This window comes from Superficieibacter electus, assembly GCF_002915575.1.
Classification (GTDB): domain Bacteria; phylum Pseudomonadota; class Gammaproteobacteria; order Enterobacterales; family Enterobacteriaceae; genus Superficieibacter; species Superficieibacter electus.
In genome coordinates this window covers 57,672-115,342 of the sequence record NZ_PQGD01000016.1, presented here as the reverse complement: position 1 = coordinate 115,342, position 57,671 = coordinate 57,672, and the positions used below count along the sequence as shown (strand labels likewise).

At 51.7% G+C, this 57,671-nt stretch carries 51 protein-coding genes, 4 tRNA genes and 1 pseudogene (2 of these 56 cut by a window edge); 38 read left to right on the top strand and 18 right to left on the bottom strand.

Going from position 1 to position 57,671, the window contains the following annotated elements; translation table 11 throughout:
- Positions 1-934: the 3' portion of a threonine ammonia-lyase, biosynthetic gene (gene ilvA / locus CHU32_RS19320; protein WP_103677621.1), read on the top strand. The gene continues 608 nt to the left of window position 1, outside the view; the window shows 934 of its 1,542 coding nt (coding positions 609-1,542); the start codon falls outside the window, past its left edge; its stop codon occupies positions 932-934.
- A 33-nt stretch (positions 935-967) separates the two neighbouring features.
- On the opposite strand, the gene CHU32_RS19315 is transcribed toward ilvA, so the two are convergent.
- A complete protein-coding gene (locus CHU32_RS19315) occupies positions 968-1,960 on the bottom strand; it encodes a LacI family DNA-binding transcriptional regulator (protein ID WP_103677620.1) in 993 nt (330 codons plus the stop codon).
- A gap of 194 nt (positions 1,961-2,154) precedes the next feature.
- On the opposite strand from CHU32_RS19315, the gene CHU32_RS19310 reads away from it, so the two are divergent.
- From CHU32_RS19310 to CHU32_RS19295, 4 genes are all read left to right on the top strand, one after another.
- Positions 2,155-3,588, top strand: coding sequence for a glycoside hydrolase family 32 protein (locus CHU32_RS19310; protein WP_103677635.1), 1,434 nt, complete (start codon positions 2,155-2,157; stop codon positions 3,586-3,588).
- Between the two features lie 224 nt (positions 3,589-3,812).
- Positions 3,813-5,057 carry an oligosaccharide MFS transporter gene (locus tag CHU32_RS19305; RefSeq protein WP_103677619.1) on the top strand — a complete coding sequence of 415 codons (1,245 nt, stop codon included), beginning with the start codon at positions 3,813-3,815 and terminating at the stop codon, positions 5,055-5,057.
- A 175-nt stretch (positions 5,058-5,232) separates the two neighbouring features.
- Complete coding sequence (locus CHU32_RS19300; RefSeq protein ID WP_103677618.1) at positions 5,233-5,934, top strand: DUF2461 domain-containing protein; 702 nt, start codon at positions 5,233-5,235, stop codon at positions 5,932-5,934.
- 54 nt (positions 5,935-5,988) lie between these two features.
- Positions 5,989-6,600, top strand: a complete 612-nt coding sequence (locus CHU32_RS19295; RefSeq protein WP_176691691.1) for an SUKH-4 family immunity protein — start codon at positions 5,989-5,991, stop codon at positions 6,598-6,600.
- Here CHU32_RS19295 and CHU32_RS19290 read toward each other — a convergent pair.
- Entirely contained in the window at positions 6,578-7,123 is a 546-nt protein-coding gene (locus CHU32_RS19290; RefSeq protein ID WP_103677616.1) for a hypothetical protein, read from the bottom strand. The two genes, CHU32_RS19295 and CHU32_RS19290, sit on opposite strands and share 23 nt — an antisense overlap.
- Positions 7,124-7,355: 232 nt before the next feature.
- Between CHU32_RS19290 and CHU32_RS19285 the strand changes: the two genes are divergently transcribed.
- Entirely contained in the window at positions 7,356-7,838 is a 483-nt protein-coding gene (locus CHU32_RS19285; RefSeq protein WP_103677615.1) for a hypothetical protein, read from the top strand.
- Here the strand turns inward: CHU32_RS19285 and CHU32_RS19280 are convergent.
- Genes CHU32_RS19280 through ilvY form a run of 3 tightly spaced genes read right to left on the bottom strand, consistent with a single transcriptional unit; the run spans position 7,824 to position 9,460 of the window.
- Positions 7,824-8,156 (bottom strand): hypothetical protein, encoded by a 333-nt coding sequence (locus CHU32_RS19280; protein ID WP_103677614.1) that lies wholly within the window; start codon positions 8,154-8,156, stop codon positions 7,824-7,826. The two genes, CHU32_RS19285 and CHU32_RS19280, sit on opposite strands and share 15 nt — an antisense overlap.
- A gap of 14 nt (positions 8,157-8,170) precedes the next feature.
- Positions 8,171-8,560, bottom strand: a complete 390-nt coding sequence (locus CHU32_RS19275) for a hypothetical protein (protein WP_103677613.1) — start codon at positions 8,558-8,560, stop codon at positions 8,171-8,173.
- A 12-nt stretch (positions 8,561-8,572) separates the two neighbouring features.
- Positions 8,573-9,460 (bottom strand): HTH-type transcriptional activator IlvY, encoded by an 888-nt coding sequence (ilvY, locus tag CHU32_RS19270; RefSeq protein ID WP_103677612.1) that lies wholly within the window; start codon positions 9,458-9,460, stop codon positions 8,573-8,575.
- Positions 9,461-9,735: 275 nt separating this feature from the next.
- On the opposite strand from ilvY, the gene ilvC reads away from it, so the two are divergent.
- Both ilvC and deoC read left to right on the top strand, forming a co-directional pair.
- Positions 9,736-11,211 carry a ketol-acid reductoisomerase gene (gene ilvC / locus CHU32_RS19260; protein ID WP_103677611.1) on the top strand — a complete coding sequence of 492 codons (1,476 nt, stop codon included), beginning with the start codon at positions 9,736-9,738 and terminating at the stop codon, positions 11,209-11,211.
- Between the two features lie 218 nt (positions 11,212-11,429).
- Positions 11,430-12,101: a deoxyribose-phosphate aldolase gene (gene deoC, locus CHU32_RS19255; protein WP_103677610.1), complete on the top strand. Its 672-nt coding sequence runs from the start codon at positions 11,430-11,432 to the stop codon at positions 12,099-12,101.
- A gap of 553 nt (positions 12,102-12,654) precedes the next feature.
- On the opposite strand, the gene CHU32_RS19250 is transcribed toward deoC, so the two are convergent.
- The 3 genes from CHU32_RS19250 to CHU32_RS19240 form a co-directional block, all read right to left on the bottom strand.
- The gene (locus CHU32_RS19250; protein WP_103677609.1) at positions 12,655-12,918 is read right to left on the bottom strand and encodes an HPr family phosphocarrier protein; all 264 of its coding nucleotides are present in this window, start codon (positions 12,916-12,918) and stop codon (positions 12,655-12,657) included.
- A 58-nt stretch (positions 12,919-12,976) separates the two neighbouring features.
- Positions 12,977-14,422, bottom strand: a complete 1,446-nt coding sequence (locus tag CHU32_RS19245; RefSeq protein ID WP_103677608.1) for a PTS fructose transporter subunit IIC — start codon at positions 14,420-14,422, stop codon at positions 12,977-12,979.
- Between the two features lie 219 nt (positions 14,423-14,641).
- Positions 14,642-15,097 carry a PTS sugar transporter subunit IIA gene (locus tag CHU32_RS19240; RefSeq protein WP_103677607.1) on the bottom strand — a complete coding sequence of 152 codons (456 nt, stop codon included), beginning with the start codon at positions 15,095-15,097 and terminating at the stop codon, positions 14,642-14,644.
- 187 nt (positions 15,098-15,284) lie between these two features.
- Between CHU32_RS19240 and CHU32_RS19235 the strand changes: the two genes are divergently transcribed.
- Genes CHU32_RS19235 through CHU32_RS19225 form a run of 3 tightly spaced genes read left to right on the top strand, consistent with a single transcriptional unit; the run spans position 15,285 to position 18,182 of the window.
- Positions 15,285-16,316, top strand: coding sequence for a Gfo/Idh/MocA family oxidoreductase (locus tag CHU32_RS19235; RefSeq protein ID WP_103677606.1), 1,032 nt, complete (start codon positions 15,285-15,287; stop codon positions 16,314-16,316).
- Between the two features lie 10 nt (positions 16,317-16,326).
- Positions 16,327-17,364 carry an alcohol dehydrogenase catalytic domain-containing protein gene (locus CHU32_RS19230; RefSeq protein WP_103677605.1) on the top strand — a complete coding sequence of 346 codons (1,038 nt, stop codon included), beginning with the start codon at positions 16,327-16,329 and terminating at the stop codon, positions 17,362-17,364.
- A 32-nt stretch (positions 17,365-17,396) separates the two neighbouring features.
- Positions 17,397-18,182: a DeoR/GlpR family DNA-binding transcription regulator gene (locus tag CHU32_RS19225; RefSeq protein ID WP_103750913.1), complete on the top strand. Its 786-nt coding sequence runs from the start codon at positions 17,397-17,399 to the stop codon at positions 18,180-18,182.
- 27 nt (positions 18,183-18,209) lie between these two features.
- Here the strand turns inward: CHU32_RS19225 and CHU32_RS19220 are convergent, their stop codons facing one another.
- Entirely contained in the window at positions 18,210-18,836 is a 627-nt protein-coding gene (locus CHU32_RS19220; protein WP_218113769.1) for a class I SAM-dependent methyltransferase, read from the bottom strand.
- A 123-nt stretch (positions 18,837-18,959) separates the two neighbouring features.
- Here CHU32_RS19220 and CHU32_RS19215 point away from each other — a divergent pair, with 123 nt between their 5' ends.
- Positions 18,960-19,400: an RrF2 family transcriptional regulator gene (locus CHU32_RS19215; protein WP_103677603.1), complete on the top strand. Its 441-nt coding sequence runs from the start codon at positions 18,960-18,962 to the stop codon at positions 19,398-19,400.
- Positions 19,401-19,419: 19 nt separating this feature from the next.
- On the opposite strand, the gene ppiC is transcribed toward CHU32_RS19215, so the two are convergent.
- Complete coding sequence (gene ppiC / locus CHU32_RS19210; protein WP_024555327.1) at positions 19,420-19,701, bottom strand: peptidylprolyl isomerase PpiC; 282 nt, start codon at positions 19,699-19,701, stop codon at positions 19,420-19,422.
- Between the two features lie 238 nt (positions 19,702-19,939).
- On the bottom strand, positions 19,940-20,389 hold the full coding sequence (locus CHU32_RS19205; protein ID WP_103677602.1) for a type II toxin-antitoxin system PemK/MazF family toxin: 450 nt from the start codon (positions 20,387-20,389) through the stop codon (positions 19,940-19,942).
- Positions 20,390-20,602: 213 nt separating this feature from the next.
- Between CHU32_RS19205 and rep the strand changes: the two genes are divergently transcribed.
- Together rep and CHU32_RS19195 are read left to right on the top strand one after the other, a co-directional pair.
- Positions 20,603-22,621 carry a DNA helicase Rep gene (rep, locus tag CHU32_RS19200; RefSeq protein WP_103677601.1) on the top strand — a complete coding sequence of 673 codons (2,019 nt, stop codon included), beginning with the start codon at positions 20,603-20,605 and terminating at the stop codon, positions 22,619-22,621.
- Positions 22,622-22,648: 27 nt separating this feature from the next.
- On the top strand, positions 22,649-23,599 hold the full coding sequence (locus tag CHU32_RS19195) for a hypothetical protein (RefSeq protein ID WP_103677600.1): 951 nt from the start codon (positions 22,649-22,651) through the stop codon (positions 23,597-23,599).
- Here CHU32_RS19195 and gppA read toward each other — a convergent pair.
- Together gppA and rhlB are read right to left on the bottom strand one after the other, a co-directional pair.
- On the bottom strand, positions 23,585-25,081 hold the full coding sequence (gene gppA, locus CHU32_RS19190; RefSeq protein ID WP_103677599.1) for a guanosine-5'-triphosphate,3'-diphosphate diphosphatase: 1,497 nt from the start codon (positions 25,079-25,081) through the stop codon (positions 23,585-23,587). The genes CHU32_RS19195 and gppA overlap by 15 nt on opposite strands.
- 5 nt (positions 25,082-25,086) lie before the next feature.
- On the bottom strand, positions 25,087-26,352 hold the full coding sequence (rhlB, locus tag CHU32_RS19185; protein ID WP_103677598.1) for an ATP-dependent RNA helicase RhlB: 1,266 nt from the start codon (positions 26,350-26,352) through the stop codon (positions 25,087-25,089).
- A 143-nt stretch (positions 26,353-26,495) separates the two neighbouring features.
- Between rhlB and trxA the strand changes: the two genes are divergently transcribed.
- The 19 genes and pseudogenes from trxA to CHU32_RS19090 all read left to right on the top strand — a co-directional run bounded on the left by trxA (position 26,496) and on the right by CHU32_RS19090 (position 43,103).
- On the top strand, positions 26,496-26,825 hold the full coding sequence (gene trxA / locus CHU32_RS19180) for a thioredoxin TrxA (protein WP_049839509.1): 330 nt from the start codon (positions 26,496-26,498) through the stop codon (positions 26,823-26,825).
- 114 nt (positions 26,826-26,939) lie between these two features.
- Positions 26,940-27,047: pseudogene (locus CHU32_RS28960) on the top strand (hypothetical protein); the annotation flags it as partial.
- Between the two features lie 87 nt (positions 27,048-27,134).
- Complete coding sequence (gene rho / locus CHU32_RS19170; protein ID WP_049839510.1) at positions 27,135-28,394, top strand: transcription termination factor Rho; 1,260 nt, start codon at positions 27,135-27,137, stop codon at positions 28,392-28,394.
- A 218-nt stretch (positions 28,395-28,612) separates the two neighbouring features.
- On the top strand, positions 28,613-29,716 hold the full coding sequence (gene wecA, locus CHU32_RS19165; RefSeq protein WP_103677597.1) for a UDP-N-acetylglucosamine--undecaprenyl-phosphate N-acetylglucosaminephosphotransferase: 1,104 nt from the start codon (positions 28,613-28,615) through the stop codon (positions 29,714-29,716).
- Positions 29,717-29,729: 13 nt separating this feature from the next.
- On the top strand, positions 29,730-30,776 hold the full coding sequence (gene wzzE, locus CHU32_RS19160; protein WP_103677596.1) for an ECA polysaccharide chain length modulation protein: 1,047 nt from the start codon (positions 29,730-29,732) through the stop codon (positions 30,774-30,776).
- Between the two features lie 57 nt (positions 30,777-30,833).
- Complete coding sequence (gene wecB / locus CHU32_RS19155; protein ID WP_103677595.1) at positions 30,834-31,964, top strand: non-hydrolyzing UDP-N-acetylglucosamine 2-epimerase; 1,131 nt, start codon at positions 30,834-30,836, stop codon at positions 31,962-31,964.
- Positions 31,961-33,223 (top strand): UDP-N-acetyl-D-mannosamine dehydrogenase, encoded by a 1,263-nt coding sequence (gene wecC, locus CHU32_RS19150; RefSeq protein ID WP_103677594.1) that lies wholly within the window; start codon positions 31,961-31,963, stop codon positions 33,221-33,223. Before wecB ends, wecC begins: the two co-directional genes overlap by 4 nt.
- The gene (rffC, locus tag CHU32_RS19145) at positions 33,220-33,894 is read left to right on the top strand and encodes a dTDP-4-amino-4,6-dideoxy-D-galactose acyltransferase (protein WP_103677593.1); all 675 of its coding nucleotides are present in this window, start codon (positions 33,220-33,222) and stop codon (positions 33,892-33,894) included. The genes wecC and rffC overlap by 4 nt, the downstream gene beginning before the upstream one ends.
- Positions 33,895-33,898: 4 nt before the next feature.
- Complete coding sequence (rffA, locus tag CHU32_RS19140; RefSeq protein ID WP_103677592.1) at positions 33,899-35,029, top strand: dTDP-4-amino-4,6-dideoxygalactose transaminase; 1,131 nt, start codon at positions 33,899-33,901, stop codon at positions 35,027-35,029.
- 1 nt (position 35,030) lies between these two features.
- Positions 35,031-36,281 carry a lipid III flippase WzxE gene (wzxE, locus tag CHU32_RS19135; protein WP_103677591.1) on the top strand — a complete coding sequence of 417 codons (1,251 nt, stop codon included), beginning with the start codon at positions 35,031-35,033 and terminating at the stop codon, positions 36,279-36,281.
- Complete coding sequence (locus tag CHU32_RS19130; protein WP_103677590.1) at positions 36,278-37,345, top strand: TDP-N-acetylfucosamine:lipid II N-acetylfucosaminyltransferase; 1,068 nt, start codon at positions 36,278-36,280, stop codon at positions 37,343-37,345. The genes wzxE and CHU32_RS19130 overlap by 4 nt, the downstream gene beginning before the upstream one ends.
- A complete protein-coding gene (gene wzyE, locus CHU32_RS19125; RefSeq protein ID WP_103750912.1) occupies positions 37,342-38,688 on the top strand; it encodes an ECA oligosaccharide polymerase in 1,347 nt (448 codons plus the stop codon). The genes CHU32_RS19130 and wzyE overlap by 4 nt, the downstream gene beginning before the upstream one ends.
- Positions 38,689-38,699: 11 nt before the next feature.
- Positions 38,700-39,440, top strand: coding sequence for a lipopolysaccharide N-acetylmannosaminouronosyltransferase (gene wecG, locus CHU32_RS19120; RefSeq protein ID WP_103677588.1), 741 nt, complete (start codon positions 38,700-38,702; stop codon positions 39,438-39,440).
- Between the two features lie 343 nt (positions 39,441-39,783).
- Positions 39,784-41,166, top strand: coding sequence for a bifunctional threonine/serine APC transporter ThrP (thrP, locus tag CHU32_RS19115; protein WP_103677587.1), 1,383 nt, complete (start codon positions 39,784-39,786; stop codon positions 41,164-41,166).
- 105 nt (positions 41,167-41,271) lie between these two features.
- Positions 41,272-41,348 (top strand) — tRNA-Arg (locus CHU32_RS19110).
- Positions 41,349-41,403: 55 nt separating this feature from the next.
- A tRNA-His gene (locus CHU32_RS19105) sits at positions 41,404-41,479 on the top strand.
- Between the two features lie 24 nt (positions 41,480-41,503).
- Positions 41,504-41,590: transfer RNA gene (locus CHU32_RS19100), tRNA-Leu, on the top strand.
- 38 nt (positions 41,591-41,628) lie between these two features.
- Positions 41,629-41,705 (top strand) — tRNA-Pro (locus tag CHU32_RS19095).
- Positions 41,706-41,876: 171 nt separating this feature from the next.
- Positions 41,877-43,103: an anaerobic sulfatase maturase gene (locus CHU32_RS19090; RefSeq protein ID WP_103677586.1), complete on the top strand. Its 1,227-nt coding sequence runs from the start codon at positions 41,877-41,879 to the stop codon at positions 43,101-43,103.
- Positions 43,104-43,143: 40 nt separating this feature from the next.
- Here the strand turns inward: CHU32_RS19090 and CHU32_RS19085 are convergent, their stop codons facing one another.
- Entirely contained in the window at positions 43,144-44,796 is a 1,653-nt protein-coding gene (locus CHU32_RS19085) for a sulfatase-like hydrolase/transferase (protein WP_103677585.1), read from the bottom strand.
- A 971-nt stretch (positions 44,797-45,767) separates the two neighbouring features.
- Between CHU32_RS19085 and CHU32_RS19080 the strand changes: the two genes are divergently transcribed.
- From CHU32_RS19080 to CHU32_RS19065, 4 genes are all read left to right on the top strand, one after another.
- Positions 45,768-47,630, top strand: coding sequence for a fructose-specific PTS transporter subunit EIIC (locus CHU32_RS19080; protein ID WP_103677584.1), 1,863 nt, complete (start codon positions 45,768-45,770; stop codon positions 47,628-47,630).
- Between the two features lie 44 nt (positions 47,631-47,674).
- Positions 47,675-50,296 carry a glycoside hydrolase family 38 N-terminal domain-containing protein gene (locus CHU32_RS19075; protein ID WP_103677583.1) on the top strand — a complete coding sequence of 874 codons (2,622 nt, stop codon included), beginning with the start codon at positions 47,675-47,677 and terminating at the stop codon, positions 50,294-50,296.
- 15 nt (positions 50,297-50,311) lie between these two features.
- On the top strand, positions 50,312-51,172 hold the full coding sequence (locus CHU32_RS19070) for a carbon-nitrogen hydrolase family protein (protein ID WP_103677582.1): 861 nt from the start codon (positions 50,312-50,314) through the stop codon (positions 51,170-51,172).
- Between the two features lie 72 nt (positions 51,173-51,244).
- Positions 51,245-53,173, top strand: a complete 1,929-nt coding sequence (locus tag CHU32_RS19065) for a BglG family transcription antiterminator (protein WP_103677581.1) — start codon at positions 51,245-51,247, stop codon at positions 53,171-53,173.
- A gap of 44 nt (positions 53,174-53,217) precedes the next feature.
- Here the strand turns inward: CHU32_RS19065 and hemY are convergent, their stop codons facing one another.
- From hemY to hemC, 4 genes are read right to left on the bottom strand one after another with little or no spacing between them, the layout of a single operon-like run.
- A complete protein-coding gene (gene hemY / locus CHU32_RS19060; protein ID WP_103677580.1) occupies positions 53,218-54,414 on the bottom strand; it encodes a protoheme IX biogenesis protein HemY in 1,197 nt (398 codons plus the stop codon).
- A gap of 2 nt (positions 54,415-54,416) precedes the next feature.
- Complete coding sequence (gene hemX, locus CHU32_RS19055) at positions 54,417-55,589, bottom strand: uroporphyrinogen-III C-methyltransferase (protein ID WP_103677579.1); 1,173 nt, start codon at positions 55,587-55,589, stop codon at positions 54,417-54,419.
- Between the two features lie 21 nt (positions 55,590-55,610).
- A complete protein-coding gene (gene hemD / locus CHU32_RS19050; RefSeq protein ID WP_103677578.1) occupies positions 55,611-56,351 on the bottom strand; it encodes a uroporphyrinogen-III synthase in 741 nt (246 codons plus the stop codon).
- Positions 56,348-57,289 carry a hydroxymethylbilane synthase gene (hemC, locus tag CHU32_RS19045; RefSeq protein WP_103677577.1) on the bottom strand — a complete coding sequence of 314 codons (942 nt, stop codon included), beginning with the start codon at positions 57,287-57,289 and terminating at the stop codon, positions 56,348-56,350. Before hemC ends, hemD begins: the two co-directional genes overlap by 4 nt.
- Before the next feature lie 317 nt (positions 57,290-57,606).
- Between hemC and cyaA the strand changes: the two genes are divergently transcribed.
- A protein-coding gene (cyaA, locus tag CHU32_RS19040) for a class I adenylate cyclase (protein ID WP_103677576.1) crosses the window boundary here: on the top strand, positions 57,607-57,671 show its 5' end (the start). The gene runs 2,479 nt beyond the window's last position; the window shows 65 of its 2,544 coding nt (coding positions 1-65); its start codon is at positions 57,607-57,609; its stop codon lies beyond the right edge, outside the window.

The following is a 57,671-nucleotide window of genomic DNA, read 5'->3' as shown; positions in this document are numbered from 1 at the left end:
GATGCCGCAAATCAAAGTTATCGCGGTGGAAGCGGCAGATTCCGCTTGCCTGAAAGCCGCACTGGACGCCGGCCATCCGGTCGATCTCCCGCGCGTCGGGCTGTTTGCTGAAGGCGTGGCGGTGAAGCGCATCGGCGATGAAACCTTCCGCCTGTGCCAGGAATATCTGGACGATATTATCACCGTCGATAGCGACGCCATTTGTGCAGCGATGAAAGATTTGTTCGAAGACGTACGCGCGGTGGCGGAGCCGTCCGGCGCGCTGGCGCTGGCGGGCATGAAAAAATATATCGCGCAGCATAACATTCGCGGCGAACGGCTGGCGCATGTGCTTTCCGGCGCGAATGTTAACTTCCATGGTTTGCGCTACGTTTCCGAACGCTGCGAACTGGGCGAGCAGCGCGAAGCACTGCTGGCGGTAACCATCCCGGAAGAAAAAGGCAGTTTCCTGAAGTTCTGCCAGCTGCTCGGCGGCCGCTCAGTTACTGAGTTTAACTACCGCTTCGCCGATGCAAAGGACGCCTGTATTTTCGTTGGTGTACGCTTAAGCCGGGGGCTGGAGGAGCGTCAGGAGATCTTGCAACTGCTTGATGAAGGCGGCTACGGTGTGGTCGATCTCTCTGATGATGAGATGGCGAAGCTGCACGTGCGTTATATGGTCGGCGGTCGCCCGTCAAAACCGCTCCAGGAGCGGCTGTTCAGCTTCGAGTTCCCGGAATCTCCCGGTGCATTACTGAAGTTTCTGCATACGCTGGGCACGCACTGGAACATTTCGTTGTTCCACTACCGCAGCCACGGCACCGACTACGGGCGCGTACTGGCGGCGTTTGAGCTGGGCGAACATGAGCCGGATTTCGAAACGCGGCTCAAAGAGCTGGGCTATGAGTGTCATGATGAAACCAATAACCCGGCGTTTCGGTTCTTCCTGGCATAGTAACATTCTCCCCTCCGCTATCAGGAGGGGAGATTATATTGATTGGCGGCGCAGCAATGGACTCGCTACAAATACCGTCTCCTGATGCGTTTCCCCATTAATAATATGCAAGGCGCTAAGTCGGCCAATTTCATAATGTGGCAACTGGATGGTTGAAAGAGGCGGTATAAAAAGCTCGCCGGTTCCAACCATATTGTCATATCCCAGCACCGCAATATCCTCAGGGATCTTCAGCCCTCGCGTTAACAACGCCTGATAAACGACAAACGCCACCCGATCGTTACCACAAACAATGGCGTCAAAATGGTGCGACGCCGTCAGGTGCTGGTTAACGATGTCAGCAGCATTGAGATAATGCTGGTCGCCTTCCGGAAGGTAATGATGGGTAAGGGTAGACGGATCGATACCCGCTTCCAGACAGGCGCGTTCAATGCCCGCCCGCCGTCGCTGACTGGCAACCAGCGTGTGGGGCAGATGGATACACAATAGCTTTTTATAACCCGCCTGAAATAGCGCTGTTACCCCGGCATATTGTCCATGTTCATCATCGGGAATATAGCTGGCGAGCTTATCCGTCAGACTTTCACAATTGGCCAGTACACACGGGAGCGTGCTGAGTTTTTTGGGAACGGGCACCTGACGCAATCCCATTGTGGTGTAAATAATACCATTGGGGCGGTGAGACATCAGCAAATCAACAATGTCGTCCGGGTTATCATTTGAGAACATATTCACCAGAAAACTGTTCCATCCATGTGCGCGTGCCGTTTCTTCAATGGACAGCGTGATCTCGACAGAAAAAGGTGTCGTCATCGTATCCAGCGCCAGCACTCCAATGGTATTCGGCGTGGATTTAGCGCCCCGAATTTTGCGGGCTGATATATCCGAGACATAGTTAAGCTGCTTCACTGCGCTCATGACGGTGTCATACGTCTCTTTCTTCAGGCGAGCCGGCTCGTTAAGGGCGCGAGATACCGTCATCAGAGAAACATTTGCGAGTTTTGCCACGTCTTTTAATGACGCCATTTACGTGCCGATCCTTATAAATTGCAGCCAGACATCGTCCGGAAGTCAAAATGCGAAGGCGGTAACAATACCTTAATGTTAACGTTAACTTTTGTGATTAACATCGCAAGTACGGCAATCCTCGCGTGATCATTCCGAATGTTAACGTTATCTTTTTTCAAAATTACTCTTTCCTATTTTGTCAGCGGGCAGATATGGACGAATTACTGGCAGCAGCAAATCATTTTATCGCGGAAAATCAGCCGGATGTGGACCAGCGCTGGTACCCACGTTTCCATTTAGCGCCTCCAGTCGGCTGGATGAACGATCCCAACGGACTTACGTGGTTTAACGGCTATTTTCATGCCTTTTACCAGCACTACCCTTATGCGGCGGAATGGGGACCGATGCATTGGGGCCACGCACGAAGCCGCGATATGATTCGCTGGGAGCATCTACCTGTGGCGTTGGCACCATCAGATCCGCAAGATAAAGACGGCTGTTTTTCTGGTTCAGCAGTTGTGGCCGGGGAAACGCTGTCTTTGATCTATACCGGGCACAAATTTGATGGGCGGCCGGTTGATGAAAATCTTTACCAGGTTCAGTGCCTGGCGACCAGCCAGGATGGCCTGACTTTCCGCAAGGAAGGGCAGGTGCTCGATACGCCAGCAGGAGTGCACCATTTTCGCGATCCTAAGGTATGGCGTGAAGGTGATGTCTGGTACATGGTGGTAGGCATCAAAGTCAATGATGCCGGTGAGATCCATATCTACCGCTCAGATGACTTACGCCAATGGCAATATGAAAGCGCCATTCAAGGTACAGATATCTGTGATGGCTATATGTGGGAATGCCCGGATCTTTTCCGGCTTGGTGATAAGCAGGTATTAATGTTTTCTCCGCAGGGGATAAACACAGACGGCTATCATTATCGTAACCTTTTTCAAAGTGGCTGCGTGGTAGGAGAATGGCAGCCGGGGACACCGTTCACTGCGCAGCAGGCTTTCCACGAGCTTGATCATGGTCATGACTTCTACGCGCCGCAAAGTTTCACAACCCCCGATGGTCGCCGGGTGATCATGGGTTGGCTGGCCATGTGGGAATCCCCGATGCCGGAAAAAGCGGATGGCTGGGCTGGTATGCTCACTCTCCCACGCGAATTGACGATCTCTGCAACGGGTAAGGTTAGCCAGATGCCCGTTAAAGAAATAGAAACATTGCGCAAGGAACATCATCAGTGGCACCCAGGCGAGTTTTGTCAGCAAAACGTGCCGCTAATGGAGGATGCTCAGGCGCTGGAAGTCTTGCTTGAATGGGACGTTTCCCGTAGTACAGCTGAGCGATATGGCATCAGCCTTGGGACTGGCGCACGTATTTTTATAGATAATCAGGCGCGTCGGATCGTACTTGAGCGCAATTATCCTGCACTGAATTTGAGTGGCGATCGCAGTGTCCCTCTTCCAGACGGTGAATGCCTGAGCCTGCGCCTCTTTATTGATAAGTCCTCATTAGAGCTTTTTATTAATGTGGGTGAATATACGTTAAGTAGCCGTATTTATCCGGAAGAAAACGATCGTCAGCTTTCACTGTTCTGCCACCATGGCCGGGCGGTGGTAAATAAATGCTGTGCGTGGCAATTAGCGTCATGATTAAAATGGGGTAGTTGAATGATTACCCCTTATTGTGTTCCATTTTGCACTGGAGGCCAATAGCAAAGGATAATGCATTTTTGAGATTCGATAATTTACCGTTGAAGACAATCAAAAAAGGGATGGATGCATACCCGGCAGTCACCTGTAATAAGCGGGTATTATCCAGAAGCGTTATAGTAAAAAATCACAAACGTGATCGTATCCTTATGGCAGGATAAAAAATGAAAATAAATATGCTGTTCAGTAATAAAAACTATTGCTGTGCTTCAGGGTATTTACTCTTTTTCTTTGGAGCATGGTCATTATGGTGGTCATTTTACGCCATATGGTTAAAAACCAAAATAGGGCTTACAGGTGAAGAGCTCGGTTTACTTTATTCGGTAAACCAGTTTTTCAGTATGATTTTCATGATTGGTTATGGCATCCTTCAGGATAAACTGGGGGTGAAAAAACGACTCATTTGGTTGATGGGGATAATACTGATCTTAAGCGGTCCATTTCTGATTTATATCTACGAGCCACTGCTCAGTACTCACTTTATGGCAGGAATGTTTCTCGGAGCAATCTTCTTTGGCCTTGGCTTTCTTGCCGGATGTGGGCTGATCGAAAGTTTTGTCGAGAAGCTGAGTCGAATGTTCTCATTTGAATTCGGCACCGCCCGACTCTGGGGTAGCGTAGGTTATGCTGTAGGGACGTTTGTCGGCGGCATTTTCTTCAGCATTAACCCACACATTAATTTCTGGTGCGTCTCAGCGCTGGGACTATGCTTTTTGCTAATTAACATTATATCTCCGTCATCAACATCGTCGGCTACCACGCAGCAAAGCAACGACGTAAATTTTCATGACTTTATGACGATTTTCAAAGACAAACAGTTCTGGTTATTCGTATTGTTCGTGGTGGGTACATGGTCTTTCTACAACATTTACGATCAACAAATGTTTCCTGTTTTTTATGCCGGTCTATTTGACAACCCGGATGTGGGATCGCGCGTTTACGGTTATCTGAATTCATTTCAGGTGATTCTGGAGGGGGCTGGCATGGCGTTAGTGCCTTTCCTGATTAATCGTATTGGCCCGAAATATTCATTGATTCTCGGGGGTGTTATCATGACCTGCCGTATTCTGGGTTCAGCATTGTTTACCGATGTCTACGTGATTTCATTTATTAAGATGCTGCATGCGATTGAGGTCCCGCTGTTTGTGCTATCTGTGTTTAAATTCAGCATTGCTAACTTTGATAAACGTCTTTCCTCGACCATATATTTAGTCGGGTTCAATATCGCCGGATCGCTTGGCATTATTTTGCTCTCTTTACCCATTGGCAGACTGTTTGATAAAGTAGGTTATCATTCCATTTTCTTTATCATTTCATCGGCCGTCGCCGCTATGGTGCTTTTGGGCTTGCTGACGCTAAGTAAGAAAAGACAGCCCTCCGCGCCTCCTCTCCCGGTTGAAGGAGCCTGATACGCGACAACGGGTCCAAAACATCATCACAACAACGGGGAATAGATTTATTTCCCGTTTTCTTTTAAGGGAAACTTGCGCAAGCCACCGTAAAAGCGGATGCTTTTGGTCTTGAGTTTGTCAATCGCTTATACCCAAACGGGTATGAGTAGAAACAACGGAACAGGATAACCGCATGACCAGCCGCTTTCAGGGATTCGCACAAGAAGGACTCGATTTCCTCCAGCAGGTTCGTATTGAAAACGACAAAGCATGGTTCGATGAGCATCGTTTTATCTATGATCGCAGCCTGCTCACGCCGTTTCGCGCGCTGGTGGAAGATCTCGCGCCCACGATGCTGGAGATTGATTCACTTCTGGAAACCCGTCCTGCTATCGGTAAAACCCTGTCGCGTATTCACCGCGATACGCGCTTCTCGCACGATAAAACCCGCTACCGCAGCCGAATGTGGCTGACGTTTAAACGTTCGGCGAAAAACTGGACCGACGCACCGGTGTATTTCTTTGAAATCAGCCCCGACACTCTACGCTACGGTCTTGGCTATTACAGTGCCAGCAAGCCGACGATGGATCTGTTTCGCCATACGCTAAAGCAGCGCCCGGCGCAGTTCCTGGAAGTGGCCGAACGCTGCCGCCCGCCGTTTGAGCTGGTGGGAGAAAGCTATAAGCGGCTGCTGGTCAAAGATCTCGATCCAATGATTTCCGACTGGTATCACCGTAAAACCTTTGCCGTAATGGTAACGGATAACGAGGTGGGAAAATTATTCAGCGCGGATTTGGTCGACACGCTGACGCAAGGCTTTCAGCAACTGGAGCCGTTATATCAGTGGTTGATGACGGTGGAGACAATGAAGCAGGTGGATCCGGCGGATTTGTGAATATTATTCATGGTTATCCGCCCAGATTATTATCAATATAAGGGAGTTCAATCAATGGGATTAACAATGATACCTTTCAATGATGAGGTTAAATTATTGTTTAAGCCCATTGACAGGGAACAACTAAAAGAAACTTATGCGCTTAATGAATTAAACAGTAAACTTGAATTATTAGTTGGTTATAAAAATAATGCTCTTATTTTTTACATTGATCAATTATTTATATTTAATTTCAATAATCGTAATTATATAGTGTTTGGTCATGAAATTGGCGGGTATTTTATTCTTGATGAGGTGACAGGGCGAGTTTATTGGCTATATCTTGCGAGTGACAAAGATTCAGACGTTAGCCTTATGTTTTGTAATAGTACAGTGAATCAATTTATCTGTTTTAATAATTTGTTTTTTTCCGTTGTTGATAAAGTAATGTTTGATAGTGTTCAGGAAGATAAAGTTAGCTCAGACGAAGATATCTTTTATACTATAGAGAAATATTATAAAGAGTGTGACCCGGCATCCATGGGCGAAACATTTGAAGGTCAGGAATGTTATTGGCCAACCAGAACCTACGAACTCTCTGATGGCTTTTATCCATTAACAGAAGCTCACATAGAATTTTATGCAACACTTATAAATAAAGGCGTTAACGGTAAAAGTGGTAACTAATCAGCTGGTGGTGGGATAGTGTCAGAAATATTGTCATGCCAGGGCCTCCCTGACTCATCTCCATCCAGCTCACGCCTTCCGGTATTTTGGGGAGAAAATCAAGTTCAGCCACGTCGTTAACTTCGTCAATGGTGGCGATGATATCATATTCTTCGAAAGGAATAGCACGTTCTTCCTGGGTACCGAATGTCTGTAACAGCGCATATCCTGCTGTGCATAAATCCATTGGTGGGTACGGGCAGGGTTTTCGCACGCTATTTGTCAGACGATATTCTGCGGTGATTTTATGACACGCATTCTCCTGCTGACAACAACGTGCTGCTTCAAGTAAATCCTTTTCCGCCTGACAAGGTAAATAACGTTTTTCCACTGCAAAAAGAGAAATTAACTGACTGAGGAAAACGGAGAGTGACACAGAATCAAGGAGAGTTTTCCAGTATGCCTGTTCATCATCAGGGAAAATTTCGTTAAGTAGCACGGTAAGTCTGGTCTTTATTATAATAATGTCATCATGGCTTAACATCTATTACCTCCTGTTTCTTGAAACGTTGCGTTCTACTTCCAGATTATTGCATTGCGGGCGAATGCCTACTTTAAATTATATTGTATTTATAGTGAGCGGCTTTAATCTCTGTCCTGGATCATATTATTATAAAAATTCGTGAACCGATAGCTGATTCAAAAGGTGAAAAAATGCTCTTGCCTGGATGAACGTTAATATTATAATGAGTAGAAACCATCAGGGACTGGAAGTTATGCTGAAACGCTGGAAAGAAAAAGAGGCACTACCCGGTATTAACTGTCTGATTTTTTCCGACGGCAAGGTTACGTTGTTAAACTGGCATCGGGTTTACGATCCGCAAACAAAAACGGTGAAAATAGCGTGTTCTCCGACAGGCGACACAACGCTTAACAGCATTGAGAATGACGATCCCGATTGTTGGGTTACGATGGATCGCTGGGCCACCATTGACTATAACGGTGGAAAAATTTACGGTGGCGATGGTGGTATGGGGAATGAGGGGGCGCTGGTTTGTGTTGATGCTAACGGTCATTTTCTCTGGGGATTCTTTTTTACCGATACGAATCCAATTACCAAACTTATGATTAAAGATAATATGTTAACGGCTATTAACGAGCACGCAGAAATAAGACTGACTATCAACCTGAAAGAACTCACCAGTATAAAGGTTGATGTTCTTTCCTGGCCTATGAAATTCTCATTAGAAAATAGTTAAGAATTTTCCTCTTCCCACCTCGTGTGGCCCTTCCATAATATGAAAAATCTGGTTTTGTGCAACTTTAGAATAATATTCATCATTAAAAGTGAAAACGATTTTAGCCATAAAAGGGAAATCAAAACACTCAATTTCGGCTTCGATAAAGGTTATCCCCCAGTAAGCATCAGAAATGGACGGGATAACAATATCGGGGCGATAGCCCGCGCACGGTAAGGATTGTCGTTTTGCGCTATCAAATTCAACCTCTGCAATAATGTACCTGCCTGCTACATCAGGCGGTCTTGTTTGGATGGTTGTTTTTGTTTTTTTAGACATGATACGGGGTCCCCTTACTTCATCACCGTCTTGCGCACATAGCTATCCAGCTTATCTGATTCATAAAACGCCATACACTGTGCCAGCACATTATTAGCGGTTGCGGCATGGTCGGGATGCAGCGACATCGTCAGCTTGTCATAATCCTTCGTCTCTTTAGCGACGAACTTCACAAATGCATCCCAGACGCCTGCATTGGCGAGGGCATAGCTTTCCACCATAAATGAGGCATCACGAGAAGGCGCAGCGAGTGTATCTGTCGGGGTAAGGTCGCGATAGTTATCTACCAGGCATTGCCTCAGCGCCAGATGCTTTACATCCTGAACGGTAATGCCTTTCGGTTTGGCCTGTACGCTGAAACACATCGCGACCAGCACGGATAACAGCATTGTTTTTGTTCGCATTTTGTTTCCTCATCAACCCTGAACAATTTTCCAGAACGCCTCAATCAGCGGTTCATGCAGCCTTTTTTTCTGTACGCAAACGCCCAGTTCAAACGGCGATTCTTCGTCGTTGCGTTCTAAAATCATCACCCGATTACGCACCGGTTCCGGGCTGTTTTCCAGTACCACTTCTGGTAGTAATGCCACCCCGCAGCCGAGCGCGACCATCGACACCATCGCTTCATGCCCGCCTACGGTCGCATAGATTGAAGGATTACTGATTTTATGACGGCGGAACCACAGTTCAATGCGCCTGCGCACCGGCCCCTGATCGGCCATAATAAACGGCACCGCTGACCAGTCAGGATTATCTACCGACACCTGATTACGTACCGGACAGGGCAGGGCGGGAGCGATCAGCACGACCGCCAGATTTTCCAGAATGGCAAAGGCGACCGCGCCGGGCAAGGTCTCCGGTTTCCCGGCGATAGCCAGATCCGCCTCGCCGGTGACGACTTTCTCCATTGCATCAGCGGCATCGCCGGTGGTGAGCTTGATCTCAACGGAAGGATGTTCGGCACGAAAGCGGTCGAGGATCGGCGGCAGATGGCTGTAGGCGGCGGTGACGGAGCAGAACAAACGTAGCTCGCCGGAAAGCGACGGCCCTTTTTGGTCCATGGTATGCCGCAGTTGTTGATACTGTAACAGTGTCTGTTGGGCAAACACACGCAGCTCCTCACCCGCTTCGGTCAGCGTTACCGTTCGGTTATCACGTATAAATAGCGGCTGGCCTAAATCCTCTTCCAGCCGCTGGATTTGGCGGGAGAGCGTGGATGGGCTGACATGCATCGCCCGGGCACTGCGGCCAAAATGACGGCTATCTGCCAGATGCAAAAAGGTTTTTAGATCGCGTAAATCCACTGGCCGCTCTCCCCGGTTTATATTGCAGAAATTGCAATATGACGTTGTGAATATATCAATTTCCGCAATAAATTTCCTGTCATATAGTAAGTTCATTATCGCAAAAGCGAACTGCACAATATACTCGTCGTCTTTCAAGTTGTAGATGCGTTGGCTGCGTCAGCTCACCCCAGTCACTTACTTGAGTAAGCTCCTGGGGATTCACTGCCTTGCCGCCTTCCTGCAACTCGAAATCCATAGAGTAACGACAACACAACATCACGGAGTACATCACCATGGCTAACTACTTTAATACACTGAACCTGCGCCAGCAGCTGGCGCAGCTGGGCAAATGCCGCTTTATGGGGCGCGATGAATTCGCCGACGGCGCAAGCTACCTTCAGGGTAAAAAAGTGGTCATCGTCGGTTGTGGCGCGCAGGGTCTGAACCAGGGCCTGAACATGCGTGACTCCGGTCTGGATATCTCCTACGCCCTGCGTAAAGAAGCGATTGCTGAAAAGCGCGCGTCCTGGCGTAAAGCGACTGAAAACGGCTTCAAAGTCGGTACTTACGAAGAGCTGATCCCACAGGCGGATCTGGTCGTTAACCTGACGCCGGACAAACAGCACTCCGACGTGGTACGTACCGTTCAGCCGATGATGAAAGACGGCGCGGCGCTGGGCTATTCCCATGGCTTTAACATCGTGGAAGTCGGCGAGCAGATCCGTAAAGACATCACCGTCGTAATGGTTGCGCCGAAATGCCCGGGTACCGAAGTGCGTGAAGAGTACAAACGCGGCTTCGGCGTGCCGACGCTGATTGCCGTGCACCCGGAAAACGATCCAAAAGGCGAAGGCATGGCGATTGCCAAAGCCTGGGCCGCAGCCACTGGCGGTCACCGTGCTGGCGTGCTGGAATCCTCCTTCGTGGCGGAAGTAAAATCCGACCTGATGGGCGAGCAGACTATCCTGTGCGGCATGTTGCAGGCGGGCTCTCTGCTGTGCTTCGACAAGCTGGTGGAAGAAGGCACCGACCCGGCTTATGCAGAAAAACTGATCCAGTTCGGCTGGGAAACCATTACCGAAGCGCTGAAACAGGGCGGTATTACCCTGATGATGGATCGCCTGTCCAACCCGGCAAAAGTCCGCGCTTATGCGCTGTCCGAACAGCTGAAAGAGATTATGGCCCCGCTGTTCCAGAAGCACATGGACGATATCATCTCCGGTGAGTTCTCCTCCGGTATGATGGCGGACTGGGCCAACGATGATAAGAAACTGCTGACCTGGCGTGAAGAGACCGGTAAAACCGCGTTTGAAACTGCGCCGCAGTATGAAGGCAAAATCAGCGAGCAGGAGTACTTCGATAAAGGCGTACTGATGATCGCGATGGTGAAAGCGGGTGTTGAGCTGGCGTTCGAAACCATGGTTGATTCCGGCATCATTGAAGAGTCTGCTTACTATGAATCACTGCATGAACTGCCGCTGATTGCGAACACCATCGCCCGTAAGCGTCTGTATGAAATGAACGTGGTGATCTCTGATACCGCCGAATACGGTAACTACCTGTTCTCTTACGCCTGCGTACCGCTGTTGAAAGAGTTCATGACTACGCTGCAAGCGGGCGATTTGGGTAAAGCCACCGAGGGTACTGCGGTTGATAATGCCCAGTTGCGTGACGTCAATGAAGCTGTGCGTAGTCACGCGATTGAAGAAGTAGGTAAAAAGCTGCGTGGTTATATGACCGACATGAAACGTATCGCTGTCGCTGGCTAACCTTCTTTTCCTTCGTACCTGAACCTGAACTGTCTCCCGGCAGTTCAGGTTTTTTATTGACTGTTTTTCGATTTGTTATTTGTTGTTGTTTTATGATCTTTATCACATGAGCTTGCTGTTATTGTTTACTGTTTAACAATAAACGATAATATAGAGCAGTGATTTATCCTCTGTCAGCCCGATAGCAAGGCTGCTAAACAACATTCCGGGAGAGAGAAATGAACTTAACTAAACAGTCACTGGCAAAGATGATCGACCAGACGCTGCTCAAGCCTTTCGCCAGCGAGCAGGATTTCAAAACGCTGTGCGAAACGAGCAAACAGTACGGTTTTAAAATGGTGGCCATTAATCCAGCCGTGGTAAAAACCTGCCTGAAATATCTCGAAGGAAGTGATGTGCTGGCTGGCGCGGCTATAGGTTTCCCGCTGGGGCAAAACACCATTGAAACCAAGGTGTTTGAAACAGAAGATGCTATCGCTAATGGTTCTGGTGAAATTGACTATGTGATTAATATTGGCGAACTAAAAAACAAAAATTACGCCTATATCAAACAAGAGATGGAAACCATCGTCGGCATTTGCAAAAAGCATCAGGTGACATCGAAAGTTATCTTTGAAAACTGCTATCTGACGGATGAAGAGAAAGTGAAACTGTGCGAAATCGCGCTCGAAGTACGTCCTGATTTTATCAAAACCTCTACCGGCTTTGGCACCGGTGGCGCGACGCTGGCAGACGTTAAGCTGATGAAAAGCATCGTTAAAGATCAGATTAAAGTGAAGGCTTCCGGCGGCATCCGCGATTTGAAATTTGCGCAGGAGCTGATTGACGCTGGCGTGGAGCGTATCGGCACCAGTTGCGGTGTTGAAATTGTCGATGCGCTGGCCGGGTAAGCTTCAGGCAGAAGATCGTCAGTACAGTCGCATTTATTAAAGGGGGAATGGTTTCCCCCTTTGGTGCGTTTCAATCTGAGAATTATTTCAGCAGATCAATCAGCCGTAACAGAGCCAGTAACAACTCCAGTACGGCGATGAGCACAATCAGCTTTTGCGTCAGCGTGTCCATCCGCTCTCCTTATTAAAGGAGCGCAACCCTTGCACTTTACCCTTACACTGCCTGTCGGTGCAGGTTTACAATTACTGAGTTTGTATTGTCGCGCTCCAGACCGGGGCACTGCCTGCGGCACCACCCGTCTGGCAACCAGGACTTGAAATCGGTCTGGCCTGGAGCACGATAAACTCAGTATTTGACATTATAAAGAGCATGGGTATTGCTTTGCAACAGTAGTAAAAAAGGGTTAAACTTGAATTGCTGAGTTTGTATTGTCGCGCATCGCCGCTCTGGCCGCCAACCGTGGTCTGAGGGCGAAAAATAAAAAACCCTGCCTCACCAGCAGGGTTTTTTATTTTTGTGATGTACTCTCAGGGAACTTTTTACGCGTAACGGTCACTCTTCAACCAGCGTTGCCAAAAACGCTCCCAGAGCGGCGCTGGCTTCTTGCTCCTGTGCCCCTTCACATTGCAGTGTGATGGTGCTGCCGTGGATCACGCCAAGTTTCATCAGCGCGAGCATGCTTCTGCCATCGGCATTTTTACCCTGATAAGACAGCCGGATTTGGCAGTCATATTTTTTCGCCATCTTTGCCAGCATGGCACAGGGACGGCTGTGCAGCCCCATCGGGTTAATAATTAAAATATCTTTATTTATCATGATAATGTCCTTTAATTCATGACTAAAGCAGGCCCGAACGCCCAGGCCTGCTAATGACTTACGCTAAGGAATTATTCAGCGGTGCGGCGTTGGAGGCTGCCTGAGCCAGATATTTGCGCTTGCGATAGAAACCGTAGATAACACCACCGACCAGCCCTCCGCAGACAATGGAGGCGATCCACAACATGCCGTGGGTGACTAACGGCAGAATAATCAGGCCGCCATGAGGAGCCGGAACCGCGACGTGGAACCAGTACGTCAGGGTCGCGCCGATGGAAGAACTGAGCATCAGAATCGGGATCACGCGCAGCGGATCTTTCGCCGCAAAGGGAATGGCCCCTTCGGCAATAAAGGTCGCGCTCAGAATAAAGTTCACCAGCCCCGCTGCCTGCTCTTCTTTCTCGAAATACTTCTTAAACATGACGGTGGCGAAAGCAATCACCAGTGGTGGCACCATACTGGCGGTCATTACGCCAGCCATAAACAGCGCATTCCCCTGTTCGGCCAGCAGCATGGTGCCCGTAACATAGGCCGCTTTATTAACCGGCCCGCCGAGGTCAAAGGCGCTCATGCAGCCCACTACGATCCCGAGTATCAACGGGTTGGCGTGCTCCAGTCCGGCGACCCAGGCCATCATGCCTTTGTTGATTGCCGCAATAGAATCACCCATATGCGTCATCACCAGACCGATAACCAGTACGCCGACCAGGGGTAACAGAAAAATAGATTTGAACCCTTCCAGCGAGCGGGGAAAGGAGCGGGTAACGTGCAGGACCCACTTCATAAAATAACCGGCGGCGAAACCGGCAATGATCCCCCCCAGGAAGCCTGCGCCAACATTCGCTGCAATCAGACCACCAACAAAACCGGCGACGAAGCCCGGACGGTTCGAGATGGAATACGCGATAAAGGCGGTAAACACCGGTACCATCATTGAGAAAGACAGTTTACCGAGGTTAAAAATACTGGCGGCGAAAGGATTATATTGGGCATTGGTGGGGTCGAAAGAGTAGATGCCCCAGAAGAATGACACTGCAATCAGTACCCCACCGGCCACCACAAACGGCAGCATGTTAGAAACGCCATTCATCAGTGCTTTATACAGCAGGCGTCCCAGACTCTCTTCTTCACTTTTGACGGTGTTGGTCTCTGCGCTCCCGATGCTACCTTCATGATGGTAAACGGCTTCGTTACCGCTTATTGCCCGCGCTACCAGTTCGTTCGCTTTTTTCACACCATGCCCTACCGAAGCCCGGACCAGCGGTTTACCATGAAAACGCGCCATCTCAACGGCTTTATCTGAGGCAATGATCACTGCATCGGCACGGGCAATTTCCTCGTCCGTCAACGTATTTTCGATACCTGCGGCACCGTTTGTTTCAACGCGGATGCCCACTCCTGCTTGTTGTGCAGCCTTTTTTAATGCAGCCTCGGCCATAAACGTATGGGCAATACCGGTTGGGCAACCGGTAACAGCGACAAAAAATTTTTCCTTGTTCGGCATGTCTTTCGCTCCTGGATCAACATTTAATAATGACCAGCATGATCATCAGCAATAAAGCATTGTGATTTACTGGTCTCTTCTTTCGTTTATGATTGTTTTGCGTGCAAATTTATGTCAATTGTTTTTGTTTGTTGTTGTGATAACGATCCTGGTTTGCGCGGGAGTGGAAAGGAAGAGCGTAAAGAGCGCCCGTGAACGGGCGCTGCGATAATATAAATTTTAACTGGTAAATTTTTCTATTATATCAATAACTTGATTGGGTTCCTTCGCCTGGGAAATATGCTCTCTGAAATCGTCATCCATAATTGCGGTGGCAAGTTTAGTCAAAATTTTAATGTGTTCGTCCCCCGCACTGGCCGCCGGGACCGCAATCATAAACAGATTTTCCACCCAATCCTCATCCTCTTCATCCCATAAAATCGGCTGAGTCAGATGGGCGTAAGCCACCGCAGGCACGGCTACTGCGTCGCTTTTACCATGCGGGATTGCATAGTCATAACCAACAGCAGTAGAGAACTCTTCTTCTCTTTTATTGAGAGATAACATGAAGTTATCAAATCCCCCGACCTGAAGTTTACCGGCGGCCTCAATTCGTTTTGCCAGTTGCATCAATGCATCCTGCTTATCCCTTGCGTCCAGATGAAGAACAATCATTTCGGTAGAAAAAATCGACATGGGTAACCTCGCTGTTTAATGATGCCGTCTTGATTGATGATTTTTAACTTCTGCTATCGATATCACGTAATGAGTTTATTAATCGATATCAAATGACAATAAACGATTGACACTGTTTTTTTCATGACTACACTCGCAAGAACAGAAATTAAGCCGAAATTCATAACAACGAATGCCAGGAGGATGCATGGATAAGCAGGAGATTGGGATTGCCGTTATTGGTGCGGGCAGGGCAGGGATGATTCATGCGCGTAACTATGCCAGAGGGATCGCCGGCGCGCGCCTGATTGCCGTGGTCGATCCGGTGGGATCGGTTGCAAAGTCCGCTGCCGAAGAATTACATCTCAGCAAATTTTACACCGACTACCGGGAAGCCATTGCCGACAGCGAGGTTGACGCTATCGTGGTAGTCACGCCGACAAAATACCACTGCGAGATCGTCTGCGCCGCCGCCCGCGCCGGAAAACACATTTTCTGTGAGAAACCAATGGCGATGACGCCTGATGAGTGTCAGCAGATGATTAATGTGACACAGCAGCATGGCGTCCAGCTCCAGCTCGGTTTTATGCGCCGCTTCGACCGCAATTTTATGGAAGCGAAGGCCGCTATTGATGCAGGGGTTATTGGCGATGTCGTGCTGGTGAAGGCGTTAACCCACGGCCCCAGCATTCCGAAGGAGTGGATGTATGACATCTCCATTAGCGGCGGGCCGCTGGCGGAAGTCTCCAGCCACGATATTGACGCGGTACGCTGGTTCTCTGGTGCTGATTTTGCCGAAGTTTATGCGCTGGCGGGTAACTATCGCTGCCCGGATGCAAAAGATAAATACCCGGATTACTACGACACCGTGACGTTAAGCGGGCGCATGACTAATGGCACCCAGTGCATTGTTGAAGGTGCGGTTTCTGTTGGCTATGGCTACGACTCCCGCGTCGAAATCCTCGGCACCGACGGCATTCTCTTCGTTGGTGATTTGCAGGAAGGATCGGCACGTTACGCCAGCCGGGAACAAAAACAGCTGATCACCAAAACGGTTAACAGCTGGCAGACACTCTTTATTAAAGCCTATGAAGAAGAAGATACCGCGTTTATTGCCTCTATACGTAGCGGCTCGCCGGTCAAAGCCTCCGGTAATGACGGCCTTGAGGTAGTGAAAGTGGTCAACGCAGGCAATCTCTCTATTACCGAAAAACGCGTTGTTAACCTGAACGAAGGATAAGAGGTGGTCAATGAAAGCAATTCAGTTGTTTGCAAAGAATGAACTTAAACTGGTTGAACTGCCGAAACCTGAGATTCAGCCTGACGAGATCCTGCTGGCCTGCAAAGCCGGAGCCATTTGTGGCACCGATCTACGCATGTTCGCCAACGGCCATCGTAATTCCCCTCATGCTCTGACGCTGGGCCATGAGTTGTCCGGCGTTATTGAAGAGATCGGCAGTGAGGTCACCGGCGCTTATTTTAAAGGCATGCGCGTTGCCGTGGCACCTAATTATGGCTGCGGCGTCTGCGACAGTTGCATCAGCGGTAATACGCAAAGCTGTAAAGATTTCCAGGCGCTGGGCATTCAGAAAAACGGTGCCTTTGCTGAATATGTGGTTATCCCCGCCAGAGCAGTGCGCCAGGGGAATATTGTCGAGCTTCCCGATCACGTCTCGTTTGAAGAGGGGGCGATGATCGAACCGTTCTCCTGCGTTTATAACGCCTTTGAGCGCTGCCATACTCAGGTGGGAGATACGGTGCTGGTGATTGGCGCAGGCCCGATTGGCCTGATGCACGCGCTGCTGCATAAAGCGGCAGGTGCCGGGAAAGTGCTCATTAGCGATATTAACCCCGAGCGTCTGGCACTGGCCTGCGAATTTGACCCGGATTTTATTCCGGTCAGCGGAACGGACACCAAAGCGGAGGTAATGCGGATTACGCAAGAGCGGGGTTGCGACGTGGTGATCACCGCCGCTTCCACGCCGGAAATCCAGACCCTGTCCTTTGAACTGGCGGCGCTGAACGGCCGGGTGCTCTTCTTCGGCGGCCTGCCGGCGGGCAAAGAGATGGTAAGCCTGAATACGAATATTATTCACTATCGTCAGATAAGCGTAACCGGGATGAGCGGACAGAACCTGCGCCAGTATCGCGCCAGCCTGAAAATGGTGGCTAACGGTCAAATTAACCTGAAAAAGATCTTGACGCACACTTTCTCGCTTGAACAATATCAGCAGGCGTTTACCTGTGCGAAATCGGGTAATGCACTGAAGGCAGGCTTTGTTTTATAGTCCTGCTCTGGCTATCCATTTCGGGAAAGATAATGAGCGATCATTCGGAAGATAAACTTTTTACGCAGGAACGGCAGCAGGCGATTCTGACTTATGTAGAAACACATAAAAACGCGACGGTTGCCGAACTGTGCCAGCTCTTTAAAGTGTCGACCGGAACCATTCGCAACGATCTGCGCGAGATGGAGAAACTGAAACTGGTTACCCGTACGCATGGCGGCGTGCTGATCCGCAGCAAAACCGGTCTTGAAATGATGGCCACGGAAAAGGAAGTGCGTAACCACGACGCCAAAGTCGTGGTTGCCCGGCGGGCGCTGGAGCAGATTGAAGATGGCGATACGCTACTGCTGGATACCGGCTCCACCACGCTCGAACTGGCAAAGTTGCTAAGCGAGCGCAAGGGCCTGTCAGTCATTACCAACGATTTGCAGATTGCCATTATCCTGGAAGATATGCCGGGGGTGGTGAATCTGTTTATCATTGGCGGCGCGGTACGGCAGAAGCTGCACTGTGTGATTCCGTTTAATCGCGACAGCGGCCTGTCAGAGCTGATCATCGATAAAGCTTTTATGGGCGCGAACGGTTTCACGCTTAAAAATGGCGCGACCACACCGGACGTTCGTCAGGCGAACCTGAAGAAAGAGATGATTGCCTGCGCCTCTAACGTCATTTTGCTGATTGACTCGCATAAAGTGGGTCATGACACTTTCGCCAAATTTGCCGAGGTTAGCGACATCAGCATCCTTATTACCGATACCATTAGCGAAGAAGATCGCGCCGGTATTGAGGCGCGAGGCGTGATGGTGATTAGCGAGTAGGTGTTTATACCCGGCTTCCCGCCGGGTTTATTCTTTTCGCCGTAATGCCACGACAGAATCCGAAACCTGTTCTTCCTGCCCTTCCGGCCCCTTCATCACTCGTTCAACGTCGTCACAGAACAGCACTTCCCAGCCACCAGGCAGTGGCTCCAGTTGCGCTAGTGCCTCCTTTGACGACTGAAAAGGACGATCCGCATGTTTTGACCAGCCCGGTACTTTCGCATGAGAGGTGATCAGCAGCATGCCGCCGGGTAAGACATGATCAAATGCGTTGCGAAAGATCGTAAAGCGATCGAACGTCAGCGGTGATTCCAGAAACGAGGCGACGATAAGATCGTAACTCCCCTGCGGGAACGTTTGGGTCAGATCGTGCTGCGCAAAAGTAATGCGCTCGCGAACGCCGGATCGTGCGGCATTGGCCGACGCATAGTCCAGCGCTCTGGGCGAGAGGTCTACCGCCGTTACCTCCCAGCCTTTTCTGGCTAACCAGACAGCGTCGTCGCCACGTCCGCAGCCCAGCTCCAGCGCCCGCCCTGGCGTAAGAGGCTCAGCAAACCGCACCAGAATCTTACCTGGAATGCCAGTGGAAACCGGTGACATCGCCGCGTAATGATCTTCCCAAAAGACAGCGGGGGATTGTTCAGTCTCAGACATAATTTTCTCCTGGTTGATAAACTCATGTAATAAACAAAGTATCATAAGTTTTATCGTCGTCAATCGGTTGTCTGAACAGCAGATGACTTGCGCTGGCTAAGTCCATGTAATAAGTTAAGTTACATGAAAATAAATAATTCTTTTTCTGCGACGTTGCACATTTTGCTGCACCTGGAGCAGATGCACAGACCGCTGACATCGGAGCAGATGGCCGCGTTTATTGATGGAAATCCGGCGTTTATCCGTAAATTGCTGGCGGGACTGCGTGAGCGGCAAATTGTGACCTCCAGTAAAGGCCATCATGGTGGCTGGACGCTGGCGCGCCCGGCAAGCGAAGTTACGCTGTATGATATCTATTTCGCCCTCGGCTCGCCGACGCTGTTTGCGCTGGGCAATCGTAACGACAATCCGCGTTGCCTGGTGGAGAAAGGGGTAAACCGGGTAATGTCAGAGACGTTTAACGACGCCGAAACGTTAATTCTGGAACGCTTCAAACGGCTGACGCTGGCAGAGGTAGGACGGGAATTTATTGATTATTTCAATGATAAAGGGCAGGGCGAATAGCGCCTGCCCCTTGACGTTCTTAGTTGCGGTACAGCACCTTGATGATGTGGTAACCGAACTGAGTGTGCAGCGGGCCGGTTGGCTCCAGCACCGGGCAGGAGAATACCACTTTATCAAACGCCGGTACCATCTGCCCCTGGCGGAACTCACCTAAATGACCGCCTTTTTTGCCTGACGGGCAGGTAGAATGTTTTTTCGCCAGCTTTTCAAAATCTCCGCCGTTTTTAATTTGCTCCAGCAGATCTAAAGCCAGTTTCTCTTCCTTTACAAGGATATGCATTGCTGCCGCTGTTTTTGCCATGATTGTGCCTTAATGATGGGATTGAGCCGGGGGCAATAGTAGCATGAGCTGACTGCTTTCTGGTCCTTTACTCTGCGTGTCCTGACACAGCGTGTAGTCATATTTTTGACTGTCAGGAAAAAGGTGGGCTATAAACGGCAAAAGCCCGGAAAACCGGGCTTCGCAGGTCCCTCAAGGGGAGAAAAACTTAGGGCCTCTATGGGCTACAACAACATTATCGGAGATCGTGGATATGTTGTCAATTTATGAGCGATACTGCGTTAATTGACTTGATTACTGCACGCTGAATGTCTGCAACAATGTCACGCGGCAGAGATTGATTTAAATAGCCTCTGTATGTTCTGGCCCTGTTCAAGCGATTACGACTCACTTGCTGTACCTGGTCGGCTTTAGCCCAACGTATTTGCCGATCGAAAAACTGTAGTTCGTCTATAACGTCATCGGCTATCTCAACGTGCATTCCTCGGTTTAACTTGTCCCGATCGCAAGTCGTTGACAGAGGAACGACAATACAGGCGTTACCATTAATTTTCCCATTGAGAACAACAACCAACCTGTTTTTAATCATCTCCGGCGGCATGCGGCCATCGTAAAAATTTGTGACAATCTGTCCGTCCTGACCAACTGGATAGTTACCGAAATTACATTCCAGTATTTCACCCACTTTGGGACTAAAGTTAAGCGCCATGAGTAAACCTTTCCTTAGTTAACTCAAAAAAGTACTGAAATAACGTTACGCCTCACTACTCTCCATGTCTACTGGAATCAAGATGGATATTGATAACTATAGTGTCCGCCGTATCACCTCCAGCCGACACTGGGAAACCGTTTGTACGATCCCACATTCCGATGTGATTCTGCTACAATCCCTTCCCCCGTTCGAAGATTGAGCAATACTCCTATGCGTTTAAACCCCGGACAACAACAAGCCGTCGAATTTGTCACCGGACCTTGCCTGGTGCTGGCGGGTGCTGGCTCCGGTAAAACCCGCGTCATCACCAATAAAATCGCCCATCTGATCCGTGGCTGCGGCTACCAGGCTCGGCATATCGCGGCGGTAACCTTTACCAACAAGGCGGCGCGCGAGATGAAAGAGCGCGTGGCGCAGACGCTGGGACGCAAAGAGGCGCGCGGCCTGATGATTTCCACTTTCCACACCCTAGGGCTAGAGGTGATCAAGCGCGAGTACGCGGCGCTGGGGATGAAATCTAACTTCTCATTGTTCGACGATACCGATCAGGTCGCGCTGCTCAAGGAGTTGAGCGAAGGGGTGATCGAAGACGATAAAGTGATACTGCAACAGCTGATCTCAACGATCTCCAACTGGAAAAACGATCTGCTGACCCCGGCGCAGGCGGCCGCCCAGGCAAAAGGCGAAAGGGATCGGATCTTTGCACACTGCTACAGCCTGTACGACGCCCATATGAAAGCCTGCAATGTACTGGACTTTGACGATCTGATCCTGCTGCCGACGCTGCTGCTTCAGCGTAATGAAGAGGTGCGTGAACGCTGGCAGAACAAAATCCGCTACCTGCTGGTGGATGAGTATCAGGATACCAACACCAGCCAGTACGAGCTGGTAAAGCTGCTGGTGGGAAATCGTGCGCGTTTTACCGTGGTGGGGGATGACGACCAGTCTATTTATTCGTGGCGCGGGGCGCGGCCGCAAAACCTGGTATTACTGAGCCAGGATTTTCCGGCATTACAGGTCGTCAAACTGGAACAAAACTACCGTTCCTCCGGGCGCATTCTGAAGGCCGCAAATATCCTGATTGCCAATAACCCGCACGTGTTTGAAAAGCGCCTGTTCTCTGAGCTGGGCTACGGTACCGAGCTGAAAGTGCTCAGTGCCAACCATGAAGAACATGAAGCCGAGCGCGTGACCGGTGAGTTGATTGCCCATCACTTTATCAACAAAACGCAGTATAAAGATTATGCGATTTTGTACCGTGGCAATCACCAGGCGCGGGTGTTTGAAAAATTCCTGATGCAGAACCGCATCCCGTACAAAATCTCCGGCGGCACCTCCTTCTTCTCGCGCCCGGAAATTAAAGATCTGCTGGCTTACCTGCGCGTGTTGACCAACCCCAATGACGACAGCGCATTTTTACGCATTGTAAATACGCCGAAGCGGGAAATTGGCCCGGCCACACTGCAAAAACTCGGCGAGTGGGCGAACAGCCGCAATAAAAGCCTGTTCAGCGCCAGCTTTGATATGGGGCTGACGCAGACGCTCAGCGGACGCGGCTATGAATCGCTCACCCGGTTTACTCACTGGCTGGGAGAGGTTCAGCGCCTGGCCGAGCGTGAACCGGTGGCCGCCGTGCGCGATTTGATCCACGGCATTGATTACGAATCCTGGCTGTTTGAAACCTCGCCCAGCCCGAAAGCCGCCGAAATGCGCATGAAAAACGTCAACCAGCTGTTCACCTGGATGACTGAAATGCTGGAAGGCAGTGAAATCGACGAGCCGATGACCCTGACCCAGGTGGTGACGCGTTTTACCCTGCGCGACATGATGGAGCGCGGCGAAAGCGAAGAGGAACTGGATCAGGTCCAGTTGATGACGCTGCATGCCTCAAAAGGTCTGGAGTTCCCTTATGTTTTCCTGGTCGGCATGGAAGAGGGGCTGTTGCCGCACCAGAGCAGCATTGATGAAGACAACGTCGATGAAGAACGCCGTCTCGCCTATGTGGGCATTACCCGCGCACAGAAAGAACTGATCTTTACGTTGTGCAAAGAGCGCCGTCAGTATGGTGAACTGGTGCGTCCGGAGCCGAGCCGCTTTCTGCTGGAATTGCCGCAGGACGATTTAGTCTGGGAGCAGGAACGCAAAGTGGTGACGGCAGAAGAAAGAATGCAAAAAGGGCAGGCGAGTATCGCCAATATTCGGGCGATGATGGCTGCGGCAAAAAAATAATCGTGTTCAGGAAAGGATAATCGCACCATGAAAGCGAAGGCGCTTATTGCTGTCACACTTTTGTATTCGGTATCCGCAAGTGCGCAGGATGAATGGACCTATCTCGACTACTGCGCGGTGTCGATGAAAAACATGGTAGCCAGCAGCAACCAGCCGTTAATGGCGGCCGAACACGTCAGCATTCAGGATTTAGAGGTCGAAGCTGAAGCGCATGACGATGCCATCATGCTTCAGCTATTCGACAGGCGGAAAAAAAGTACGCCGGATTCGCCTGGTGCCGGAATGCTCGGTTGGGTCACTTATCATCCGGCGAACAACACCCTGACGGACGGCAATGAAACCGCGCTCCGGTTTGACCAGCAAAAAGGCAAACGCTATCAGCAGTGTTTGTCGCGCATGCAAAGCTGCGCTGATATTAATCAGCAGTTAGCGCTGGATGCCACCATTGCGCCACCGCGCTATGTCGTGACGGGGACCTCGCGGGCGTGGTTTTATGCGGCCCCGGTTCCCCAGTGCCGCAGCGAATCTGTTTTTATTGTCCCTGGCGACATTATCTCTCGCGTTGGATTTGTTATCGCACGCGACGACAAAACCCAGAAACGCTATCAGGCCCTGCGCGGCAACGATACGCACGATTATGTCCTGGGAGCGTTCAACGATGTTCAGGGATGGGTTGAAGCCGATAACCTTGAAGATGTCGATGAGGTTTGCGAAGATGCCCGCGAAAAAGCAGGAATGACAAATCCCGCTGATGACGATTTCATCACGCGAACCGTCGCCAACCAGCGCCTGTATTTCTACGATGCGCCCAATAAAGCGTGCCTGCGCCAGCAAAAAGCGTTTGTTGTTGATGGTGACCGCGTGCAAATGCTGAATAAACCCGCCTTTGGCGGATATCGGTTCATTCGATATACCCATCCGGCAAGCCAAAAAGTAACGGAAGGATGGGTATCGTCAGAAGGATTAGTGTTGCCCTGACACCACGTCCAGCGGCCAGTGAACATAACTTTGCCACTGGCTTTCCTGCTCAATCAATTCCGTGCCAAGCGGGTGATGGCTTAGCCAGCCTGCAGGGAGGATCAGCGTCAGCTTCTCGCCTGACGCTTCAAGCATAATCTCCGGCACTAAATCATCACGTCGGCGGCTGGCAAACAGGATCGCCAGACGTAGTAAGCGACAAAGATGCTCGGCGACCCGTGGTGGTACCGCATTTTGCTGGTGAAGCGAGGAAAGATCGATAGCGTTAGTCTGGTTCAGCACCAGTGTCGCCAGCAGTTTTTTCTGTGCCGGCGTAAAGCCCGGAAGATCGAGATTTTTGACCAGATAAGCGGCATGCTGAGGGGCAGATTTAAAATCCACGCTCAGCCCAATTTCATGCAAGAGACACGCATTTACCAGCAGTTCGCGGCTAATAAGCTCCAGATCCCAGCTTTTCTCCAGCTGGCTGGCAAAGCGGGAAGCGAGTTTTGCCACCCGCTGTGCCTGGTCGGTATCAACCATAAAACGGCGCTGAATATTACGCAGAGTACGGCTACGAATATCTTCATCCACAGACAGATGCAGCATTCCGTAAACCAGCCCTTCACGCAGTGCGCCACCGGCCAGGGTCATACATTGAATATTCAATTCGGTGAAAATGGCAATCAGAATGGCAAGACCGCTGGGAAAAACCAGTGCCCGTTCCAGGGTCAGACCTTCAATCTCTAGCTCTTCAAGACGGCCACACTGTATAGCCCGCTGTTTAAGCTGCTCAAGTTTAGCGAGGGTGATGCGTTCATCCATCCCCTGCGCCATCATGATTTCCTGAAGCGCCTGTACCGTTCCTGACGCGCCAACGCAGATTTTCCAGCCGTGGTAGCGCAGCTCATCGGCAATTGGGCGCAGCACCTCGCGGGCAGCATTCTCCGCTTCTTCAAAGTTACCTTTGCCCAGATTACGGCTGGAGAAATAGCGTTCGAGCCAGGTCACGCAACCCATGGAAAGACTAAATAACGAGGTGGTTTGTGCGCCGGTGCCGGTCACCAGCTCGGTGCTGGCTCCGCCGATATCCACCACCAGACGCTGATCGGCCCCGCCGGTGGTATGCGCAACGCCCTGATAAATCAGACGCGCTTCTTCTTCGCCCTTAATCACCTGTACCGGACAGCCGAGGATCTCCTGTGCACGGGCGATAAACTCACCTGCGTTAACCGCCAGACGCAGCGTTGCCGTGGCAACGACCCGAATTTGCGACTGAGGAATATCCTGTAAACGCTCGGCAAACAAGCGTAAACATTGCCATCCGCGCTCCATGGCATCAGGCGAAAGCACATTACCACTGCTTAGACCAGCGGCCAGCCGGACTTTGCGCTTGATACGAGCGACGGTCTGGATACTTCCTGCCACCTCACGCACGACCAGCATATGAAAACTATTTGATCCCAGATCGATGGCGGCGTAGAGCGAAGCGGCAGAAGGCATGTTAATTAACCTGAGCGACGGCGGTTACGCGGTGCGCCAGTACGACGCGGCCCATTGCCAGAGCGCGGGCGCGTCAGGCGCAGCGGTCTCGGCAGATCGGTCATCAGCGCATCCGGATTGTACTTACTTACCGGAATAGCGTGCCCGATATAGGTTTCAATCGCCGGAACGTTCAGCGCGTACTCTTCACAGGCCAGGCTGATGGAGTGACCGCTTGCCCCGGCACGACCGGTACGGCCAATGCGGTGCACGTAGTCTTCACAGTCATCGGGCATGTCGTAGTTAAAAACATGCGTAACAGCAGGAATATGCAGGCCGCGCGCCGCCACGTCGGTTGCCACCAGAATGTCGAGATCGCCACGGGTGAACTCGTCAAGAATACGCAGGCGTTTTTTCTGCGCCACGTCACCGGTCAGCAGACCCACGCGATGACCGTCAGCCGCAAGGTGGCCCCAGATATCTTCGCAGCGATGTTTGGTGTTCGCGAACACAATTGCACGGTCCGGCCACTCTTCTTCAATGAGCGTTTGCAGCAGGCGCATTTTCTCTTCGTTGGACGGGTAGAACAGCTCTTCTTTAATACGGTGGCCGGTTTTTTGTTCCGGTTCGACCTCAACGTATTCGGCGTTGTTCATTTGCTCAAACGCCAGCTCGCGTACGCGGTAAGAGAGTGTGGCGGAGAACAGCATATTCAGACGCTGCGTCGTCGGCGGCATGCGACGGAACAGCCAGCGGATATCTTTGATAAAGCCCAGATCGTACATGCGATCGGCTTCGTCCAGCACGACGACCTGAATCGCGCCGAGGTTAATATGATTTTGTTTGGCGTAGTCAATCAGGCGACCAGTGGTACCGATCAAAATATCAACGCCGCTTTCCAGCACTTTAAGCTGTTTGTCGTAGCCGTCGCCGCCATAGGCCAGACCCAGTTTCAGGCCGGTCGTTTGCGCCAGCGGCTCTGCATCAGCATGGATCTGCACCGCCAGTTCGCGGGTGGGAGCCATAATTAATGCGCGCGGTTGGTTCACCTGGCGGTCTTCGATCGCCGGATGAGAGAGGAGATAATGAAACGTTGACGTCAGAAACGCCATCGTTTTCCCGGTACCGGTTTGCGCCTGCCCTGCAACATCACGACCAGCCAGCGTTAGCGGGAGGGCGAGTGCCTGAATGGGCGTGCAGTTATGAAACCCTTTAGTTTCAAGGGCTTCGATCACCTTAGGGTGCAGGGCGAAGTCGGAAAACTTCTGTTCTGTTAAATGTGTTTTGCTCATAGTGTGGTAGAATATCAGCTTACTATTGCTTTACGAAAGCGTATCCGGTGAAATAAAGTCAACCTTTAGTTGGTTAATGCTACATCAACAGTTGTTGTTTAATGCTACACCAACATGCCAGGCTTATTCCTGTGGAGTTAAATATGAGCGATAAAATTATTCACCTGACTGACGACAGTTTTGACACGGATGTACTCAAAGCAGAAGGATTGGTTCTTGTTGATTTCTGGGCAGAGTGGTGCGGTCCGTGTAAAATGATTGCGCCGATTCTGGATGAAATCGCTGATGAATATCAGGGCAAACTGACGATTGCCAAGCTGAACATCGACCAGAACCCGGGCACCGCGCCGAAATACGGCATTCGTGGTATTCCGACCCTGCTGCTGTTCAAAAACGGTGAAGTGGCGGCGACCAAAGTTGGCGCGCTGTCCAAAGGCCAGTTAAAAGAGTTCCTGGACGCTAACCTGGCGTAAGGCGTTTCTTTTCGCGGCGTCCGTTATCCTTAAATTAACAGGATCTCTGGACGCCCGGCTTCAGTCGTGCTAAGTTAGTTTTGACTTCGTTTTAAACATATCTTGTTGTACCCACTGCTTCCCGTAAGAAGCAGAAAGATTCCGGGCTCGTCGCTCAATCCGTCTTGTCGTTTCAGTTCTGCGTACTCTCCTGTGACCAGACAGCGAACAGACATGAGCCGATGGCCGTTAACAGGCATGGATGACCCTGCCATACCATTCACAACATTAAGTTCGAGATTTACCCCGAGTTTAAGAACCCACACCACTATGAATCTTACCGAATTAAAGAATACGCCGGTTTCTGAGCTGATTACTCTCGGCGAAAATATGGGACTGGAAAACCAGGCTCGTATGCGCAAGCAGGACATTATTTTTGCCATCCTGAAGCAGCATGCTAAGAGTGGCGAAGATATCTTTGGTGACGGTGTACTGGAGATATTGCAGGACGGATTTGGTTTCCTCCGCTCTGCAGACAGCTCCTACCTCGCCGGTCCTGATGACATCTACGTTTCCCCTAGCCAAATCCGCCGTTTCAACCTCCGCACTGGTGATACCATCTCTGGTAAGATTCGCCCGCCGAAAGAAGGCGAACGCTACTTTGCGCTGTTGAAAGTCAATGAAGTTAACTACGACAAACCGGAAAACGCGCGTAACAAGATCCTCTTTGAGAACTTAACGCCGCTGCATGCGAACTCTCGCCTGCGTATGGAACGTGGTAACGGCTCTACCGAAGACTTAACCGCGCGCGTACTGGATCTGGCCTCGCCAATCGGCCGCGGCCAGCGTGGTCTGATTGTTGCTCCGCCGAAAGCCGGTAAAACCATGCTGCTGCAAAACATCGCGCAGAGCATTGCATACAACCATCCGGACTGCGTGCTGATGGTGCTGCTGATTGACGAACGTCCGGAAGAAGTGACCGAGATGCAGCGTCTGGTTAAAGGTGAAGTAGTTGCTTCTACCTTTGACGAACCGGCATCCCGTCACGTTCAGGTTGCGGAAATGGTGATCGAGAAGGCCAAGCGCCTGGTTGAGCATAAAAAAGACGTGATTATTCTGCTCGACTCCATCACTCGTCTGGCGCGTGCGTACAACACCGTGGTTCCGGCGTCTGGTAAAGTCCTGACCGGTGGTGTGGATGCTAACGCCCTGCACCGTCCGAAGCGCTTCTTTGGCGCGGCGCGTAACGTGGAAGAGGGCGGTAGCCTGACCATTATCGCCACCGCGCTGGTAGATACCGGCTCTAAGATGGATGAAGTTATCTACGAAGAGTTTAAAGGCACCGGTAACATGGAACTGCACCTGGCGCGTAAGATCGCGGAAAAACGCGTCTTCCCGGCTATTGATTACAACCGTTCCGGTACCCGTAAAGAAGAGCTGCTCACCACGCAGGAAGAGCTGCAAAAAATGTGGATACTGCGCAAAATTATTCACCCGATGGGCGAAATCGATGCGATGGAGTTCCTCATTAATAAACTGGCAATGACCAAAACGAATGACGATTTCTTCGATATGATGAAACGTTCATAAGTCAGTCTTTGTCAAAAAAACGCCACGCTTTTGCGTGGCGTTTTTGTTTTCTGTTGCCTACGCTTTAGTTAACAATACTAAAAAGGGCAAGGAGCCTTCAGAAGTTGCTGTCTGACTGAAATTTGTCAGATTTTCCTGAAGTCAGGTCAGAGTTTTCTTCTGGATAGGTTACTTCGTGGTTATACTTCTGATACAACAATTATTTGAGAGTGTGAATTGTGAATTTACTGGCTGCGGCAGCTGATCTGATCAGTATATTTCTGTTCACTACCTTATTTCTTTTTTTTGCGCGTAAGGTAGCCATAAGAGTTGGGCTGGTTGATAAACCCAACTTCCGCAAACGGCACCAGGGACTGATCCCTTTAGTGGGCGGTATCTCTGTTTTTGCAGGTATTTGCTTCACCTTTGAAATCATTAACTACTACATTCCCCATGCCTCGCTTTATCTGATCTGTGCGGGCGTGCTGGTTTTTGTCGGCGCGCTGGATGACCGGTTCGATATTAGCGTTAAATTCCGCGCCACGGTCCAGGCGATCGTCGGTATTGTTATGATAAGCGTGGCTAACCTTCACCTCAGTAGCCTGGGCTATATTTTTGGTCCGTGGGAGCTGGTCCTCGGCCCCTTTGGTTTCCTTCTGACGCTGTTTGCCGTGTGGGCTGCGATTAACGCCTTTAACATGGTCGATGGGATCGACGGGTTGCTGGGCGGGCTGTCGAGCGTCTCATTTGGTGCCATTGGTCTTATCCTGTGGGTTGACGGGCAGACCAGTCTGGCAATGTGGTGCTTCGCCATGATTGCCGCCATTCTTCCCTATATCTTATTAAATCTTGGCGCGCTGGGCCGTCGCTATAAAGTCTTTATGGGCGATGCGGGAAGCACGCTGATTGGCTTTACGGTTATATGGATACTGCTGGAAACCACGCAGGGGAAAACGCACCCCATCAGCCCGGTGACCGCACTGTGGATTATCGCTATTCCCCTGATGGATATGGTAGCAATTATGTATCGCCGTCTGCGCAAAGGAATGAGCCCTTTCTCACCCGATCGTCAGCACATTCACCATCTTATTATGCGTGCCGGTTTTACTTCTCGTCAGGCTTTTGTTCTTATTACGCTTGCCGCTGCGCTACTGGCTGCCATCGGGGTGATTGCTGAAGCAACCCACATTGTTCCAGAATGGGTCATGCTGATACTCTTTTTAGTCGCTTTCTTCTTGTATGGTTACTGCATCAAGCGGGCCTGGAAAGTGGCGCGCTTTATTAAACGCATGAAGCGCAGGACGCGTCGACTGAGTGGCAGTAATCCAAAATTAACTAAATAAAACTGAGGAAGTGATGACTCAACCATTATCAGGAGCACAGGCAGTGAGCGCTGAGAATGAACTGGATATTCGCGGTCTGTTTCGGACATTGTGGGCAGGCAAATTTTGGATAGTGGGAATAGCGCTGCTGTTTGCTCTGGTTGCTCTGCTTTACACTTTCTTTGCGCGCCAGGAGTGGGGGGCAACGGCGATTACCGACCGGCCGACTGTCAATATGCTGGGCGGTTTTTACTCTCAGCAGCAGTTTTTACGCAATCTGGATGCCAGGGCAAATCAGGTACCGGTAGAACAACCATCGGTAATGGACGATGCCTATAAAGAGTTCATTGTACAGCTGGCCTCCTGGGATACCCGCCGGGATTTCTGGTCGCAAACGGATTACTACAAACAGCGTATGGTCGGCAACTCCAGAGCCGATGCCGCGTTGCTGGATGAGCTGATCAACGATATTCAGTTTATGCCGGGCGATGCGCTCAAAAGCATCAGCGACAGCGTCAAGCTGACCGCAGAAACCGCGCCGGACGCCAATAATTTGCTTCGCCAGTACGTTGCCTTTGCCAGCCAGCGTGCAGCGGGTCATCTTAACGATGAACTGAAAGGGGCGTGGTCCGCGCGTACTATCCAGATGAAAGCGCAGGTGAAACGTCAGGAAGCGGTGGCGAAAGCCATCTACGACCGGCGGGTTAAAAACATCGAACAGGCGCTGACCGTGGCGCAACAGCACAACATTTCCCGCAGTGAGACCGATGTTCCGGCGGAAGAATTACCGGATTCAGAACTGTTCTTGCTGGGCCGGCCAATGCTTCAGGCGAGGTTGGAAAATTTACAAGCTGTGGGGCCGGAATTTGATCTGGATTACGATCAGAACCGGGCGATGCTGACGACGCTGAATGTTGGCCCCATACTGGACCCGCGTTTTCAGACCTATCGGTATTTGCGTACGCCGGAAGAACCTGTAAAACGTGACAGCCCTCGCCGCGCCTTCCTGATGGTTATGTGGGGCATTGTGGGTGCGTTAATAGGCTCCGGGGTTGCCTTAGTGCGCCGCCGTGTACGCTAAACGCCGCATCTGTAATGAAGGCCCCTGGCCTTCATTATCCAATCGAAGAGAATCGATGTGAAAGTACTGACTGTATTTGGCACTCGACCAGAAGCCATCAAGATGGCACCTCTGGTTCATGCGCTGGCTAAAGATCCTCATTTTGAGGCGAAAGTATGCGTCACTGCGCAGCATCGGGAGATGCTTGATCAGGTGCTGCACCTTTTTTCCATTGTCCCGGATTACGATCTTAATATTATGAGTCCGGGACAGGGACTGACTGAAATTACCTGCCGCATTTTGCAGGGGCTGAAACCTATTCTTGAGTCTTTTAAACCGGACGTAGTGCTGGTTCACGGCGATACCACGACGACTATTGCGACCAGCCTGGCCGCGTTTTACCAGCGCATCCCGGTTGGTCACGTCGAGGCGGGACTGCGCACGGGCGATCTGAACTCGCCGTGGCCGGAAGAGGGTAACCGGATGCTGACTGGCCGCCTGGCCACATGGCATTTTGCCCCGACGGAAAATTCGCGGCAGAATCTGTTGGACGAAAATACCCTCGACGAGCAGATTTTTGTCACGGGTAACACCGTGATTGACGCGCTGTTCTGGGTACGAGACCGGGTAATGGCGGATGAAACACTGCGTAGCGAATTATCCGCGCGCTATCCGTTTCTCAGCAATGGTAAAAAAATGATCCTGGTCACTGGCCATCGCCGCGAGAGTTTTGGCGAGGGCTTTGAGCAAATCTGCCACGCGCTGGCGGACATTGCCGCGCAAAACCGCGATGTGCAGATTGTCTATCCGGTGCACCTGAATCCTAACGTCAGTGAGCCGGTCAACCGCATTCTTGGTCACGTTGATAACGTGATCCTGATTGAGCCGCAGGACTACCTGCCGTTCGTCTGGCTGATGAATCACGCGTGGCTGATCCTCACCGATTCCGGTGGTATTCAGGAGGAAGCCCCGTCGCTGGGTAAACCGGTGCTGGTAATGCGCGAAACGACTGAGCGTCCTGAAGCCGTTGAGGCGGGTACAGTACGGCTGGTAGGTACGGATCGCGAGGATATTGTTAAGCAGGTAACGCGCTTGCTATACGATAACGATGAGTATCTGGCCATGAGCCGCGCCCACAACCCTTACGGGGATGGCAAGGCATGTGAACGTATTCTGGATGCACTGAAAAATAATCAGGTAACGCTATGAGTTTTAATACGATTTCCGTTATTGGTCTGGGCTATATTGGCCTCCCTACCGCCGCCGCGTTTGCTTCCCGCCAAAAGCAGGTGATTGGTGTTGATATTAATCAGCACGCCGTAGATACCATCAATCGTGGGCAAATCCACATCGTTGAACCGGATCTGGATAAGGTTGTTAAAGCCGCCGTTGAAGGCGGATATCTGCGCGCCAGCACGACGCCAGTGGAAGCCGATGCCTGGCTGATTGCCGTGCCGACGCCGTTTAAAGGCGATCACGAACCGGACATGGTTTACGTTGAAGCCGCGGCGAAATCCATCGCGCCGGTGCTCAAAAAAGGTGCGCTGGTGATCCTTGAGTCCACTTCGCCGGTGGGTGCGACGGAACAAATGGCCCAGTGGCTGGCGGAAATGCGCCCGGACCTGAGCTTCCCGCAGCAGGCAGGTGAGCAGGCGGACATCAACATTGCTTACTGCCCGGAGCGCGTCCTGCCCGGCCAGGTGATGGTTGAACTGATTAAAAACGATCGCGTAATTGGTGGCATGACGCCGGTATGCTCCGCGCGTGCCAGCGAGCTGTATAAGATTTTCCTCGAAGGTGAATGTGTGGTGACTAACTCCCGCACGGCGGAAATGTGTAAGCTGACGGAAAACAGCTTTCGCGACGTCAACATCGCCTTTGCGAACGAACTGTCGTTAATCTGCGCCGATCAGGGGATTAATGTCTGGGAACTGATCCGCCTGGCGAACCGCCATCCGCGCGTTAATATCCTCCAGCCTGGTCCTGGCGTGGGCGGCCACTGCATCGCGGTTGATCCGTGGTTTATCGTGGCGCAAAACCCTGAACAAGCGCGGCTTATTCGCACTGCCCGTGAAGTGAATGACCATAAACCACAATGGGTTATTAACCAGGTGAAAGCGGCGGTCGCCGACTGCTTGACCGCCAGCGGCAAGCGGGCCAGTGAGGTCAAAATTGCCTGCTTCGGTCTGGCGTTTAAGCCCAATATTGATGACCTGCGTGAAAGCCCGGCAATGGAAATCGCCAGGCTGATTGCCGAATGGCACAGCGGCGAAACGCTGGTAGTGGAGCCAAATATCCATACGCTGCCGAAAAAGCTCGATGGTCACTGTACGCTGGTTGATACGCAGCAGGCGCTGAACGACGCTGACGTCCTGGTGATGCTGGTCGATCACCATGAATTCAAAACCATCAGCGGCGACAGCCTGAGCCAGCACTATATTGTTGATACCAAGGGTGTCTGGCATTGATTCTTCGCGCCCGCGTTGAGCCGCTCGCCTGGGAAAGCCAGTTTTTCGGGCTGCAAAGCGCCATCGTGCGTATTGATGACAGCGCTCCGCCGTTAACTGCCGAAACCCTTGCCGGCCAGGCGCGGGTGCAGGCTAAAATTCCGGCTGATCGGGCAGACTTTCTGGATGCGCTTCAACAACTGGGTTTTCGGCTGGTGGAAGGCGAAGTTGACCTGGCGCTCGCGGTAACCCCCGTTGCGCCTGTTATCGCCGAGGTTGCAACCGGCGCTGATATTCCAGCGCTGCGTGACATGGCGGCCCGGGCGTTCGCGCTGAGCCGTTTTCGCGCGCCGTGGTATTCACCGCAGGACAGCGGCCGTTTTTACGCGCAGTGGATCGAAAACGCAGTGCGCGGCACCTTTGATCACCAGTGCCTGTTGTTACGGGCAGCCAGTGGTGACATTCGTGGCTATGTGTCGCTGCGCGAACTCAATGACACCAACGCACGTATCGGCTTGCTGGCCGGGCGCGGTGCGGGAGCAGAACTGATGCAGGCGGCGCTGAACTGGGCGCAGGCTCGCGGCAAAAAAACAGTGCGGGTGGCAACCCAGATGGGTAACACCGCCGCACTTAAACGTTACATTCAGAGCGGTGCCAACGTTGAGAGCACCGCCTTCTGGCTATACAGGTGACAAGATGATCCCATTTAATGCGCCTCCCGTCGTGGGAACCGAAATCGATTACATGCAATCGGCAATGGGCAGCGGCAAGCTTTGCGGCGATGGTGGTTACACGCGTCGCTGTCAGCAGTGGATGGAGCAGCGTTTTGGCAGCGCAAAAGTGCTGCTGACGCCATCCTGTACCGCGTCGCTGGAAATGGCGGCGTTGCTGCTGGACATCGGGCCGGGCGATGAAGTCATCATGCCGAGCTACACCTTCGTCTCCACCGCCAACGCCTTTGTGCTGCGCGGGGCGAAAATTATTTTCGTGGATATCCGTCCGGACACCATGAACATCGACGAAACGCTGATTGAAGCGGCGATCACCGATAAAACCCGCGCGATTGTTCCGGTGCACTACGCAGGCGTGGCTTGTGAGATGGACACCATCATGGCAATCGCCAAAAAGCATGACCTGTTTGTGGTCGAAGACGCGGCGCAGGGCGTGATGTCGACTTACAAGGGCCGGGCGCTGGGCACCATCGGCCATATCGGCTGCTTTAGCTTTCATGAGACCAAAAATTATACCGCCGGTGGCGAAGGCGGCGCGACGCTGATTAACGATCGCAAACTGATTGAGCGGGCAGAGATCATCCGCGAAAAAGGCACTAACCGCAGCCAGTTTTTTCGCGGGCAGGTCGATAAATACACCTGGCGTGATATCGGCTCCAGCTACCTGATGGCCGATTTGCAGGCGGCGTATCTGTGGGCGCAACTGGAAGCGGCGGACCGTATTAATCAGCAGCGCCTCGCGCTGTGGCAGACCTATTACGACGCACTGTCGCCGCTGGCGAAGGCCGGGCGTATTGAGCTGCCGTCCTGCCCGGCGGATTGCGCGCATAACGCGCATATGTTCTACATCAAGCTGCGCGATATCGACGATCGCAGCCGCCTGATTGCCTGGCTGAAAGAGGCAGAAATCCTTGCGGTATTCCACTACATCCCGCTGCACGATTGCCCGGCCGGCGAGAAGTTCGGCGAGTTTTTTGGCGAAGACCGTTATACCACGCGTGAAAGTGAGCGTTTGCTTCGCCTGCCGCTGTTCTTTAACCTGGCTCCTGTTAATCAGCGCACGGTGATCAACTCGTTATTAAGTTACTTCGCCTGAGATGTCACTGGCGAAGGCTTCAGTGTGGACTGCCGCGTCCACACTGGTGAAAATCGGTGCGGGACTGCTGGTGGTCAAACTGCTGGCGGTTTCCTATGGCCCGGCAGGCGTGGGTCAGGCGGGTAACTTCCGCCAGTTGGTCACGGTGCTCGGCGTGCTCGCCGGCGCAGGCATTTTTAACGGGGTGACGAAATTTGTTGCCCAGGCGCAGGACGACCCGGCCCGGTTGCGCACCGTTGTCGGGACTTCGTCGGCCATGGTGCTGGGGTTTTCCACGCTGCTGGCGCTGGTTTTTGTCCTTGCCGCCGCGCCCATCAGTCAGGGATTGTTTGGTCATAGCCACTATCAGGGGCTGGTGCGGTTAGTGGCGCTGGTGCAGATGGGCATCGCCTGGGCAAACCTGCTGCTGGCCTTTATTAAGGGCTTCCGTGATGCGGCAGGCAATGCGCTGGCGCTGATCTCCGGGAGCATTATCGGCGTGGTGGCCTATTACGCCTGTTATCGGTTCGGGGGTTATGAAGGTGCATTGCTTGGGCTGGCATTAGTGCCGGCGCTGGTGGTCATCCCGGCGGCGATGGTGCTGGTTAAACGTGGCACGTTCCCGTTGCGCTACCTGAAACCACAGTGGGATACATGGCTGGCGGGCCAGCTGGGCAAGTTTACTCTGATGGCGCTAATCACCTCCGTGACGCTGCCGGTCGCGTATGTGATGATGCGAAACCTGCTGGCGGCGCACTATAGCTGGGACGATGTGGGGATCTGGCAGGGCGTGAGCAGCATTTCCGATGCCTACCTGCAATTTATTACCGCCTCGTTTAGCGTTTATCTGCTGCCGACGCTCTCCAGGCTGACAACAAAGCAGGAGATTAGCCGGGAGATTGTCCGTTCGCTGAAATTCGTTCTGCCCGCGGTGGCGGTGGCGAGTCTCACCGTCTGGCTGCTGCGCGATTTCGCCATCTGGCTGCTGTTCTCGGCAAAATTTACGGCGATGCGTGATCTCTTCGCGTGGCAGCTGGTGGGTGACGTATTGAAAGTGGGCGCTTACGTTTATGGCTATCTGGTGATCGCCAAAGCCTCACTGCGGTTTTATATCCTGGCGGAAATCAGCCAGTTTGTCCTGCTGATGGCCTTTTCGCACTGGCTTATCCCCATGCATGGGGCGTTGGGCGCGGCGCAGGCTTATATGGCAACGTACATTATTTATTTCACGCTCTGTAGCGGCGTATTTTTACTTTGGCGTAGACGGGCATGACAGCACTGATACACGTACTGGGATCGGATATCCCGCATCACAACCTGACCGTCCTGCGGTTCTTTAATGAGGAGCTTGCCGCCACGAGCGAGCACGCGCGCGAGTTTATGGTCGTGGGACGTAACGCGGCCTACCCGGCGCTGTCATTGACCTGCTATGCGGATAAAAAAACGCTGGCGCAGGCGGTGATTGCCAGAGCGAAAGCTGACCGCAGGCAGCGCTTTTTCTTCCACGGACAGTTTAATACCGGCCTGTGGCTGGCGCTGCTCAGCGGCGGGATTAAACCCGACCAGGTGAGCTGGCATATCTGGGGGGCGGATCTGTACGAGGTATCGAATGGGTTAAAATTCCGCCTGTTTTATCCTCTCCGTCGTCTGGCGCAGGGACGGGTGGGCTGCGTGTTTGCCACCCGCGGCGATCTGAGTTATTTCGCCGAACGCCATCCGCGCGTGCGGGGTGAACTGTTGTATTTCCCGACCCGGATGGAACCCTCGCTCAATACTATGGCCGACGCGATCCATCGTGACGGCAAGCTGACGATTTTGATTGGTAACTCCGGCGATCGCAGTAACGATCACATTGCCGCGCTTCAGGCGGTTCATCAGCAATTCGGTGATACGGTAAATATCATTGTGCCGATGGGCTACCCGCCGAATAACGACGCATACATTGCGGCGGTTCGCCAGGCGGGACTGGCGCTATTCAGTGAAGAAAATCTGCGTATCCTCAGCGATAAGCTGGAATTTGACGAATACCTGGCGTTGCTCAGGCGCTGCGATGTGGGCTATTTTATCTTTGCCCGCCAGCAGGGAATTGGTACGCTGTGTTTGCTGATTCAGGCAGGCGTACCGTGTGTTCTCAACCGGCAAAATCCGTTCTGGCAGGATATGGCAGAGCAGCATATTCCGGTGCTGTTCACTACCGACACGCTGAATGAATCGGTGGTCCGTGAAGCCCAGCGCCAGTTAGCCTTAGTCGATAAAAATAGTATTACCTTTTTCAGACCCAATTATCTGGAGCCGTGGCACCGGGCGTTGCGGATCGCGGCAGGAGAGGAAGCATGAGTCCGATGCAATTCTGCGGCCTGCTGGTGGTCTGGCTGCTCTCCACTTTATTTATCGCTACGCTGACGTACTTCGAGTTTCGTCGCGTGCGCTTTAACTTCAACGTCTTCTTTTCGCTGCTGTTTCTGCTGACCTTTTTCTTTGGTTTCCCGCTGACCTGTATTCTGGTATTTCGTTTCGATGTCAGCGTGGCTCCCCCGGAAATCCTGCTTCAGGCGTTGCTGGCGGCCGCCTGTTTTTATGCGGTCTACTATGTGACGTACAAGACGCGGCTGCGCGCCGCCAATCGCCTTACGCCATGGCGGCCGCTGTTTACCATGAACCGGGTAGAAACGCACCTGACCTGGCTCCTGCTGATGGGCATTGCGCTGCTCAGCGTTGGCATTTTCTTTATGCACAACGGTTTCCTGCTGTTCCGCCTGCACTCCTACAGCGAAATCTTCTCCAGTGAAGTGTCCGGCGTGGCGCTCAAGCGCTTCTTCTACTTTTTTATTCCGGCAATGCTGGTGCTCTATTTCCTGCGCCAGGATGCCCAGGCATGGCTGTTTTTCCTGGTCAGTACCGTCGCCTTCGGTATGTTGACCTATATGATTGTCGGCGGCACCCGCGCCAATATCATTATCGCGTTCGCCATTTTTCTGTTCATCGGCATTATTCGCGGCTGGATTTCACTGTGGATGCTGGCGGCGGCGGGCGCGTTCGGCATTGTCGGCATGTTCTGGCTGGCGCTCAAGCGCTACGGACTGAACGTCAGCGGCGACGAGGCGTTTTACACCTTCCTGTACCTGACGCGGGACACCTTCTCGCCGTGGGAAAACCTGGCGCTACTGCTGCAAAACTACGATAAGATCGAGTTTCAGGGGCTGGCTCCCATCGTGCGTGATTTCTATGTTTTCATCCCCACATGGCTATGGCCGGACCGTCCAGGGATTGTGCTGAACACGGCAAACTATTTTACCTGGGAAGTGCTCAATAATCATTCCGGACTGGCGATTTCGCCGACGCTGCTGGGGTCACTGGTGGTGATGGGTGGGGCGTGGTTTATACCGCTCGGCGCGGTTACCGTTGGGTTGATTATCAAATGGTTCGACTGGCTGTATACCCTGGGCAACCGGGAAACGAATCGTTATAAAGCGGCTGTCCTGCACAGTTTCTGTTTTGGCGCTATCTTCAACATGATCGTGCTGGCGCGTGAAGGGCTGGATTCATTTGTTTCGCGCGTAGTATTTTTCCTGGCAATTTTCGGCCTCTGTTTGCTGGCGGCCAAGCTGTTGTACTGGCTGTTTGAAAGCGCGGGCCTGATCCGCAGACGTTTCCGGCCACTGCCGCAACCTCAAGCCTGACAAGGACTCTCATGACGAATATGACTTCTGCACCGTCTTATACTCTCCGTGGCCTGACGCTAATTGGCTGGCGTGATATGCAGCATGCGCTGGATTATCTTTACGCAGACGGTGAGCTACGTAAGGGAACGCTGGTTGCCATCAACGCGGAAAAAATGCTGGCCGCAGAAGACAATGCCGAAGTCCGCGGCCTGATTGAAGCAGCGGAGTTTAAGTACGCGGATGGCATTAGTGTTGTTCGTTCGGTACGCAAGAAATACCCGGATGCCCGGGTGTCGCGTGTGGCGGGGGCGGATTTATGGGAAGCTCTGATGGCCCGGGCAGGCGCAGAAAACACACCGGTATTTTTGCTGGGCGGCAAGCCTGAGGTACTGGCGCAGACGGAAGCGAAACTGCGTAGTCAGTGGAACGTCAATATTGTTGGCAGTCAGGATGGCTATTTCAAACCGGAGCAGCGGCAGGCGCTGTTTGAACGTATCCGCGACAGCGGAGCGAAAATTGTCACCGTCGCCCTGGGGTCGCCGAAACAGGAGATCCTGATGCGCGACTGCCGCCTGGTTCATCCCGATGCGCTCTATATGGGCGTGGGCGGGACATACGATGTGTTTACCGGCCACGTCAAACGTGCGCCAAAGGTGTGGCAGAATCTCGGGCTGGAATGGCTCTATCGGCTGTTGTCTCAGCCCAGCCGTATCACCCGCCAGATCCGCTTGCTGCGTTATCTCGGCTGGCACTACACCGGCAAAATGTAACGCTGGTACCCCTTGCCGGGTAGCGGCTTCGCCTTACCCGGCCTGTGCTTCATTGGCTTATCAGATATCAGGGTGCGTTATACCCGTAAGCCCGTGCAAGCGACAGCGCCGCCGGGCACGCGGTCAACAGCGGCCTCTGCGTTGTTATGTTTCTGGGTGACCACGTCGCTTACCCAACCTGTCTCCTGCCTGTTTATTGTGCAATGAATTCACTTCTTCTCATCCTTTGTTTGCCATTTCACGAAAATTGTTAAACCATTCGTGCGCGTTCATTCGCGTAAAAACATTTTTTACACATAACAAGAACCGGCACTGCCCGGAAATTTGCAAGCACAGAGGATTTATGGCTGAGAAACAACCGGAGCTTCAGCGAGGACTGGAAGCCCGACATATCGAACTTATCGCCCTGGGGGGCACCATTGGCGTAGGCTTATTTATGGGGGCGGCAAGCACCCTGAAATGGGCCGGGCCATCCGTTTTGCTGGCCTATATCATCGCGGGTTTGTTCGTCTTTTTCATCATGCGATCGATGGGCGAAATGTTGTTCCTTGAGCCGGTCACCGGCTCCTTTGCGGTTTACGCGCATCGCTATATGAGCCCGTTCTTTGGCTACCTCACCGCCTGGTCGTACTGGTTTATGTGGATGGCGGTGGGCATCTCAGAAATTACCGCCATCGGCGTTTATGTCCAGTTCTGGTTCCCGGAGATGGCGCAGTGGATACCGGCGCTGATTGCCGTCGGACTGGTGGCGGTAGCGAACCTCGCCGCCGTCCGTCTGTACGGCGAAATTGAGTTCTGGTTTGCGATGATCAAAGTCACCACCATTATTGTGATGATTGTGGTGGGCCTCGGCGTTATTTTCTTTGGGTTTGGTAATGGCGGCCATAGCATTGGTTTCGGCAACCTCACTGAGCACGGCGGTTTCTTTGCCGGTGGCTGGAAAGGCTTCCTGACGGCGTTGTGTATCGTTGTTGCATCGTACCAGGGCGTTGAACTGATCGGTATTACCGCCGGGGAAGCGAAGAATCCGCAGGTCACGCTGCGCAGTGCGGTCGGCAAAGTGCTGTGGCGCATCCTGATTTTTTACGTCGGTGCGATCTTCGTTATTGTCACTATTTTCCCGTGGAATGAAATCGGTTCTAACGGCAGTCCGTTTGTTCTGACCTTTGCAAAAATTGGTATTACGGCGGCGGCTGGCATTATCAACTTCGTGGTGCTGACGGCAGCGCTGTCCGGTTGTAACAGCGGAATGTATAGCTGCGGGCGTATGCTCTACGCGCTGGCGAAAAACCGTCAGTTACCGGCGGCGATGGCCAAAGTGTCCCGTAGTGGCGTGCCGGTGGCTGGCGTGACGGTTTCCATCGTTATTCTGCTTATCGGCTCGTGCCTGAATTACATCATTCCCAATCCGCAGCGCGTCTTTGTCTATGTTTATAGCGCCAGCGTGCTGCCGGGCATGGTGCCGTGGTTTGTGATCCTGATAAGCCAGCTGCGTTTTCGCCGTGCACATAAAGAAGCCATTGCCAGCCATCCGTTCCGTTCGGTGCTCTTTCCGTGGGCTAACTACCTGACCATGGCGTTCCTGATTTGTGTACTGGTAGGGATGGGTTTCAACGACGATACGCGGATGTCGCTCTTTGTCGGGATTATTTTTATGGCTGCCGTAACGCTTATTTACAAGGCTTTTGGTCTCAATCGCCTTAGTTCTGGACAGAAACTGAAGTAATAAGCGACAAAATGCGCAAAGCATAACCAAACGCGCATTTTATTTAAAAAGGCACTAGACAGAGGGGTGGGAAGTCCGTATTATCCACCCCCGCAACGGCGCTAAGCGCCCGTAGCTCAGCTGGATAGAGCGCTGCCCTCCGGAGGCAGAGGTCTCAGGTTCGAATCCTGTCGGGCGCACCATTAACCCGGTGCTGGAGCTGCGGTGGTTTTTATACCGCGTAAAAAGATTTCAGTGGTGGCTGTAGCTCAGTTGGTAGAGTCCCGGATTGTGATTCCGGTTGTCGTGGGTTCGAGCCCCATCAGCCACCCCATTAGATTTAAGAGTTTTGTGGAATGCGAAGGTGGCGGAATTGGTAGACGCGCTAGCTTCAGGTGTTAGTGTCCTTACGGACGTGGGGGTTCAAGTCCCCCCCCTCGCACCACTACTTAAATTGAACTAAAAAGTCAAAAAGCAGTACATCGGCGAGTAGCGCAGCTTGGTAGCGCAACTGGTTTGGGACCAGTGGGTCGGAGGTTCGAATCCTCTCTCGCCGACCAATTTTGAACCCCGCTTCGGCGGGGTTTTTTGTTTTCTGTGCATTTCTCTGGTGCTTTAAATTCCTCCCTCCGCAATAAATGCCGCACCGGCACCCAGCCACAACGCTATGATGTAGGCCGTACCAGCACTTATCTCTGGTGAGATCATCCCCTGCTAACGGATCTGCAAAAATGACTCAACGTGCTTTTCACGCCATGGCTAAACCCAGCGGTTCAGACTGTAATCTGAATTGCGCCTACTGCTTCTATCTGGAAAAACAGTCTCTTTATCCGCACGCCAGTACCTCATCCTGTCGCATGAGCGAGGTGACGCTTGAGACTTATGTTCGTCATTACATCGCCTCTGTCGATCCCAAAGACGAGGTGGCATTCACCTGGCAGGGCGGTGAGCCGACGCTGCTGGGGCTGGATTTTTACCGTAAAGCGGTAGCGTTACAGGCAAAGTACGGGCAGGGCCGACGGATTAGCAATAGTTTTCAGACCAATGGCGTGCTGCTTGACGATGAATGGTGCCAGTTTTTTGTGGAGCATCATTTTCTTATTGGTTTGTCTCTGGATGGCCCGGCAGATATTCATAATGAATATCGGGTGACAAAAGGTGGCAGACCGACCCACAAATTGGTAATGCGTGCACTCCAGCGGTTACAGCAGCACGGTGTTCAATACAATGTGCTGGCCTGCGTTAATCGTCACAGCTCTCAGGAGCCGCAGCGGATTTATGATTTCCTGGTGGACGCTGGCGTTGAATTTATCCAGTTTATTCCGGTAATTGAGCGCCTGGCTGACGGCAACACGGAAAATCATGGTCTGACTCTACACGCGCCTGGCGGTGAATCACACGCCCTCACGCCCTGGTCGGTGCATGCGGACGACTACGGCGAGTTTCTCATTCGGGTATTTGACTGCTGGAGAACGCGGGATGTCGGCAAGGTATTTGTCATGAATATCGAGTGGGCCTTCGCCAGTTTTGTTGGTGCGCCCGGAGCCGTATGCCATCATCAACCTACCTGCGGACGTTCAGTGGTGGTTGAACATAATGGGGATGTCTACGCCTGCGACCATTATGTCTATCCTGAATACCTGTTAGGCAACATCACACAGAATACCTTTGCTGAGATGATCGACTCCACGCGTCAGGAAGCGTTCGGCACGGCGAAATACACCTCGTTACCGACTCAGTGTCGTCAATGCGAAGTGGTTAAAGCCTGTTGGGGCGGCTGTCCGAAGCACCGGTTTATGACAACGACAGACGGAGAGCCGGGGCTGAACTATTTATGCAGCGGTTTTCGGCGCTATTTCCGCTACCTGCCGCCTTACCTGAAGGCAATGTCAGACCTGATAGCCAGCGGACGCCCGGCCAGCGATATCATGAACGTGCATCTGCTGGTGAAGAAGTAAAAAACGGCCCGTAAACGGCCCGTAAACGGGCCGCATCATATTACATTTTGATTTGCACTTTTGGTGGGTACTTTTTAAGTATTTCCATGTAGTTGTGCATTTCTGACTGTAACGGAACGCCCATCGGGATATGCCGTATGCCGATACTGTCAGTTTCCTGTGGATCGGTATAGAGATTAAACATCGCTGTACCGGCCGTTTTGACAATAGAGCCGGTGAAGCCGCCCTGATAACCGCTCTTCGTAAAGGCGTAAGGATCCTGAATAATCAGATGATATTTGAACTCATCAATACGCACGGCAGAAAGCTCACCATTCAGGAAGTAATGCTCTGCTTTACGATTTGATTGGCCATCTTTGCCCAGGAAGAAGGAACTCTGGTCGATACCGTCGATAAAGGTCGTTTTCGGTACCAGTTTACTCACTTCCGCACCGCCTTTGCCTGCCAGCGCCAGGCTGGTCGGGAAGATATCGGAAAGGTCGAACAGACCATCTGATTTACGGGGCTGGATCATACCTTTCCAGTAAACGAACGTCGGCACACGTACGCCACCTTCCCATGTAGATCCTTTCGCGCCGCGGAACGGCGTGTGACCATGTGGCGGAACTTCGGCTTCCGGACCGTTATCAGATGTGAAGATGATCAGCGTATTGTCGATTTGTCCGGTATCTTCCAGCGACTTGTACAGATTGGCAAATACATCGTTCATTTCAACCATGCAATCACCGTAGGAGGTACGTGCAGGGGAACGACCAGCATAATGCGCATTAGGATAGTTGTCGAAGTGACAGCCGCGCGTGCCATAGTAGAGGAAGAAAGGTTTATCGCTTCCTTTCATTTTCTTAATGAAGTCCATTCCGTACTTCATCCAGCGCTGATCGAGATCGCGCATATAATCTATAGTGATCTCGCTAACGGCTTTTTGCTCGCCGCCGCGTACAGCGTGAACATCATCTTTGCTGAACTGTAGCTTTTTAATAAATTCCGAACGTGCCGGGCTCAATGCCACTTCAGGATTCACATTTTCATCGCGCCATTCCGTGTACATATCAGACACGGAATTAAAGCCACGGAAATCATCAAATCCGACATTCTGCGGTTGTGAGCCTTTGTTTTCACCCATATGCCATTTACCAATGGCCTGGGTCACGTAGCCCTGATCGTGCAGTAATTGCGGCAGCGTCGTTAACCCTTCAAGGCCGCCTGGCATACCGTACATTGGTGGCATCAGGATGCCGTGGTGAACAGAGTACTGACCGGTCATGATGGAGGCGCGGGTAGGTGAAGAGCTGGGTTGCGAGTAGGCGGACGTCAGAATCAGCCCCTGGTTGGCAACGGCATCAATATCCGGGGTTGGGTTACCGACGGTGATACCACCACCGTTAAAACCCACATCCATCCAGCCTACATCATCCATAATGAAAACAACGATGTTGGGTTTTTTGCCGGTTTTTTTCTCAATATCTGCCAGCTTTTGCAGCGTTTCTTTATCCTGAGCAGGATGAGAAATGACGGGCATCATATTATCGGCAAGGGTAGTGGTAGGTTGCACCAGGTACTGGTTAGGATGGTCGTATCCGGCAGCGCCTTTTGTGGCAGTGGCAACGGCAGGCGTTTCTGCGGCACCTGCCAGCATGGGGAGCGCAGCAGAAATAGCCAGTACAAGCGCTCTCCGGGAGAAAGATAGTTCCATTATAAAAGCTCCAAATGTATGTCATTTATGTATAAAGAAATGGCAATCTGCGAGCGGACAATATCTCTGTTTAACTGTATTAAAAGCTAATTGCATCCTGATACAACGGCTTAAGTGATTTCGATCAGATAAAGAGAGGATGAGTTCGCTCGTGATTAAATACTACTCCCGCCAGCCGAATATTGTAAACCTGATAATTAAACGGGAGGTTTTTGATTTATATATTCATATAAATGATGTTTGCAATCCTTTGTTTGCTCGTTATTTATCGGGCAAGCCTGGTATTTATATATGAATAATCAATTTAATTTATTCTTTTATTTAAATTAAATATGATATTCATTGAAATGCTGATTAGCCTTTATTTATAAAGGTGGGTTGTTATTAAAACTCAGGTGAATAACGCTTAAGGGAAGCAAAGATCCTGTATCCAGAATACTCTGGATTTGCTCATTCGGGGTGACAGGCTGGTGCTGGTTGTGTAATAATTCGCTATGTAGATGCTCATTCCATCCCTTATGTTCGCCTTCAGGCCTCATAAACCCAGGAATGATGCAGAGCCGTTTACGGTGCTTATCGTCCACCTGCCAGATGTCGCTTCGGCCTCATCAAACATCATGGACATAACGTTGAGTGAAGCACCCATTTATGTTGTCAAACAGACCTGTTTTAACGCCTGCTCTGGTTTCAGAGCAGGCGTTTTTTTAGTTCGCATGTCCATCTCCTCTGATGAGGATAAGGAAAATGTGATCGCCATCGCTATTCTCTACAATATATACCGACAGTAAATCCCCCTCATTTCCTTTTTGCTTGTAACTATTTGAATATAATCAACTATTTTCATGGCTGCCTATTTCCACTTTTAACCGGAAAATCTCAGAATACAAGCATGCAAAGAGAGCTGTTAGTGTAAAACAGCCGTGAAAAAGGCGCATTTTTACCATAAGGATTGGCGAAGGGAAGGGATAAATATGCAATTATCAGCGCTCACCAACACAGGGCTAATCGTTCTCAACAGCGATTTAGACAACAAGGACGATATTATTCGCACGCTGGCGAGGAAGCTCTTCGAAAGCGGCAAGCTTACCTCTGAAGACGCATTTTTACAGGCCGTTTATGAACGGGAAGCCCTGGGCGAAACCGGCATGGGCGGGGGGCTGGCGCTTCCTCACGGTAAGTCTACTGCTGTTAAAGAAGCGTGTTTTGCCGTTATGACTACCCGCAAAGCGGTGCAGGACTGGGAAAGTTTTGAGGATGACGGACAGGTTCGGCATATTTTTCTGCTGGCGATACCTGCCAGTGAATCCGGCAGCACGCACCTGGCACTGCTGGCAAAGCTGATGCAGAACATGGGCGATGAAGAATACAGTGAAAGACTGTTTTCAGCGCAGACGCCCGAACTGTTTTATCAGTACCTTGATACCCCGGTCGCCGATGAAGAAACGACCGGCAATTTTCAAAAAAGCCTTGTTGCTGTTACTGCCTGCCCGGCTGGCGTTGCCCATACTTATATGGCAGCAGACGCGCTGGTTAAAGCTGGCCGGGAGCTTGGCGTGAATATCTATGTCGAAAAGCAGGGCGCGAATGGCATTGAGGGGCGACATACCGTCAATCATCTGAAAACGGCGGATGCAGCAATTTTTGCCGTTTCTGTTGCTGTCAAAGACGTTGAGCGTTTTGCGCATTTACCGCAGCTCAAAGTATCGGTCTCCGATCCAATCAAAGATGCGAAAGGCGTTATCCTCCAGGCCTTAAAGCAGAGTGAATTGCAGCAGAAAGGCGAATTCTGTTCTCCCCAAAACGAGGAGCCTGCCGAAAATACACCGTCGTTTATCGGCAGGATGCTCAATGAAGGGAAAGGCCATCTGATGACCGGCGTTTCTTTTATGCTGCCATTTGTGGTTGCCGGAGGGCTGATCCTTACCATTGGCCTGCTGCTGGGCGGCAGCGATCAAAAAACCGGCATGGCGCATACCGCGATACAGGCTGGTGTGCTGATCTTCTCTCTTATGGTCCCGGTGATCGCGGGTTATATCTCTTATTCTATCGCTGATAAGCCAGGCATTGTTGTGGGTATGGCTGGCGGTCTGATTGCGCGGGAAATTGGCGCAGGCTTTTTAGGCGGGATTGTGGCGGGTTTTATCGCTGGTTTTATAGTCAACCAGCTTAAACGTATCCCGATGCACGCTTACCTGACGCAGTTAAAACCGATCATTATCATTCCGCTGCTTGGCTCCGGGCTGATTGTATTGATTATGTATATTATCGGCGTACCCATTGCCCGTCTGTCGGTTCTGCTGGAAGGCGAGCTAAAAGCGTTACAGGGCGGCAACCTGATTGTACTGGGTATCATCATTGGCGGCATGATGGCCGTGGATATGGGCGGCCCGATTAATAAAGTCGCCTTCGCATTCTGCGCCGGGATGCTGGGACAGGGCGTCTATGCGCCGATGGCCGCCTGCTGGATTGGGATCATGACGCCGCCGGTAGGCCTGGCAGTTGCGACATGGCTTGCGCCGAAAAAATTCAGCGCAGGTGAGAAAAGCAGTTCGATTGCCACTGCCATTATGGGACTGACGGGGATCACCGAAGGCGCTATTCCGTTCGCGGTCGCCGATCCGTGGCGTGTTATTTTGTCTATTGTTATCGGCTCTGCGGCGGGTGCTGCCCTGGCGCTGGGATTAGGCGTTGAAGCATCCGTGCCGAGCGGCGGCATATTTGTAGTACCTTTCTTTCATCATCCAATGCTATTTATTCTGGCGTTCCTCGTCGGTATTGCCGTGACCGCACTGAGCGTGATTACGTTGAAAAAAGACTACGTTGACGTGAACTAAAATGTTACCCGCACCGATGAGGTGCGGCATAAAAGGATGAAACTATGCATTTTAATATCATATCGCATACTCACTGGGATCGAGAGTGGCATAAAACTTTTGAGGAATATCGCGTACGGTTAGTGGCTTTTTTTGATAATTTGATTGACCTACTAGAACACGATCCAGAATATCGTTCATTCTTGATGGACGGTCAGACAATTGTCCTCGAAGATTACCTGGCTATTAAGCCGTATAAAAAACAGCAGCTCCAGCAGTTAATTAAAGAAAAAAGAATTATTGTTGGCCCCTGGTATATTCAGCCGGATGAATTTATTCCCGGCGGCGAATTTCAGATTAGAAATTTGCTGATTGGCCAACAGGTCGCCGAGGAATTTGGTGAAACTATGCAAGTGGGCTACCTGCCAGACTCCTTCGGTCAGGCGGCACAGATCCCCCAGCTTCTTCAGGGCTTTGGTATTGAATATGCGGTATTCTGGCGCGGCCTGACGGAAGAGGAATGCCCCGACCTGGATTTTATCTGGCAAAGTAATGACGGCTCTACTGTTAAAACCACCGTCCTGGCAGAGGGATACGGTAATGCCAGAATGCTCAACGCTTCGCTGGACAACAATGTCGGCGTTATTCAGGAAAATATCGAAAAACTGTACGCAAAATCTGGCAAGCATAATCTATTGCTGATGTGCGGTTTCGATCAGCGCAATGCCAACCCACAGCTTCCTGACATTATCAAAGCGCTGAATGAGCAAATGCCAGCACATCAATTTACGCTCAGTACACTGGAAGAATATCTGGCAGCGGCATTTCGAACGGGAGTTAAAAAAACCGTCACGGGAGAGTTCCGTAAAGGGAAATATATGCGCGTGCATGTCAGCATTGGTATGACGCGGATGGATATTAAACAAGAAAACTATCATACCCAGACGCTGATGCAGCGAATAGCTGAACCACTAATGAGCTGCGCAAGCTTGCAAGGTCTGGATTATTCGAGGGAGTTAGCCCGCCAGGCCTACAAATATATTTTACAAAATCATGCGCATGATTCCATTTGCTGTGTTTGTACCGATAGTACGCATGAACAAATGATGCAGCGTTATCACAGTGCCCGACAGATTGCAAAGGTGCTGGCGGATGATGCCTTTACCTTTATTAGCCATAATATCGCCTGGCAGCAAGCCGGCGTGCCGGTCGTTTTATTTAATTTGTCCGGCACCGCGCGGCGGGGCCTGGAAAAAATCACCCTTGTTACCGGGCTGGAACACTTCCGAATGGTGGATGGTGAACAGCGCCCGGTGAAGATGGATATCATTTCTAAAGCAGTTTTCAATCAGAATGATGTGCAGATCGAAATTGGCAGCAAAAATGAGGACGTGCTGCTTTATCAGTATGAGTTACTGGTTGACGTTGATTTTACTGGTTTTGGTTATCAAACCCTGTATATGCAGCAACACAATGCGATCGCAAATAGCGCAAATCAGCCGCTTTTCGATCGGCAAACGGCAACATTCACAACTGATTATTTCCGCTTACACATCCAGCCGAACGGAGCGCTAACTTATACTGACCGTGCCACCGGCGAATGTTTCACCGATCTTAACTACCTGATAGAAAACGGCAGTGCCGGGGATGAATATGATTATTCTCCACCGCTACAGGATATACGTTGCCATCCGCATCACGTTATGCCGGAGATCCAGATAGTGCATAATTCGACGCTGGCGGCGCAGGTCAAACTGACATTCAATTTTTCCGTCCCGAAGGAAACCTTTGCTGACAGGCGTAGCGATGAGACGCTTAACCAGACTATTGTGTGCCTTGTGAGCGTGAAGAAAGATTGTCGACGGGTGGATTTCCGTACCACGATTGATAATCAGGCTAACAATCACCGTATTTGCGTGACGTTCCGTGATAACCAGCAGGGAGATCGCCATTTTGCTGAGCAGCAATATGGCATGCTTTATCGGGCGAATACCTTAGCCGATCCGCAGGCATGGACGCGTGAGGGGTGGGAAGAGCGTTATTATCCGATCTATCCGCAGCAGAGATACATGGGTTTTGATCATGCCAGCGGCAGGGCGATTATTTTTAATAAGGGGCTGGTTAACTACGAAATTACGGTTAATGACTCGTTGCCAATTGTTTCTATTCCTCTTCTTTGCACAATGGACTATATGGGCAAGCAGGATCTGGTCGATCGCCCTGGCCGTCGTTCCGGCCTGCATTTGCCTGTGCCGGATAGTCTGCTGCATGGTAGTCATACATTTGAGTATGCCTTCATGTTTACCGATGCGCTGAGCGGGGATCTTGCCGCACAAGCTGACTATTATCAGTTGCCACTGACTGTCAAAACGCCGATTAACGCTGGTGGTAATATGGCGGATAAAATGATGCTATTTTCTGTCGGTACACCAAATATCAGCGTAATGGCATTTAAGCGCTGCGAGGTCGGTTCAGGCTATATCTTAAGACTGGTTAATCAATCGGCTGAAAAAATAAAGAATATCCATATTACTATTAACAAAGCATGGTTTACCCGCGCCAGAAAAGCGAACTTAAAAGAGCAGGAATTATATACAGATAATAATTTCACGCTTGCCGATGGCATTCTGGCCATTGAGACAATGAAGGGTAATGAGATTATTACGTTTATTCTGGACAGGTTCTGAAAGGAGGAGCGGTAAATGAAAGTTGCTATCGCGCAGATCACACCGGAAACCGCCAACAAAGGGGCAAATCTGGAAAAAATGCGCCGTTTTGTGATTGACTCTGCACAGCAGGGCGCTGAACTGGTGGTTTTTCCTGAACTTGCGTTAACAGGGTATCATTGCGGCGACCGTTTTTTCGCCATGGCGGAAGAGATCCCCGGCCCGTCAACCGATTTTTTCGTTCAACTGGCTAAAGCGAATCAAATTTATATTATTTGGGGAATGGTAGAAAAAACGCTACCAGGCATGCTCTACAATGCCGCCGCGCTGGTAGGACCGGAGGGATATATCGGTAATTGGCGCAAAAATACCTTGCCGGGCCATGCAACCGATCTCAGCGGACCTGGTGCATTTCCCGATCGTCGCTATTTTAAAAACGGCAGCGGCCTGGAGGTTTATGACACCGCTATCGGGCGGATTGGCGTATTGATCTGCTACGACATCTTTTTCCCTGAACTGGCGCGTTTATTAACGCTGAAGGGCGCAGATATGATTGTCGGCATTTCCGGTTCTCCTGACTTTGAAAAAGATATTTTCGAGCCAATAGTGAAAGTCCGGGCAATGGAAAACACCGTGGATTTTATTTATACCAACCTTGTTGGTCTGGAGGGCGAAACACATTACTGGGGCGGTGGCTGTATTATCGCGGCGGGCGACCGGGATAGCAAAATTCCGGGTAGTCCTCTGATCTGTAAAGCACCCTATACCGGAGAGGGAATAACGCTGGGGATTTTGGATAATCGTAATAAATCCATTCGCGCGTCTTTTCCGGTCTTGCGGGATATTACTACCAGCATGTATGACAATCTGAAAAGCGCGCATGAGAAACTCGTCTGATGCCCAGGCAATGAATGCGTCTGCTGCGGGTGATTTCATCCCGCAGCACATCAAACCACAGGAAGGTGTGCTTTGGCCCCGTTTCCCTATCAGCGACTAGCTTATTTGTTTAATGCTATTCAGGCTGAAACCTTGCCGCAGGAGGAGCTGGCGAAGCGTTTCGCCGTCTCTTCCCGCACGATACGCACCGATATCACGCTGCTCAACGAAATCCTGCTGGAGTATGGCGCGCACATTCACTATGAGCGCGGTGCGGGCTACCGGCTGGTCATTGGGGCGTCCACCGATGTGGCCGCACTGTCGCAGGCGGCAAATGAAGTAAAACCGCTTCCACGCACCAGTAAAGCGCGCGTTTGGCGCTTGCTGGTACGCTTTTTAACCGATCCTATGCCGGTTAAGCTGGACGAGATTGCCGACGAATGGTTTGTCAGCCGCGGAACGCTACAGCAGGATATGCTTGAGGTTAGAGCATTTTTTGAAAAATACCCGTTGATGCTGGAGACGCGCCCACGGCACGGAATCCACGTATCTGGCGCAGAATCGGCCATTCGCAACTGTATAAGTGATATTTTCTGCCAGATGGGTGGCGGCGAAAATAAAATTGAAGTGCAGTCGGCCATGCGGGCATATCTTGGCAATATCGATCTTGACGATATAGAGAAAATTTTACAAAATTGTTTCGATCGTTTTGACATTAAGCTAAGCCATGATGCATTACGTGTTTTGAGTATTAACTGCGCGGTCTCTATTAAACGTATCTCTACCGCTCATGAAATTGTGGAGTGGGAAGTTAGTGATATTGACACTGTAGTTAAACAAGCCAGCCATGAAATAATACAGGGATTGAGTCGTTATCTGGGGAATGCTTTTTCTGCAGCGGAGGTCACGTGGCTACAAATCCAAATTGCCGCTCGTCGGATTATTGTCTCCAGTTCACAGGTACGCGGCGAAATTAACAGCCTTGAAATTACTGACAGTATTTTTAATTACATTAAACGCGTTTATAATTACGACTTACGCCATGATACTAAACTTCATCATGATTTAACGATGCATCTGGTTGCCATGTTTACGCGGGTAAAATACCAGGTCAGTACCGCCAACCCACTGCTGGAAGATATCAAAAAATATTATCCTTTTGCCTGGGATGTCACCCTGAGCGCAATGGCTGAGATCGAAAGCGCGATCCCTTATACACTGAGCGTGGATGAGTTAGGCTATCTGGCTATCCATATTGGCGTTGGGCTGGAACGTAATTATAGTGCGGGCTTTGTGCGTTATCCATGTGTCCTGATCGTCAGCGACTCGGGTAATGCCGTGCAGCGAATGATTGAGGCGAAAATACTCCGCCAGTTTCCACAAATTATTGTTCAACGTATGATTAGCCTGCGTGAGTACGAGTTGCTGGATGCGATAGATGAGGATTTTATTATCTCCACCGTCCGGCTGGCGGAAAAAAATCGGCCCGCTGTTAACGTGGCACTTTTTCCGACGCCTTATCAGATTGAGCAGATAGGCCGCCTGGTCATGGTTGATCGTACTCGTCCCTGGCTACTGGCGCGGTTTTTTGACGAAAAACGCTTTATGATCGTCCGTGGGCCGATGACGCAGGGCGCGCTGTTCCGCCAGGGTTGCAACCTGCTTAAAGCGCAGGGCTATATCAACGATGATTTTTACCCTTCCTTACTTGAGCGGGAATCAATTACGTCCACCATGCTGGGCGAAGGTATCGCTATTCCGCATGCGCTGGGTTTGCGGGCGAAAAAAACAGCGGTTATCACCATACTCGCGCCTAACGGCATCGCGTGGAGCAATAAAGGCGAAGTGGCGTACGTCATTTTTTTGCTGGCGATTTGTAAAGAAGACAGCGAAGAAGCAATGGGTATTTACGACCTGTTTATGACTTTTGTGCGCGAGAAGGCGACCCGGCGTCTCATCAATAGCCAGAACTTTAGCGATTTTCAGTTGATTGCACAGGATAGTTTTGGACGTAGCATATAAAGAAGTGACGGCCCGATAAGCAGAACGTTATCGGGCCGGAGCGGTTACGGTTGCGGGTTATTTTGCAACGTTAACAGCAGGCCGTCGCGACGCATTGCTGCCGCTTCTTCCGGCTTGTGCTGGCGGTCGAGCGTGTCGGCAAGCCAGGCGTAATCAAACGCGTCAGGACGCTGTTTTAGCGCCGCCCGAAAGGCCAGACTTGCTTCCTGCCACTCGCCATGTTTCATCAATGACTGACCAAGCGTGCTCCACAGTAAAGGGCGGTCGCCCGCCGTTTTGATTTGCTGGCGGAGGATTTTTTCCAGTTGCTCCGGATTGTTGGTTTTCAGCCGCGGGATCAGCAACGTTAGACGGTCATCGTAGTGGCGTTTCAACCCGTCGATGATGATCTGCTGCGCGGTGTCATGATCGTTACACTCAATTAAGTGATCGGCCATGGCCACCTGAAGCGGGATCTGCCGGCGGGTCTTGCGGCTCTGATTTTTCCACCACGCTTTCAGACCTTCGCTGCCCTGATCGGCACGCGCCTGATCCATCAGGCCAATCCACGCCTGCTGCTCGAGCATGGCACGTTGTTCCTCATCACCCACATCGGCTTTTGCCATGGACGGGATGATTTCCAGCAGTGAACCCCACGCACCGGTGCGTATGTAAGCCTGCTCGGCCAGTCGCAGCACTTCCGGGTGACGCGGTGCCACTTCCAGTAATCGGTCAACCTCACGGCGTGCCGCATGATTTTCATTACGCGCCAGAAGCAGGCGAGTGCGGGTAATATCCACAGGGATGACATCATTGCCTGCCAGCTCGGCCGCACGTTCAAGATGCTGATTCGCCCGCGCTTCGTCGCCACGTTGCTGTGCCGCTTCCGCTGCCAGCAGGTAGTTGACCACCGGTTGCTCCGCATGATCGGCATTTTTCGACATTAACTTCTCGACCTGCTGATAATCGCCTTCCGCCAGTTTCAGCAGCGCCTGTTCGGTTTGTTTACGAGCACGGCGACGTTTACGCCCGGTAAACCAGCCGCGGGTATGCGCGCCGGTGCGCATAATGCGCCGCAGCAGCCACTCCACGGCAAACAAAACCACCATCGCGAGAACAAGAATGATCACCAGGCCTGTGACGCTGGTTTCAATGTTGTAGGTATCCGTCTGGATAAGCACATAACCTTGATGTCCGGCGACAATGGGGCCAAGTACGATGCCTGCCAGCAGCAATGCAAAGAGTAATAAGACCTTTATCATCATTACTCTCCTTGTGATTGTGGTGCAGCGGCTGGCGCTGGCTCACCTACGGGGGCTGGTTCACCCGCAGCAGGCTGTGCCAGCAAATTACGCACCCGAGTTTGCATCAGTTTTTCCAGAATCGGCTGGCTTTGCAGCGTTTCCGGCACGTCCATGGTGATACTTTGCTGGCTCAGTTGATCCAGCTCGTCAAGGAACGCTTTAGTGGTCGCATCATCGGTATCGTAATATGCGCGAACCCAGGTAGAGACGTTATCAATCGCCTGCTTATAGACTTCATCCTGATGGCGCGGTACAGCCTGTGCGGCCACCAGCAGACGGGAGCGAATATTTTCGCGCAGATAAACGTCCTGGTTTGGAGCCAACAACGGAACGGCGGTTTCATCCCGGCGGCGGACGGTAATAAAGCTGTCCATAAAGCTCTGCCAGCTTTTTTTCAGGTTAACGCGCCATTCACTGAGGGAGCTGGAAAGCTCATCGCTGTCCGAATCCATCGGCGAATCATCGTCGTTGTTATCTGCCAGCCGCAGGTTATCGATTTGGTTAGAGAGCTGGTTCAGCTTGAGGATAATACCGTCATAGTCCACCTGTGAAACGGCAGACAGGCTGGCAATATCGTCGGTAATGGCCCGGCGAGCGGTAATCAGGCTTGGATCGTTCATGTCCGCAAGGCTGGCATCGGCGCTTTTCAGCAGCGCCGCCGCTGTAGTGACATCCTGATCGCTCCACAGTTTGCGTCCGGCCAGTTTTACCAGAAAGTCAGATTGCGCCAGCAGCCAGGTTTTCGCGTCGCTGCCGGAAATGGTGGCGACTTTTTGTTGCACCTCATCAAGCTGTTTTGCCAGCGCGGCCTGCTGCCGGCCCGCGTCGTCAAGCTGGGTGGCCTGCTTCTTAATAATGCCTTCCAGCTCGGTTTTTTGCATTTCCTGCGCTTTTTGCAGCGCCGTAATCTGATTGACCAGCGCGTCGCTGTTCGCGTTTTGCTTAGACGCTTGCTGTTTACCCCAGCTATACAGGCCGACGCCGGAAGCCAGGGCAATGGCGATCGCAACCACGCTAAGCACCAGCGCGGTGTTGTTTTTGCCTTTCTTCTCAGGTTGTTGCGGCTGTGGCGTGGTGTCCACGGCCTCCCTGGTCTCTTCAACCACGGCAGAGGAGTGTTGTTGTTCCGTCATTATGGCTTCCCATTATGAGAGTTATTGTAATGCGCGCAGCAGCGCATCGTTGTCAGCGTTATCGGCGACCTGAATGTCCTGCCAGCCCAAATCCCGGGCGAGGTACGCCAGACGCTCGCTGACGACCAGAAGCCGACAGCGGAGTAACCAGTGCTCACGATACCATTGCGGAATCAGCGACCAGAGCTGTTGCAGCATTTCCCCGCTGGTGACGACCAGGGTGGTGACGCCACGCGCGTGCCAGCGCATCGCTTCTTCCGCACCATCGTAATGTTTTGCACTACGTTGATAACATTCACAAAATATAACGTCAGCGCCACGCGCCGTCAGGGTTTCCCCCAGCAGTTCGCGGCCGCCATTACCGCGTAAGACCAGCGCACGTCTGCCCGCAACGTTCTGTAATTCAGGTAATTGTAGCAACACTTCGCTAATTTCCCGATCTTGTGGATAGCGAATGTCGTATCCGCTCACGGTATGCAGCGCCAGCGCAGTGCTACGGCCAATAGCAAAATAGCGCGGTGCGCAAGGCCAGGATGCGCCCTGCCGCTGAAGCTGCGCATGGGCAAATTCCACCGCATGGCGGGAAAGAGCAAAGACCAGATCGTCTGTATTCAGGGCGGCGAGACGGGCGCTAAGCATCGGTAACTCGCGTCCCGGCATAAATTCAATCAGCGGAAAATTCCAGGCCACCAGCCCGCGTGCGCACAGGCGGCGCACTAATTCTTCCCCTTGCGGGGCAGGGCGGGTAACCAGAATACTCATGCCGGTGATTCTCCGTTATAGACCGCGTTGAGGATCTCCCGCGCGCCGTTCGCCAGCAGCTCGTCGGCCAGCGAAACGCCCATCTGTTCCGCTTCTTCCGGCTTGCCACGACGTTCGCCGCGCACCACCTGCGAACCATCCGGCGCGCCGACCAGCGCCCGCAGCCAGATTTCGCCGTCCACAATTTCAGCATAGCTGCCAATCGGTACCTGGCAGCCACCTTCGAGGCGGGTATTCATCGCGCGTTCTGCTTTGACCCGAATAGCGGTTTCAGGGTGATTTAACGGCGCGAGCAGTTCACGGGTGCGATCGTCATCCATCCGGCATTCAATACCCACCGCGCCCTGGCCAACCGCAGGCAGTGACATTTCCGGGGGCAGCGCCATGCGCACGCGTGATTCCAGATCAAGTCGTTTTAGCCCGGCGACAGCAAGAATGATGGCATCGTATTCGCCGTTATCCAGCTTGCTCAGACGCGTGCCAACGTTACCGCGTAATGAGCGAATAATGAGATCCGGGCGCAGCGCGGCTATCTGGCACTGGCGGCGTAAACTTGAGGTGCCAACGACACCGCCAACCGGCAGCGCATCCAGAGAGGCATGATGGTTTGAGACGAAAGCATCTCGCGGGTCGTCACGCTCACAAATCGTCACCAGCCCAAGGCCCAGCGGAAACTCCACCGGGACATCTTTCATCGAATGCACGGCGATATCGGCGCGATGATCCAGCAGCGCCAGCTCCAGCTCTTTAACGAACAGCCCCTTACCGCCCACTTTCGCCAGCGGCGTATCGAGGATTACATCACCTTTGGTCACCATCGGGACCAGCTCAACGTTTAGCCCCGGATGGCAGGCCATCAGGCGATTTTTGACATAATGTGCCTGCCACAGCGCAAGCGGGCTTTGACGTGTGGCAATTCTTAAAACATTGTCTAACATGCTTGTTACCGTCATTATCATCTACATCCCATCCTAACACTCTTGTCAGCGGGATGTCAGTTTTCACGGGAGGCGCGGAGGGAAGCGTAGTCCAGGATTTACACCTGCAAACGATGCTACACTGGTATGTAGTGCATCTTTCTTTACGGTCAATGCGCAAGGTGTTAGATTGATCACGTTTTAAGCCATTTGTTCGTCTCCCTCACCATTATCAGAAAGACGGCAAATGGGGACATTTATTTGAATTACTGAAACTTCTGGCTTCGCGCAGCAGTGGCTGCTCAGAGGCTCAGGTTTCAAACATCAGGCGATATGTCTTGTACCTCTATATTGAGACGTTGAAACAGAGACTGGATGCCATCAACCAACTGCGTGTCGATCG

Excerpts from the sequence above, each read along its gene's own strand:
- CHU32_RS19250 (WP_103677609.1), bottom strand. The coding sequence starts at position 12,918 with ATGATAAATAAAGATATTTTAATTATTAACCCGATGGGGCTGCACAGC.
- thrP (WP_103677587.1), top strand. The coding sequence starts at position 39,784 with ATGGCTGAGAAACAACCGGAGCTTCAGCGAGGACTGGAAGCCCGACAT.
- CHU32_RS19070 (WP_103677582.1), top strand. The coding sequence starts at position 50,312 with ATGAAAGTTGCTATCGCGCAGATCACACCGGAAACCGCCAACAAAGGG.
- CHU32_RS19085 (WP_103677585.1), bottom strand. The coding sequence starts at position 44,796 with ATGGAACTATCTTTCTCCCGGAGAGCGCTTGTACTGGCTATTTCTGCT.
- CHU32_RS19130 (WP_103677590.1), top strand. The coding sequence starts at position 36,278 with ATGACAGCACTGATACACGTACTGGGATCGGATATCCCGCATCACAAC.
- rffA (WP_103677592.1), top strand. The coding sequence starts at position 33,899 with ATGATCCCATTTAATGCGCCTCCCGTCGTGGGAACCGAAATCGATTAC.
- deoC (WP_103677610.1), top strand. The coding sequence starts at position 11,430 with ATGAACTTAACTAAACAGTCACTGGCAAAGATGATCGACCAGACGCTG.
- wecG (WP_103677588.1), top strand. The coding sequence starts at position 38,700 with ATGACGAATATGACTTCTGCACCGTCTTATACTCTCCGTGGCCTGACG.
- CHU32_RS19235 (WP_103677606.1), top strand. The coding sequence starts at position 15,285 with ATGGATAAGCAGGAGATTGGGATTGCCGTTATTGGTGCGGGCAGGGCA.
- rho (WP_049839510.1), top strand. The coding sequence starts at position 27,135 with ATGAATCTTACCGAATTAAAGAATACGCCGGTTTCTGAGCTGATTACT.
- ilvC (WP_103677611.1), top strand. The coding sequence starts at position 9,736 with ATGGCTAACTACTTTAATACACTGAACCTGCGCCAGCAGCTGGCGCAG.
- CHU32_RS19280 (WP_103677614.1), bottom strand. The coding sequence starts at position 8,156 with ATGTCTAAAAAAACAAAAACAACCATCCAAACAAGACCGCCTGATGTA.
- CHU32_RS19305 (WP_103677619.1), top strand. The coding sequence starts at position 3,813 with ATGAAAATAAATATGCTGTTCAGTAATAAAAACTATTGCTGTGCTTCA.
- wzzE (WP_103677596.1), top strand. The coding sequence starts at position 29,730 with ATGACTCAACCATTATCAGGAGCACAGGCAGTGAGCGCTGAGAATGAA.
- CHU32_RS19090 (WP_103677586.1), top strand. The coding sequence starts at position 41,877 with ATGACTCAACGTGCTTTTCACGCCATGGCTAAACCCAGCGGTTCAGAC.
- trxA (WP_049839509.1), top strand. The coding sequence starts at position 26,496 with ATGAGCGATAAAATTATTCACCTGACTGACGACAGTTTTGACACGGAT.
- hemX (WP_103677579.1), bottom strand. The coding sequence starts at position 55,589 with ATGACGGAACAACAACACTCCTCTGCCGTGGTTGAAGAGACCAGGGAG.
- rep (WP_103677601.1), top strand. The coding sequence starts at position 20,603 with ATGCGTTTAAACCCCGGACAACAACAAGCCGTCGAATTTGTCACCGGA.
- rhlB (WP_103677598.1), bottom strand. The coding sequence starts at position 26,352 with ATGAGCAAAACACATTTAACAGAACAGAAGTTTTCCGACTTCGCCCTG.
- wecC (WP_103677594.1), top strand. The coding sequence starts at position 31,961 with ATGAGTTTTAATACGATTTCCGTTATTGGTCTGGGCTATATTGGCCTC.
- CHU32_RS19295 (WP_176691691.1), top strand. The coding sequence starts at position 5,989 with ATGGGATTAACAATGATACCTTTCAATGATGAGGTTAAATTATTGTTT.
- wzxE (WP_103677591.1), top strand. The coding sequence starts at position 35,031 with ATGTCACTGGCGAAGGCTTCAGTGTGGACTGCCGCGTCCACACTGGTG.
- CHU32_RS19075 (WP_103677583.1), top strand. The coding sequence starts at position 47,675 with ATGCATTTTAATATCATATCGCATACTCACTGGGATCGAGAGTGGCAT.
- CHU32_RS19285 (WP_103677615.1), top strand. The coding sequence starts at position 7,356 with ATGCTGAAACGCTGGAAAGAAAAAGAGGCACTACCCGGTATTAACTGT.
- CHU32_RS19240 (WP_103677607.1), bottom strand. The coding sequence starts at position 15,097 with ATGTCGATTTTTTCTACCGAAATGATTGTTCTTCATCTGGACGCAAGG.
- gppA (WP_103677599.1), bottom strand. The coding sequence starts at position 25,081 with ATGCCTTCTGCCGCTTCGCTCTACGCCGCCATCGATCTGGGATCAAAT.
- CHU32_RS19220 (WP_218113769.1), bottom strand. The coding sequence starts at position 18,836 with ATGTCTGAGACTGAACAATCCCCCGCTGTCTTTTGGGAAGATCATTAC.
- CHU32_RS19080 (WP_103677584.1), top strand. The coding sequence starts at position 45,768 with ATGCAATTATCAGCGCTCACCAACACAGGGCTAATCGTTCTCAACAGC.
- wzyE (WP_103750912.1), top strand. The coding sequence starts at position 37,342 with ATGAGTCCGATGCAATTCTGCGGCCTGCTGGTGGTCTGGCTGCTCTCC.
- hemD (WP_103677578.1), bottom strand. The coding sequence starts at position 56,351 with ATGAGTATTCTGGTTACCCGCCCTGCCCCGCAAGGGGAAGAATTAGTG.
- CHU32_RS19245 (WP_103677608.1), bottom strand. The coding sequence starts at position 14,422 with ATGCCGAACAAGGAAAAATTTTTTGTCGCTGTTACCGGTTGCCCAACC.
- CHU32_RS19300 (WP_103677618.1), top strand. The coding sequence starts at position 5,233 with ATGACCAGCCGCTTTCAGGGATTCGCACAAGAAGGACTCGATTTCCTC.
- CHU32_RS19205 (WP_103677602.1), bottom strand. The coding sequence starts at position 20,389 with ATGGCGCTTAACTTTAGTCCCAAAGTGGGTGAAATACTGGAATGTAAT.
- CHU32_RS19225 (WP_103750913.1), top strand. The coding sequence starts at position 17,397 with ATGAGCGATCATTCGGAAGATAAACTTTTTACGCAGGAACGGCAGCAG.
- CHU32_RS19230 (WP_103677605.1), top strand. The coding sequence starts at position 16,327 with ATGAAAGCAATTCAGTTGTTTGCAAAGAATGAACTTAAACTGGTTGAA.
- CHU32_RS19290 (WP_103677616.1), bottom strand. The coding sequence starts at position 7,123 with ATGTTAAGCCATGATGACATTATTATAATAAAGACCAGACTTACCGTG.
- CHU32_RS19310 (WP_103677635.1), top strand. The coding sequence starts at position 2,155 with ATGGACGAATTACTGGCAGCAGCAAATCATTTTATCGCGGAAAATCAG.
- hemY (WP_103677580.1), bottom strand. The coding sequence starts at position 54,414 with ATGATAAAGGTCTTATTACTCTTTGCATTGCTGCTGGCAGGCATCGTA.
- hemC (WP_103677577.1), bottom strand. The coding sequence starts at position 57,289 with ATGTTAGACAATGTTTTAAGAATTGCCACACGTCAAAGCCCGCTTGCG.
- CHU32_RS19195 (WP_103677600.1), top strand. The coding sequence starts at position 22,649 with ATGAAAGCGAAGGCGCTTATTGCTGTCACACTTTTGTATTCGGTATCC.
- CHU32_RS19315 (WP_103677620.1), bottom strand. The coding sequence starts at position 1,960 with ATGGCGTCATTAAAAGACGTGGCAAAACTCGCAAATGTTTCTCTGATG.
- CHU32_RS19275 (WP_103677613.1), bottom strand. The coding sequence starts at position 8,560 with ATGCGAACAAAAACAATGCTGTTATCCGTGCTGGTCGCGATGTGTTTC.
- ppiC (WP_024555327.1), bottom strand. The coding sequence starts at position 19,701 with ATGGCAAAAACAGCGGCAGCAATGCATATCCTTGTAAAGGAAGAGAAA.
- CHU32_RS19215 (WP_103677603.1), top strand. The coding sequence starts at position 18,960 with ATGAAAATAAATAATTCTTTTTCTGCGACGTTGCACATTTTGCTGCAC.